The 41896-nt window shown below is 70.2% G+C and carries 36 protein-coding genes, 2 tRNA genes and 1 rRNA gene (1 of these 39 running past the window's edge); 16 read left to right on the top strand and 23 right to left on the bottom strand.

Annotated features, from left to right (window positions below):
* Positions 1-97: ribosomal RNA gene (locus AB0C28_RS36600) — 16S ribosomal RNA — on the bottom strand; the annotation flags it as partial.
* 598 nt (positions 98-695) lie between these two features.
* Here AB0C28_RS36600 and AB0C28_RS36595 point away from each other — a divergent pair.
* Both AB0C28_RS36595 and AB0C28_RS36590 read left to right on the top strand, forming a co-directional pair.
* The gene (locus tag AB0C28_RS36595) at positions 696-1094 is read left to right on the top strand and encodes a hypothetical protein (RefSeq protein ID WP_106253654.1); all 399 of its coding nucleotides are present in this window, start codon (positions 696-698) and stop codon (positions 1092-1094) included.
* Positions 1095-1415: 321 nt separating this feature from the next.
* A complete protein-coding gene (locus AB0C28_RS36590; RefSeq protein ID WP_346114815.1) occupies positions 1416-1544 on the top strand; it encodes a hypothetical protein in 129 nt (42 codons plus the stop codon).
* Between the two features lie 24 nt (positions 1545-1568).
* Here the strand turns inward: AB0C28_RS36590 and AB0C28_RS36585 are convergent, their stop codons facing one another.
* The 9 genes from AB0C28_RS36585 to AB0C28_RS36545 form a co-directional block, all read right to left on the bottom strand.
* Positions 1569-2249 (bottom strand): response regulator, encoded by a 681-nt coding sequence (locus tag AB0C28_RS36585; RefSeq protein ID WP_357854537.1) that lies wholly within the window; start codon positions 2247-2249, stop codon positions 1569-1571.
* A complete protein-coding gene (locus tag AB0C28_RS36580) occupies positions 2246-4843 on the bottom strand; it encodes an ATP-binding protein (protein ID WP_358080179.1) in 2598 nt (865 codons plus the stop codon). Before AB0C28_RS36580 ends, AB0C28_RS36585 begins: the two co-directional genes overlap by 4 nt.
* A 48-nt stretch (positions 4844-4891) precedes the next feature.
* The gene (locus tag AB0C28_RS36575; protein WP_357854542.1) at positions 4892-5359 is read right to left on the bottom strand and encodes a group II truncated hemoglobin; all 468 of its coding nucleotides are present in this window, start codon (positions 5357-5359) and stop codon (positions 4892-4894) included.
* Positions 5360-5488: 129 nt separating this feature from the next.
* Positions 5489-5565 (bottom strand) — tRNA-Met (locus AB0C28_RS36570).
* 110 nt (positions 5566-5675) lie between these two features.
* Positions 5676-5752: transfer RNA gene (locus AB0C28_RS36565), tRNA-Met, on the bottom strand.
* 92 nt (positions 5753-5844) lie between these two features.
* Complete coding sequence (locus AB0C28_RS36560) at positions 5845-8808, bottom strand: UPF0182 family protein (protein ID WP_357854545.1); 2964 nt, start codon at positions 8806-8808, stop codon at positions 5845-5847.
* A 129-nt stretch (positions 8809-8937) separates the two neighbouring features.
* Positions 8938-9984 (bottom strand): PDZ domain-containing protein, encoded by a 1047-nt coding sequence (locus tag AB0C28_RS36555; RefSeq protein WP_357854548.1) that lies wholly within the window; start codon positions 9982-9984, stop codon positions 8938-8940.
* Positions 9985-9994: 10 nt separating this feature from the next.
* Positions 9995-10420, bottom strand: coding sequence for a molybdenum cofactor biosynthesis protein MoaE (locus AB0C28_RS36550; RefSeq protein WP_358080178.1), 426 nt, complete (start codon positions 10418-10420; stop codon positions 9995-9997).
* A gap of 52 nt (positions 10421-10472) precedes the next feature.
* Positions 10473-11546 (bottom strand): NAD-dependent epimerase/dehydratase family protein, encoded by a 1074-nt coding sequence (locus tag AB0C28_RS36545; protein ID WP_357855513.1) that lies wholly within the window; start codon positions 11544-11546, stop codon positions 10473-10475.
* Positions 11547-11676: 130 nt separating this feature from the next.
* Here AB0C28_RS36545 and AB0C28_RS36540 point away from each other — a divergent pair, with 130 nt between their 5' ends.
* The 3 genes from AB0C28_RS36540 to AB0C28_RS36530 all read left to right on the top strand — a co-directional run bounded on the left by AB0C28_RS36540 (position 11677) and on the right by AB0C28_RS36530 (position 14474).
* Positions 11677-12888 (top strand): zinc-dependent metalloprotease, encoded by a 1212-nt coding sequence (locus tag AB0C28_RS36540; RefSeq protein ID WP_358080185.1) that lies wholly within the window; start codon positions 11677-11679, stop codon positions 12886-12888.
* Complete coding sequence (locus AB0C28_RS36535; RefSeq protein WP_358080177.1) at positions 12885-13445, top strand: NUDIX domain-containing protein; 561 nt, start codon at positions 12885-12887, stop codon at positions 13443-13445. Before AB0C28_RS36540 ends, AB0C28_RS36535 begins: the two co-directional genes overlap by 4 nt.
* An 81-nt stretch (positions 13446-13526) precedes the next feature.
* Positions 13527-14474 carry an endonuclease/exonuclease/phosphatase family protein gene (locus AB0C28_RS36530; RefSeq protein WP_358080176.1) on the top strand — a complete coding sequence of 316 codons (948 nt, stop codon included), beginning with the start codon at positions 13527-13529 and terminating at the stop codon, positions 14472-14474.
* Positions 14475-14516: 42 nt separating this feature from the next.
* Here AB0C28_RS36530 and AB0C28_RS36525 read toward each other — a convergent pair whose 3' ends face one another.
* From AB0C28_RS36525 to AB0C28_RS36515, 3 genes are all read right to left on the bottom strand, one after another.
* Positions 14517-15101, bottom strand: coding sequence for a hypothetical protein (locus AB0C28_RS36525; RefSeq protein WP_358080175.1), 585 nt, complete (start codon positions 15099-15101; stop codon positions 14517-14519).
* The gene (locus AB0C28_RS36520; RefSeq protein ID WP_169789153.1) at positions 15098-15613 is read right to left on the bottom strand and encodes a M48 family metallopeptidase; all 516 of its coding nucleotides are present in this window, start codon (positions 15611-15613) and stop codon (positions 15098-15100) included. Before AB0C28_RS36520 ends, AB0C28_RS36525 begins: the two co-directional genes overlap by 4 nt.
* 67 nt (positions 15614-15680) lie before the next feature.
* Positions 15681-16463 carry an enoyl-CoA hydratase-related protein gene (locus tag AB0C28_RS36515; RefSeq protein ID WP_358080174.1) on the bottom strand — a complete coding sequence of 261 codons (783 nt, stop codon included), beginning with the start codon at positions 16461-16463 and terminating at the stop codon, positions 15681-15683.
* A 424-nt stretch (positions 16464-16887) separates the two neighbouring features.
* Between AB0C28_RS36515 and AB0C28_RS36510 the strand changes: the two genes are divergently transcribed.
* From AB0C28_RS36510 to AB0C28_RS36500, 3 genes are all read left to right on the top strand, one after another.
* A complete protein-coding gene (locus tag AB0C28_RS36510) occupies positions 16888-18765 on the top strand; it encodes a ThiF family adenylyltransferase (protein ID WP_358080173.1) in 1878 nt (625 codons plus the stop codon).
* Positions 18766-18824: 59 nt separating this feature from the next.
* On the top strand, positions 18825-20177 hold the full coding sequence (locus AB0C28_RS36505; protein WP_357854566.1) for an AarF/UbiB family protein: 1353 nt from the start codon (positions 18825-18827) through the stop codon (positions 20175-20177).
* 322 nt (positions 20178-20499) lie between these two features.
* Positions 20500-21318: a hypothetical protein gene (locus tag AB0C28_RS36500; RefSeq protein WP_358080172.1), complete on the top strand. Its 819-nt coding sequence runs from the start codon at positions 20500-20502 to the stop codon at positions 21316-21318.
* Positions 21319-21762: 444 nt separating this feature from the next.
* Here AB0C28_RS36500 and AB0C28_RS36495 read toward each other — a convergent pair whose 3' ends face one another.
* Positions 21763-22494: an SDR family oxidoreductase gene (locus AB0C28_RS36495; protein WP_357854572.1), complete on the bottom strand. Its 732-nt coding sequence runs from the start codon at positions 22492-22494 to the stop codon at positions 21763-21765.
* A gap of 91 nt (positions 22495-22585) precedes the next feature.
* Here AB0C28_RS36495 and AB0C28_RS36490 point away from each other — a divergent pair, with 91 nt between their 5' ends.
* A complete protein-coding gene (locus AB0C28_RS36490) occupies positions 22586-23011 on the top strand; it encodes a MarR family transcriptional regulator (protein WP_357854575.1) in 426 nt (141 codons plus the stop codon).
* A 211-nt stretch (positions 23012-23222) separates the two neighbouring features.
* Here AB0C28_RS36490 and AB0C28_RS36485 read toward each other — a convergent pair whose 3' ends face one another.
* Positions 23223-23852, bottom strand: a complete 630-nt coding sequence (locus AB0C28_RS36485) for a TetR/AcrR family transcriptional regulator (RefSeq protein ID WP_357854578.1) — start codon at positions 23850-23852, stop codon at positions 23223-23225.
* A gap of 87 nt (positions 23853-23939) precedes the next feature.
* Here AB0C28_RS36485 and AB0C28_RS36480 point away from each other — a divergent pair, with 87 nt between their 5' ends.
* The gene (locus AB0C28_RS36480) at positions 23940-24542 is read left to right on the top strand and encodes a hypothetical protein (RefSeq protein WP_358080171.1); all 603 of its coding nucleotides are present in this window, start codon (positions 23940-23942) and stop codon (positions 24540-24542) included.
* A 416-nt stretch (positions 24543-24958) separates the two neighbouring features.
* Here the strand turns inward: AB0C28_RS36480 and AB0C28_RS36475 are convergent, their stop codons facing one another.
* The 6 genes from AB0C28_RS36475 to AB0C28_RS36450 all read right to left on the bottom strand — a co-directional run bounded on the left by AB0C28_RS36475 (position 24959) and on the right by AB0C28_RS36450 (position 30797).
* Positions 24959-26557 carry a hypothetical protein gene (locus AB0C28_RS36475; RefSeq protein ID WP_358080170.1) on the bottom strand — a complete coding sequence of 533 codons (1599 nt, stop codon included), beginning with the start codon at positions 26555-26557 and terminating at the stop codon, positions 24959-24961.
* Positions 26558-26682: 125 nt separating this feature from the next.
* Positions 26683-26847: a hypothetical protein gene (locus tag AB0C28_RS36470; protein ID WP_346111393.1), complete on the bottom strand. Its 165-nt coding sequence runs from the start codon at positions 26845-26847 to the stop codon at positions 26683-26685.
* 74 nt (positions 26848-26921) lie between these two features.
* Entirely contained in the window at positions 26922-27191 is a 270-nt protein-coding gene (locus AB0C28_RS36465; RefSeq protein ID WP_106240958.1) for a WhiB family transcriptional regulator, read from the bottom strand.
* Positions 27192-27319: 128 nt separating this feature from the next.
* Complete coding sequence (locus AB0C28_RS36460; RefSeq protein ID WP_357854588.1) at positions 27320-27586, bottom strand: hypothetical protein; 267 nt, start codon at positions 27584-27586, stop codon at positions 27320-27322.
* A 115-nt stretch (positions 27587-27701) separates the two neighbouring features.
* Positions 27702-28571: an acyl-CoA thioesterase II gene (locus tag AB0C28_RS36455; RefSeq protein WP_357854591.1), complete on the bottom strand. Its 870-nt coding sequence runs from the start codon at positions 28569-28571 to the stop codon at positions 27702-27704.
* 183 nt (positions 28572-28754) lie between these two features.
* A complete protein-coding gene (locus tag AB0C28_RS36450; protein WP_358080169.1) occupies positions 28755-30797 on the bottom strand; it encodes an ATP-dependent DNA helicase UvrD2 in 2043 nt (680 codons plus the stop codon).
* A gap of 189 nt (positions 30798-30986) precedes the next feature.
* Here AB0C28_RS36450 and AB0C28_RS36445 point away from each other — a divergent pair, with 189 nt between their 5' ends.
* Both AB0C28_RS36445 and AB0C28_RS36440 read left to right on the top strand, forming a co-directional pair.
* Positions 30987-31859 carry an alpha/beta hydrolase gene (locus AB0C28_RS36445; protein ID WP_357854596.1) on the top strand — a complete coding sequence of 291 codons (873 nt, stop codon included), beginning with the start codon at positions 30987-30989 and terminating at the stop codon, positions 31857-31859.
* A 75-nt stretch (positions 31860-31934) separates the two neighbouring features.
* Complete coding sequence (locus AB0C28_RS36440) at positions 31935-32183, top strand: mycoredoxin (RefSeq protein WP_106240949.1); 249 nt, start codon at positions 31935-31937, stop codon at positions 32181-32183.
* A 6-nt stretch (positions 32184-32189) separates the two neighbouring features.
* Here the strand turns inward: AB0C28_RS36440 and nudC are convergent, their stop codons facing one another.
* Entirely contained in the window at positions 32190-33185 is a 996-nt protein-coding gene (gene nudC / locus AB0C28_RS36435) for an NAD(+) diphosphatase (RefSeq protein WP_358080168.1), read from the bottom strand.
* A 121-nt stretch (positions 33186-33306) separates the two neighbouring features.
* On the opposite strand from nudC, the gene AB0C28_RS36430 reads away from it, so the two are divergent.
* The 4 genes from AB0C28_RS36430 to AB0C28_RS36415 are packed head-to-tail and all read left to right on the top strand — an operon-like array spanning position 33307 to position 38695.
* Positions 33307-34440, top strand: coding sequence for a siderophore biosynthesis protein (locus AB0C28_RS36430; RefSeq protein WP_357854602.1), 1134 nt, complete (start codon positions 33307-33309; stop codon positions 34438-34440).
* Complete coding sequence (locus AB0C28_RS36425; protein ID WP_357854605.1) at positions 34437-35930, top strand: IucA/IucC family protein; 1494 nt, start codon at positions 34437-34439, stop codon at positions 35928-35930. Before AB0C28_RS36430 ends, AB0C28_RS36425 begins: the two co-directional genes overlap by 4 nt.
* Complete coding sequence (locus tag AB0C28_RS36420; protein WP_358080167.1) at positions 35931-37628, top strand: IucA/IucC family protein; 1698 nt, start codon at positions 35931-35933, stop codon at positions 37626-37628.
* The gene (locus AB0C28_RS36415) at positions 37625-38695 is read left to right on the top strand and encodes a type III PLP-dependent enzyme (RefSeq protein WP_358080166.1); all 1071 of its coding nucleotides are present in this window, start codon (positions 37625-37627) and stop codon (positions 38693-38695) included. The genes AB0C28_RS36420 and AB0C28_RS36415 overlap by 4 nt, the downstream gene beginning before the upstream one ends.
* On the opposite strand, the gene AB0C28_RS36410 is transcribed toward AB0C28_RS36415, so the two are convergent.
* Positions 38655-41896, bottom strand: the 3' portion of a protein-coding gene (locus tag AB0C28_RS36410; RefSeq protein ID WP_358080165.1) for an ATP-dependent DNA helicase. It continues 40 nt past the right edge of the window; 3242 of the gene's 3282 nt are visible here — the last part of the coding sequence; its start codon lies off the right edge, out of view; its stop codon occupies positions 38655-38657. The genes AB0C28_RS36415 and AB0C28_RS36410 overlap by 41 nt on opposite strands.

Below are 41896 nucleotides of genomic sequence, written 5' to 3'. Positions count from 1 at the left end.
CGCCGCTCGAGTACCCCGAAGGGCCTTTCCGCTCGACTTGCATGTGTTAAGCACGCCGCCAGCGTTCGTCCTGAGCCAGGATCAAACTCTCCAAACAATGTCTGGAAACAATCCCAACAAAAATCCAAATCAAGCACTATGACTTGACGAGGTGTTGCATGAAAATCATGCACTGGCTTTTAACACACTGTTGAGTTCTCAAGAAACGGACGCGTACATCCTCACCGAAACCACACTCTCGCGGCTCCCGCTCGGAGGCGTTCACTCCGTTTTGTTCTTTCGTTGTGTCTTAATTCTTTCAGCCGTTCAAGTCCCTGTCAAATTGACCGGACTCGCTCGACCTGCGGGAATTAAGCGCCGCCCCCTTTCGGAGACAACCCCTCAAACTTACCAGCTCATCCGAAGTGGTTTGTCACCATCGAAGGACGACCCTGAAGGTAGTGGGATTTGCCGGGCATCTTCCGAAGCTCTAGGAACCTCTTGGCCGCCCTGCGCGAAGCAACTCTAGCAGCCTGGCGCGCCCACTTTGGCCGACTCAGGTAATCAGACGGTTCTCCCCTCACCACCAGACCCTCAAACCTCACCTGTCCACCCCCTGCACGACGCCTCCGATCGCAAGTCGATGGCAAGTCATCCGCAATCGTTCTCACGTACGAAGTACGTACGAGCAGACTGCGCTCTCGGAGGTGGCGGCCATGACCCGGTCGGAGTTCGACGACATTCGCGCGTTCCTCGCCGACGAGGCGACCCACGCGGGTGACCTGCTGCGCATCGCCAGGACTCTGATCGACGACCTCGAACACGCGCGCATGCGTGAGGCAGTCCTGCGCACCCACTACCTGCGCCTGCTCACGGCCGCGCGCGCGACGGTGGCGGCGGACACCGTCGGCGAGGCGGAGCCGCTGGCGTTCCTGAAGCACGAGCTGGCCGAGCGCGGTCAGCTGCCGGAGGACGGGGAGGCCGTGCAGCGCATCCTGTCCGACGCGCGCGCGGCGGCGGCGTTGCTCGCCTGCCTGGAGGAGCCGGCGCCGCGACGGCCGCGCGGCATGCGCCTGCGCCGTTGCGTCGGCACCGGCCGCACCCTCCGCCGGTAAGCACCCGCACCCGCACCATTCAGGCCGCCGATCCATGACCGTCGGTCCAGCGCTGTCGGTCCAGCGCCGTCGGTCAGGCCGCCGATCCATGGCTGCCCGGCTCCGGTCACGCCACCCAGGCGATCCGCCCAGGGCTGCCCGACTCCCGGCCGCCCAAGCCGGGTCACCCAGCCCACGTGGCCGACCGTCGGTTCACGCTGGTGTGATGAGGACTTCGGGCATACCTCCCCTTGGCGCACCGCCTGTAAGACTTCGCATATGTGGCAGCGGGGGCTGAACTGGGTGGCAATCATCTTGGTTGGGCTATTTGGCCTGATGTGGGTGGGCATCGTGATTTACGCGGACCAGGGCTCTTCCCTCTGGATGCGCGTCGTACAGGTCGTCTTCGGCCTGCTGCTTCTGGGCTGGGCCGTGCGGAAGGCGTTCAGGATGCCCGGCGGCAGGGTCTGAATCCGGCAATCGCCAGACCCTGGATCACTCCGGCGGCAGTGGCTGGAATCGGTACCCCATCCCGGGCTCCGTCAGCAGCTGCACCGGATGCGCCGGGTCCCGTTCGAGCTTGCGCCGCAGCTGGGCCATGTACTGGCGCAGATAGTGCGTCTCCTTGAGGTACGCGCTCCCCCACACCTCGGTGAGCAACTGCCGCTGGCTGATCAGCTTGCCGGGATTGCGTACCAGCAGCTCCAGGAAGTGCCACTCCGTGGGCGTCAGGTGCACCCCGCCCGAGACCGTCTTGTCGGCGAGGTCGACGACGTGGTCGCCCACCCGTACCGTGGCGTTCTCCTCGTCCTGCTGACCCGTGCGGCGCGTCACCGCGCGCACCCTCGCGAGCAGTTCGTCGATGCTGAACGGCTTGGTCACGTAGTCGTCGGCGCCGGCGTCCAGGGCGTCCACCTTGTCGGTGCTGTCCGCGCGGCCGGACAGGACGATGATCGGCACGGTGGTCCAGCCGCGCAGGCCCTGGATGACCTCCACGCCGTCGAGGTCGGGCAGCCCGAGGTCGAGGATGACGAGGTCGGGGTGCCATTCGGCGGACTGGCGCAGGGCCGTGCCGCCGTCGGGCGCCACCGCTACCTCGTACTGCCTGGCGGCCAGGTTGACGCGCAGGGCGCGCAGGATCTGCGGCTCGTCGTCCACCACGAGTACGCGCGTCATGAGGCCCGCCGCAGCGAGATGGTCATGGTCAGTCCTCCTCCTGGCGTGTCCTGAGGCGTGAGCGTGCCTCCCATCGCCTCGGTGAGGCCGCGTGAGAGCGCCAGCCCGAGCCCCACGCCCGCGTGGTTGTCACGGTCGCCGAGCCGCTGGAACGGCAGGAACACCCTTTCATGCGCTTCGGCGGGAATGCCGGGGCCCCGGTCGATGACGTGGATCTCCACGTCGCCGCCGTGGGAGCCGGCGGTGACGCGTACGGGTTCGCCGCCGGGGTTGTGGCGCACGGCGTTTGTGATCAGGTTGACGAGTACGCGTTCCAGCAGGGCGGGGTCGGCCGAGATCTCGGGCAGGTCGGACGGTATGTCGGTTTCGAGGCGGTCGCGCAGCGGGCCGAGGTCGTCCACGGCGTGCGGCAGCACGTCCTCGATCGCCACCGGTTCGAGCCGCACGCCGAGGGCTCCGGCCTGGAGGCGGCTCATGTCGAGCAGGTTGGACACGAGGCGGTTCAGCTTGATCAGCGACTCGTCGGCGGTGGCGAGCAGTTCGCCCCGATCCTCCTCGGTCCACGTGACGTCGGTGCTGCGTAGGCTCTCGACCGCGGCCCTGGCCGAGGCGAGCGGCGTACGCAGATCGTGGCCGACGGCGGCGAGCAGCGCCGTACGCATGCGGTCGACCTCGGCCAGCGGCCCGGCCCGGTCGGCGACCTCACGCAGCCGCTGCTGCCGCAGCGCCACCGCCGCCTGGGCCCCGAACGCCTCCAGCACCTTGCGCTCGTTCACCTCCAGCGGACGCCCCCGCGCGGCCAGCACGAGCCGGTCGTCGACCGCGACGTCGGTGTCGGCCGATCCCGGACGGGTCGCGGGCATCCCTCCCGACGTGGCCACGACCCGCCACTCGCCGGACTCGTCGCTCCGTTCGAGCAGGGTCACCGCGCTCAGCCCGAACGTCTCCCGCGTCCTGGCCAGCAGCGACGGCAGCGCCGACTCGCCCCGCAGCACGTGGCCGGCCAGCGTGGACAGCACCTCGGCGTCGGCACGCGAGCGCGCCGCCTCCCTGCTGCGCCTGGCCGCCAGGTCCACGACCGTGCTGACCATGACGGCCACCAGGACGAAGATGACCAGCGCGAGCACGTTCTCCGGCCTGGCGACGGTCAGCGTGCGCACCGGCGGCGTGAAGAACCAGTTGAGCAGCCCGAACGCGAACACCGCCGCCGTCAGCGCGGGCCACATGCCGCCCGCCATGGCGGCGGCCACGACGAGCAGCAGGAAGAGCAGCAGCTCGCTGGGCAGCGACAGGCCCAGCGGCACGAGCACGGCCGCCAGCAGCGGCATCCCGAGCAGCGCCAGCGCCCAGCCCGACAACCTCCGCGTCCGCGTCAGCGCGGGACCCGGCCGGGCCAGACCGCGGCCCAGGCCGGTCGCCTCGTGCGGCACGATGTGCACGTCGATCGGGCCCGACAGCGCCGAAGTCGTCGCACCGACCCCGCGCGCGAACGGCCACCGGCGCCGCGACGCGCCGAGCACGAGCTGCGTGGCGCGCACGCCACGGGCGAACTCCAGCAGCGCCCGCGGCACGTCCTCGCCGACCACCTGGTGGTAGGTGCCGCCCAGGGTCTCGACGAGGGCGCGCTGGCGTACCAGGGTGGCGGGGTCGCCGCCGGGCGGACCGTCGGCGTTGGTGACGTGCACGGCCAGCAGATCGACGTTCTTGCCTCTGGCGGCGATGCGGGCCGCCCGCCGTACGAGCGTGTCGCCCTCCGGCCCGCCCGTGAGCGCGACCACCACCCGCTCACGCGCCTCCCACGAACGCGCGCCCGGGAAACCGGGCCGCTCGCCGTCCGTCCGCCCGTCCCGATCAAGACAGAGCCGCTCGTCCCGGTCGAGGCGGGGTCGCTCGTCGTCCGGCCCGCCGTCCCTATCAAGGCCAAGCCGCTCGTCCTGGTCGAGGCCGAGTCGCGAGTCGGCCGCCAGCCAGCGCTGGGCGAGCTCCCGCAGGGCGGTCAGGTTGCCGAGGCGGAAATGGCCGGCGAGGGCCGCGTCCACCTGGTCGGCCGGGTAGAGGCCCCCGTGGGCCAGCCGCCGCAGCAGCGTCTCGGGCGGCAGATCGACCAGCTCGATCCGGTCGGCCCGCCGCAGCACCTCATCCGGTACGGTCTCCCGCTGCCGCACCCCCGTGATCCGCTCGACCGCGTCGTTCAGCGATGCGAGGTGCTGGACGCCGACGGCGGAGACGACGTCGATCCCGGCGTCGAGGATCTCGGCCACGTCCTGCCAGCGCTTGGCGTTGCGCGAGCCGGGGACGTTGGTGTGGGCCAGCTCGTCGATCAGGACGATCGCGGGAGCGCGCGCGATGACGGCACCGACGTTCAGCTCGGTGAACGTCGTCCCCCGGTACGGCAGGGTCCGCAGGGGCAGGACCTCCAGGCCGTCGAGGAGGCGGGCGGTGGCGGCACGGCCGTGGGTCTCGACGAGGCCCACGACGACGTCCTCGCCCCGTTCGCGGGCGCGCCGCGCCTCGCTGAGCATGGCGTACGTCTTGCCCACCCCGGGCGCGACGCCCAGGTGGACTCGCAGCCGCCCTCGGGGCCTGCCTCCCATTCCTCCAGGTTAAGCGGCCCGGTTGAGCGGCAGGGCTAAGCGGCGGGGCTAAGGCTGGTACGGCGGCGCCACGCCCCAGCCCCAGTGCGGCACCGGCGCCTGCGCAGGCGGGGTCGCGCCGGGCTGGGAGTTGGACCTGGCCAGCCGGGTGCCCCATTCGATGTAACCCGCGAACGCCGCCCTGAACTCGGGATCGTCGGGCAGACCGACCTCGTCGGCCGCGTCCATGAGCAGGCTCACCCATCTGCGCCGCTGCGGCTCGGTGATGGCCTTGCCGAGGTGGTGGCGGAGCATGTTGGGATAGCCGCCGCGTTCGCGGGTGTAGCGGTCGGGGCCGCCGAAGACCTCGCTGAGCCACATCGCCACGTACTTCGGATGATCGCCATCCATGTGCGCGAACAGCGGCCCGATCAGATCGTCCTTGACGACACTGCGGTAGAAGACCTCGGTCAGCCGCTCCAGCGCCTCGGTGCCGCCGGCCCATTCGTACAGAGTGGGCACTGTCTCATCAGCCATGTAATCATGTGATCACCACCACAGGCCATGAAACAAGGCATTATCCGGACATAACGCCAGGCCGTCCATACATGGGCACAAACGAAAAATCCCCGGCCGCCAGATGTTCTGGCGACCGAGGATTTTCTTTGGTAGCGGGGACAGGATTTGAACCTGCGACCTCTGGGTTATGAGCCCAGCGAGCTACCGAACTGCTCCACCCCGCGTCGGTGTGTCACTAGTTACTATACAGGCTTCCTGAGAGTGGATGGACCGTGATCCCTCGCTCACACGCGAAAGCCCGGGTTTCCGATGTCGAAATCCCGGGCCTTCGGCCTGGTAGCGGGGGCAGGATTTGAACCTGCGACCTCTGGGTTATGAGCCCAGCGAGCTACCGAACTGCTCCACCCCGCGTCGTCTTCGTGCTTTACAAGACTATCGGCGACGCGGGGTGTACGCAAACCAGATCCTGTTTCCGCCTCGGTTCCGGGCCGGTTCCGGGCCGGCTAACCGGTCGGAGAGGCCGACGGCGACGCCGGTGGCGGTGTCGCCGGAGGCGACCCGGTCGGTGCCGCGGTGGTCGAGGCGGTGGGTGACGCGCTGGCCGACGGTGAGGCCGAGGGCGACGGCGCGGTCTCCTGCTGCGTGTTCGCCCCTTCCAGCGCCTTGAGCGCCTCCTCCAGCCGCTTCTGGGCGTCGCCGTAGGCGTCCCAGTCGGGCGGGCTGGCCTGAAGGGCCTTCTGCGCGTCCGAGTAGGCCTTCTTGGCGTTGGAGATGGCCGAGTTGAGCGCCGTGTTGGCCTGTTCTGGCCGCCCCTGTTGCTGTTGATCGCTCGGCTGCGCCTGTTCTTCCTGCTCGCTGCCGAAGACCTCCTGGAGCGCCTCGTCCAGGGTGCGCGCCACGCCGATCTTGCTGCCGAACGACACCAGCACCCGCTGCAGGATCGGGTACGGCTCCTGCCCGCCGCCCGCGGCCACCTGGATGTACACCGGTTCGATGTAGACCAGGCCGCCCGCGTACGGGAGCGTCAGGAGGTTGCCGTAGCGGACCGACGAGGCACCCACGCCGAGCAGGTTGAGCTCACCCGCGAAACGGCTCTGGAAGGAGTTCTGCGCCTGTCCTGGGCCTGGGATGGGTGTGCTCGACGGCATGCGCAGGATGCGCATGCGGCCGTAGTCGGCGCCCTCCGACGAGTCGACCGCCATGAAGGCAGCCAGGTTGGGGCCCTGCCGCGGCACGAACGTCGTGGTCAGCGAGAACGCGGGCGTGCTGCCCGGCATCGTGGTGGTCAGGTAGTAGGGCGGCTGCTTGATGTTCTTGTCGCCCTGTGTCGGGTCGCCCGGGACGTTCCAGAAGTCCTGGCCGCTGTAGAAGGCGGCCGGGTTGGTGATGTGGTAGCGCGACAGGGTGTAGCGCTGCACCTTGAACAGGTCTTCCGGGTAGCGCACGTGCTGGCGCAGGTCGGGGCTCATCTCCGACGCCGGGCGGATGGTGCCGGGGAAGGCGTTGCTCCACGTCTTGAGCACCGGGTCGTTGTTGTCCCAGGCGTAGAGCTTGACCGTGCCGTCGTAGGCGTCGACGGTGGCCTTCACCGAGTTGCGGATGTAGTTGACCTTGTCGCTCGGCTGCTGGGCGATCACGCGACGGTCCGTGGAGGTGTCGCGCGTCATGTCGCCGAGGCTTTCGCTCTGCGAGTACGGGTAGTCGTTGGAGGTCGTGTAACCGTCGACGATCCACTGGATGCGCCCGTCGACGATCGCCGGGTACGGGTTGCCGTCGAGGGTGAGGTAGGGCGCGACCTTCTGCACCCTGTCGCGCGGGTTGCGCACGTACAGGATCTTGGAGTTGTCGTTGATGTCGCCGGAGAGGACGATGTTCGCCTCGCTGTACTTGGCGGCGTAGACGAGCCTGTTGACGAACGAGCCGACGGGCACGCCGCCGGTGCCGGTGTAGGTCGTGTTCTTCTGGCCCGTGCCGCCCGTCTCCGGATAGTCGAGCTCCTGCGGGTTGTTGGGGTTGCCGCCCGCGATCACGTATTCGGAGGACGAGGCCGGGTCCTCGCCGTAGTAGACGCGCGGCTCCTTGAGGTTGGTGCTGGTGACCAGCGGGCCGCTGACCGGCATGTCCTTGGCGTCGTAGGCGGGCAGGCCGCTGGAGTCGACCTGGTTGCCCGGCGCGGCGACGAAGCCGTAGCCGTGGGTGTAGACGAGGGCCCGGTTGATCCAGTTGTTCTGGCCCTCGGGCGGGCTGGTCAGCTCGCGTACGCCGACGATGTGGTCGATCAGCTTGCCCGAGCTGTCGGGGTAGCGGTCGACGTCGAGCGGGTCGGCGAAGCTGTAGAAGCCCCTGATCCGCTGGGTCTGCTCGTAGGTCGAGGAGACCAGCGCCGGGTCGAGCAAGCGCACGCCGGAGACGGAGGTGTCGCCCTTGGACTGGACCTTGGTCGGGTCGGCCTGGGCGTTGTAGTTTTCCACCTCGGTCTTGTCGACGTTGTACGCCGCCCGTGTCGCGTCGATGTTGCGCTGGATGTAGGCCGCCTCTTTGCCCTGCTGGTTGGGCTTGACCTGGAACTGCTCGACCAGCGCCGGGTAGACGCCGCCGATCAGGATGGCCGAGAGCACGAGCAGGCCGAAGGAGACGCCGGGCAGCATGCCGCCGGGGCGCACGACGCCGGCGAAGAACAGCGCGGCGCAGATCAGCGCGATGATCGCGAGGATGGTCTTGGCCGGCAGCACGGCGTTGACGTCGGTGTAGGAGGCGCCGTGGACGAAGCCCCGGTCGGAGAAGACCAGGCCGAGGCGGTCCATCCAGTAGGCGACGGCCTTGAGCAGGACGAAGATGCCCAGCAGCGCCGACAGGTGGACGCGGGCCGCCCTGGAGGCGTGCACGCCGGGCGACTGCAGCCGGAACCCGCCGTAGAGGTAGTGGGTGATCGCCGCCAGCACGATGGAGATGATCACGGCGGTGAACAGGAAGTTCAGCACCATCCGGATGAACGGATAGTCGAACATGAAGAACGCGATGTCGTAGCCGAACATCGGGTCCTGCTTGCCGAAGGACGCGCCGTTGCTGAACTGCAGCCAGGTCTTCCACTGCCCCGCGAACGAGGAGCCGGAGAAGAGCGCGAGCAACCCCATGCCGACGATGAAGATCAGCTTTCGGTGGGGATCGAGCGCCATGCGGTAGCGGTCGGCTCCGCTGCCCCCGCCGAACATCGCCGGCCCGAACATGGGCCGGGTGCGGAAGGCCAGCAGCATGTTGCCGCCCGCGATGGCGACCATCAGCACCGCTCCGGCCAGGAACAGCACGATCTGGGTCAGCAGCACTCCGCTGAAGACCGAGGTGAAGCCGGTCGAGTCAAACCACAAAAAATCGGTATAGATGCCCGAAAAAAGGAAAAAGAGCGCGACGATCACTACCAGAGCGATCGCCACAGGCAGAAGCAGTCGCGGTCGGCGGGGCAAGCGCATCGCCCTGCCGGCTCCTGGGGTCCGGAAGCTCAAGGCCAACCCCTCGTCGTAATGAAGAAACGGTCCGTGTCTGGCAACTTACACCGCTGTGCCAGCCCTACGACTAACGCACGGCGATGGCCAGAAGTTTCATCCGGTCTCACAAGCGGGCACCTCGCCCTTGCCGGTGCGCAGCGCGTCGAGCGCCTGCACCGCGCTGTGCAACGTGTCCGCTCTGACCAGCCGCAGCCCGTCGGGCACGGCTTTCATGGCCTCCGCGCAGTTGTCGGCGGGGGTCAGGAAGATCGTGGCGCCGGAATCCTTCGCCCCGACCATCTTCTGCGCGATCCCGCCGATCGGCCCGACGGCGCCGCCGGGATCGATCGTGCCGGTGCCGGCGATCTGCTTGCCGCCGGTGAGCTCGCCGGGCGTGAGCTTGTCGAGTATGCCGAGCGAGAACATCAGCCCGGCGCTGGGCCCGCCGACGTCGCCCACGTTGATGTCGACCTCGAACGGGAACTTGTATTTCGCCTGCATCGTCACCCCCACCAGAGGCTGCCCCTTGGGGCCCGCCACGGTCGGCACGGTGACGTCGAGCTTGTCCTTGCCGCGGGTGATGGTGAAGACGACGTTGTCGCCCGTCTTGTGCGCCTTGACCGCGTCGCTGACGGCGGTGACGTCCCTGGCCGCCTTGCCGTCGACGGCGACGATCTCGTCGTCCTTCTTCAGCTTGCCGTCGGCGGGCTTGCCCTTCTCGGTGTAGGCCACGCTCACGGCCATCGAGTAAGGGATCTTGAGCTCGTTGAGCGCGGCGGCGGTCGCGGAGTCCTGGGAGTTGGTCATCTCGACCGCGTTCTCCTCCTCGACCTGCTTCGGATCGCGGTCGGGAGCGAAGATCGTCTCCTGCGGGACCACCGCCACGGTGGGGTCGATCCAGCCCCGCAGGGCCGTGAGCAGGTCGATCTGGGCCGCGGGGCCGCCCTGGTAGGCCACCGTGACCAGGTGGAGCGCGCCCTTGGTGGGGTAGGTCTGCCGGCCCTTGATCGAGATGACCGGCTTCTTGTCGACCTCGCCGATGGTGTTCTCCGTCGGCCCTGGGCTCAGCACGACGTACGGGACCGGACGGAAGGCGCCCACCACCCCGAACGCGAGCACGAGGAAACCCGCGAGCAGCAGGGTCAGGGCGCGTCGTGACATGTCGATGAGCTTATTCTCCGGCGCCGACCCACTCGGTCTCGCCGTCGAAGAACACCTGGTGTTTCCAGATGGGGACGTGTGCCTTGAGGTCGTCGATCAGCCGCCGCGCGGCCTTGAACGCCTCGTCCCTGTGGGGCGCGGCGACCGCGACGATCACCGCCGTGTCGCCCAGCGCCAGGTCGCCCACCCTGTGCACGGCGGCCAGCGCCGTCACCGGGAAGTCGGCGGCCACCTTCTCCGCCACCTGGCGCAGCTCGGCCTCGGCGGTCGGATGCGCCGAGTAGGACAGGCCGGTCACCGCCTTGCCGTGGTCCTGCTCGCGCACGGTGCCCACGAAGAACGTGGTGCCGCCCGCGGCGTGGTCGCCGACGGCGGCCAGCACCTCGTCGACCGAGAGCGGTGTGTCACGAATGCCGAGCAACCGGATGACGTCCACGGAAAAAGCCTAACCTTTACCGGCCGCGTTTCTTACGCGCCGCGAAGAAGCATCATTGGCGGCGCTTTTTGCGGACCTGCCGGACGATGGCGGCGGTGCCGATCACGGCCACGGTGGCGCCGGCGGCGGTGAGCGTGGCCTCCTTGACCGGCAGGCGCCGGCCGACCACGGTCGTCCTGTTCTCGCGCAGCTCCATGAGCTGCCGCAACGCGGCCTCGTTGGTCCACGCCGGTTTCCAGCCCGCCTCGCGCAGCACCGCGCAGTCGACCACCCACGGATAGACGACGTAGTGCAGGTCGGTGGCGGGGGCCGGAGTAACGCCGAGACGGTGCAGGCGCTGCGCCGTGCCGAAGGTCAGGCCGGCGGGCAGCTCCAGGCTGCGGATGCCGGACAGTTCCTCGACCTGCTCCTGCTCCAGCCAGCCGTCCGAGCCGACCGCCAGCACGCCGCTGACCACGCCGCGCGCCGCCAGTTCCAGCGCCGAGACGAGGTCGTCGATGTGGCAGAACTGCCAGTGCGGGCTGCAGCCCTTGACGGTCAGCAGCCTGGGCGACTCGAAGTGGCGGGTGAGCACCGTGTCGACGCCGGGGCCGACGACCGCGGCCGGGCGCAGAACGGTCACCTCCACGCCCGGGTGGCTGCGCAACGACCTGCGGACGAGGGACTCGATCTCCAGGAAGTCGCCCACGACGCCGGTGTCGGGCTCGGCCGCCACCGGGGCGTCCTCGGGCAGCGGCACCTCGTTGTCGGGCGCGGCGCCGTACACCATCGCGCTGGTGACGAGCACCACACGGCGCACGCGTGCGGCGGCGCAGGCCGTCAGCACCGTCTGGGCGGCGCGCAGGTTGTAGGCCCGCCGCTCGGCCGGGTCGGAGTCGACGGCGTAGTCGCCGGCCAGATGGATCAGCACGTCGATGTCGGAGATCCGGTTCGCCAAGAGCGGATCTCGGACGTCGATCACCCTCCACGTGGCTTCCTGGACGTCGCCGCGTTCTTCGTCGATGGCCACCACTCTGCGGAAATCCGCGGAGGAGACGAGCTTCACGAGCACTTCGCGACCTAGTCCGGAGGCCGCGCCCGTTACGGCGACGACGGGTTGACGCGGGCGTTTCGAGGTAGGCACCAGGTCCTCACTTTGCACTGATCCGCCGTAGGACGGCTAACGTGGCGGATGTGGACTCCTCCATCCTGCACGAGGTAGAGCGGTGACTGACCTGCCAGGTCGCGAAAACGACCCCAACGAGAACCCGTTCGCCATGTTCGGCAACCCTGAGCAGATGGCTCAGGCGATGCGCCAGTTCGCCGACATGTTGTCGGCGCCCCAGGGTTCAGGCCCTGTCAACTGGGACATGGCCAAGAACATCGCCCGGCACGCCGTGGTCGCCGAGGGCGACCCGAGTGTCATGGAAGGCGAGCGCCGTCAGATCGTCGAGGCGCTCAGCCTGGCCGACCTGTGGCTCAACGAGGCGACCGCGCTGCCGAGCGGCGTGTCCAACCCGCAGGCCTGGAGCCGGTCTGAGTGGATCGAGAACACGATCCCGATTTGGCGAAAGCTTTGCGAACCGATCGCGGAGCGCATGGTCGAGACCATGGGCGGCGCGCTCGGCGGCTCAGGGCTGCCTCCTGAGGCCCAGCAGATGGCCGGGCCGCTCATGGGCATGCTCAAGCAGATGGGCGGCATGATGGTCGGCCAGCAGATCGGGCAGGCACTCGGCTCGCTGGCCCGCGAGGTCATCGGCACCACCGACATCGGCCTGCCGCTGTCCGACACGGCCGCGCTGCTGCCGGGCGGCATCGCCTCCTTCAGCGAGGGCCTGGAGGTCCCCGCCGACGAGATCAGGCTCTACCTGGCGCTGCGCGAGGCCGCGCACCACCGGCTGTTCCAGCACGTGCCGTGGCTGCGCTCACACCTGCTGGGGGCGGTCGAGGAATACGCCAGGGGCATCACGGTCGACACCTCCGCGCTCGAAGAGCAGATCCGCGGGCTCGACATCAACAACCCCGAGGCCATCCAGGAGGCGCTGAGCGGGGGCAACCTGCTCAAGCCCGAGGAGACCGAGCGGCAGAAGGCCGCCCTGGCGCGGCTGGAGACGATGCTCGCGCTGGTCGAGGGCTGGGTGGCGACGGTGGTCGACCAGGCCGCCGACGGCAAGCTGCCCTCCGCCGTGGCGCTGGCCGAGACCGTACGCCGCCGCCGTGCCACCGGCGGGCCCGCCGAGCTGACGTTCGGCACGCTGGTGGGGCTGGAGCTGCGGCCCAGGCGGCTGCGCGAGGCGGCGGCGCTGTGGCGGGCGCTGGAGAACGAGCGCGGCGTCGACGGGCGCGACGCGCTGTGGAGCCACCCCGACCTCATGCCGACGGCCGACGACCTCGACGACCCCGATGCGTTCGTACGCGGGGACACGGCCTGGGACATCTCGCAGCTCGACGCCAAGCCCGACGACGACGGCGAGGGCGGCCAGGGTTGAGCCTGCACCACGACGCGGTGGCGGTGCTGTCCACCTGGACGGCGCCCACCCCCGAGGAGGAGGCGCTGCGCGAGCAGTTCCTCGACCACCTGCGCGAGCACGACGACGCCATGCTGCGTGAGTGCGTTCCCGGGCATCTGACGGCGACGACCGCGGTGCTGTCGCACGACGGCGCCAAGGTGCTGCTCACCCTGCATCCGAAGGCCAAGATGTGGCTGCCCATGGGCGGCCACTGTGAGATCTCCGACACGTCCCTCGCGGCGGTGGCGCTGCGGGAGGCGTGGGAGGAGTCGGGGATCTCCGGGCTCCGGCTGCTGCCGGGTCCGCTCGCGCTCGACCGGCACGCCGTGTGGTGCCATCCGCCGCGCTGCTGGCACCTCGACGTCGAATACGCGGCGGTGGCGCCGGCCGGAGCGGAGGCCGTGATGAGCGAGGAGTCGCTCGACCTGCGCTGGTTCCCCGTGGACGAGATCCCGGAGCTGTCCGACGAGGCGACCCGCCGTTTGGCCGCACGCGGACAGGCCGCCCTTACCTCGGATTCACGCGCGCTTGGCTAGAGTCCATCTGCGGCGTTTTGCGTCGTTCCAAAGGGGGCTTGCGTGGAGACATCGCCTGTCGGCGGCACCATCGTGACACCGGTGCGAAAGCGCAGGAAGTTCCCCGCGACGGCGCTGACATGGGTGGCGGTGACGCCGTTCGCCGCCTGGGCGCTGGTCAGGGTGGCGGGGCTGGAGCGCGGCTCGCTGCCCACCCAGCTCATGACCGCGACCCCGTACGCGGCGGCGGGTTCTCTGGTGCCGCTCCTGATCGCCGCCGTCGGCCGCAAGCGCGCCGCGGCCGCCGTCGCGCTGCTCGCGACGACCGCGCTCGGCTTCAGCGTGCTGCCCAGGGCGCTCGGCACCGCCGACGCCGCGTCGGCGCGGCCGCTGCGGGTCATGACGATCAACATGCTGTTCGGCCGGGCCGACGTCGCGTCGATCATGCGGTTGGTACGCGAGTTCGCCCCCGACGTGCTCAGCACCCAGGAGCTGACCCCCGGGGCGGTCGCCGACCTGGACGCGGACGGGCTGAAGGAGATCATGCCGCACCGCGTGCTCCAGGCCGAGTGGAGTGCCGGAGGCAGCGGCATCTACTCCCGCTACCCGATGGAGGCGCTCTGGGACCTGATGCCGCCCGTCGGCCACCAGATGCCCGCGGCGCTGATCTCGGTGCCGGGCGGCAAGCCGATCGAGTTCGTGGACGCGCATCCGTTCCCGCCGCTGGGCCCGCAGGTCACCGGCTGGAACGAGGCAATGGCGGCCTTTCCCTCCACCTCCCCCGACCGGATCCGGATCATCGCCGGCGACTTCAACGCCTCGCTCGACCACGCCGCGTTGCGCGGGGTGCTGTCGCGGGGCTACAAGGACGCGGCCGACCAGGTGGGGGCCGGGCTGATCCCGACGTGGCCGGCCAACAAGCGGGTGCCGCCGTTCATCACGATCGATCATGTGCTGGTGGATCAGCGGGTGGGGGTGCAGGAGGTCAGCGTGCGCGACGTGCCGGGCACCGACCACCGGGCCGTGCTGGCCCGGCTCAGCCTGCCCTGATCGGCCTGCCCCGGTCGGCGCTCGGCTCGGGGTGGCGAGCTCTCAGCCTGCCCCGACCAGCGCTCTGGTGTTGTCCCAGCCTTCGAGGCCGGGGTCGAGGCGGGCGACGTCCTCAGGTGCGCGCAGGCGGTGCCAGCCAGGGGTGGTGGCGACCCGGCGCGGGCCTGGGGCCTGGGCGCGCAGCTCCTTGACGATGTCGTACGCGTCGAGGTCGGGGTCCGCCCAGGCGGGCGGGGGCAGCACGCAGGCCAGGGCCACGGCGCCGCCGTTCTCCGCCGGGCAGACGACGATCTCGGCCCGGCCCAGCTCCCTGAACAGCTTGCCGACCAGCAGCGGCGGCAGGTCAGGGGCGTCGGCGCTGATCACGGCCGCCTGCTCAGCGTCGAGGCGGGCGAGGGTCGCCCTGAGCGGTTCGCCCTCGGCGATCGAGATCACCTCGGTGCCCGGCCAGACGAGGTCGTCCAGACCGGGGACGCTGGTGAGCAGGACCGGGGTGACGAGGTCGAGGCCGGCGACCATCTCGTAGGTGTCTTCGGCCACCGCCTCCAGGAACTCCCTGGGGTCGACGCCCGGCGGGGCCGCCTGTGCCATGTGCTGATGGACGAGGACCGCGGCGATGCGCGTCAACACTCCTCCGGTGCCGTGTGGGCCGCCGCGGAGAATCCCTCGAGGAACCCGCGGGCCCGCTCCGCCTTCGGATACTGTTCTACCAGCGCCCAGAACTTGGCCCCGTGGCTGGGCACCAGCAGGTGCACCAGCTCATGGATGATCACATAGTTGATGACCCACTCGGGCAGGCCCTTGAGCCTGGTGGAGATCCGGATCGTGCCGGTCTCGGGGGTGCACGAGCCCCAGCGGTGCTGCTGGTTGTCGACCCAGCGCACGCTCACGGGGTCGGGCTCGCCGTCCAGATATTTGGCCGACAGCTCCTTGGCCCGCTCGAGCAGCGCCTCGTCGGTGGGCCTTCTTCGGCGTTCCTTGGCGGCCAGCCGATCCAGCATCCGGCTCACCCACTCATCCGCGTCTTCGCCGCTCAACCAGGCGGGCAGGAGCACGATCGTCTTGTCGCCGTCGCGGTAGGCGGAGACCGTACGCCGGCGACGAGAACTGCGACGAACCTCGACTGTCTCGGGGGGCACATATGCACGGTAGCCGAGACTGGCGAAATTCCACAGAGGGTGGACGTTGTTTCTGCTGGTCAGATGATTAAGAGCCGGTGAATTTGGGCATGCGCCTTTCCCGATGTGCCGTGAGGCCCTCCATCATGTCGGCGGAGGCCATGGTCACGGGCTGGGCCAAGGATTCCCACCTCAGAGCGGCTTCCAGGTCTTGATGGTCTTGGTTGAGGGCTACTTTGGTGAGCCTTGTGGCAATGGGTGCGTTCTGAGCGATCTTCGCGGCGATGCCGCCTACTTCCGACATTAGGTCATTTTTCGGGAAAGATTGATTTACCAACCCTTTAGCCGCTGCTTCCGTTCCGGACAGGCTGCGGCCCGTCAGCAGCATCTCCCGCGCGAGCCCCGCGCCCGCCCTGCGCGGCAGCAGGTAGGTGGCGGCCATGCCCGGGTGCAGCCCCAGCGAGGTGAACGGGGCCAGCAGCTTGGCGTCGTCGGCCGCGTACACGAGGTCGCAGGCCAGCGCCACGCACAGCCCCGCACCGACGGCCGGGCCGTTGACGGCGGCGACCGTGGGGATCTCCAGGTCGGTGATCATCAGCCAGGTGCGGTAGAAGGCGAGCATGCGCTCACGCAGCCGGGGCACGGCCTCCGCGCCGCGCTCGCCAATCCACGACAGGTCACCGCCCGAGGAGAACGCCGTGCCGGCGCCCGTGACGACGAGGCACCTCGCGTCTCTGTCGGTGGCCAGCTCGGACATGGTTTCGCGCCATCGGGCGGTCATGGCGTCGGTCATCGCGTTACGCATGTCGGGGCGATTGAGGGTGATGAGTACGACTCCGTCGTCTTTACGATCAACCAAGAGCTCGTCCATGCCGGGAAGCGTAACGCTTGGCGGTGATCATGTCGGGGCCTGGCGGTTGGCGGTGATCACGTACGGCATAAGGCTTTGCGGTGATCACGTGTGGTCGTATCACTTGAGGATGATCTTCATGTAGGGATGATCATCGCTTGAGGATGATCGCTGCCGTTCATCACGCAGGTCGATGATTGCCGGCGTTCGTCACGCAGGTCGATGATTGCCGGCGTTCGTCACGCAGGTCGATGATCGCGCATCGCGGCAGGAGAGGCGGCGGCCTCCAGAGACCCCTTGAAGGAATGATCTTTTCTACGGATCAACGCTTCGCTTCGCTTCGTCCACAGGCGCTTTCATCAATTCCGGCGGTTATCCACAGCCGTCGCCGAACCCGCTCGGGATCTTGCTCCGGCATGGAAACCTTCCCGCCATGAGGCCACGCGTGAAGCCCATCCTCCGGCACCTCCTCCGCGACGAGCAGACCCTGCAATATGGCGTCCACCCGCTGCGGGCGGTCATGCTGAGCGGCCTGACCAGACCCGTCCGGCAGTGGATCGAGGGCCTCGACGGCACCCGCGACCTCGACGCGGTCCTTCGCGACGCCGCTCGTGCCGGGCTCGACGCGACGCGCGCCCGGGCCCTGCTCGACCAGCTCGCCGCCCAGGGCGCCCTCCACGACGCCGCCGCCGGCCCCGGCTCTCTGCGCGAGCTCCCGCTGGCCGAGAGAGACCGCCTCAAACCAGACCTCGACGCCCTCGACCTCGCCTCCACGGCTCCCGACGGAATGATCGCCCACTTCGAACGCCGCAGACGATCGCGCGTACGCGTCTACGGCGCCGGCCGCATCGGCGCCCAGGTCGTCGCCCTGCTGGCGGCGGCCGGCGTGGGCGACATCCGAGTCCTCGACCCCGGCACGACCCAGCCGGCCGACCTCACCCCGGGCGGGCTGACGTGGGCGGAGGTGGGCCTGCCCAGGGAGGTGGGGGCGGTCGCCGCAGCCAACAGAATCACCTCAGGCGGCGCCACGCCGGGTGCAGCTGTTCACGGCCCCGACGAGACCACCGGGCGACCCCGCAACCCCCAAACCACCAACCGCACTCCTTCCAGCCCCGCCGTCTACCCCACCCTCACCACCCCCACGAACCGCCGCAACACCACCCCCACCCCAGGCCCCGACGCCGCCCCCGGCCTGAACCCCGGCCCCCGCCCTGGTCCCGGTCTGCGAGGAGTCGCACCGAGCACGCGCGGGACAACCACCATGCGTGCAACTCCCACCACGCGCGGGGTCACCAACGCGCGCGGAACGTTTGCCGCCCCACGCCCTACAGCCCAGGCTCCGCGCGGGGCTACGTCCGACACTCACGGAGCAGCCCGGAACCCAGGCGGGGCGACATCCGACACCCAAGGGGCGGCCCAGAGCCCGCGCGGGGGCACGTCCGACAGCCGCGAAACGACCCTGGACACACGCGGGACCAGGGCCGACTCGCACAGCCCCACGTCCGGGCGAGAGAGCGGCACCGGCCCGGGCGGGACCGGAACCGAGCGACAGGGCACCGACCCGCGCGGGACTGGCACCGGGACCGGGCGAAAGGACATCGACTCGCCCGGGACCAGGCGGGTCGGCGGACCGGAGTCGGGCGGAACCAGGACCGCGCGCAAGGCCGAACCCGCACGACGGGACGCGTCCGACTCCGGCAGAACCGGGACCGGAACCGGACCGATGGGCGGCTCTGGGCGGCGAGAGAGCCGGTCTGATGTCGTTCAAGCCTCGAAGGGTGGCGTTCACCAACCCACCTCGAACCACAAGCCCACCTCGAACGTCGTCGCCGGTGGGCCGTTTCTCGGGGACAAGTGGGATCGGCCCGATCTCGTCGTCCTGGCCCAGGTCGGCCCTCTCGACACGGTGCTGGTCAACGAGCTGAACACGCTGCGCATCCCCCACCTCCTCGTGGCCGCCTTCGAGGGGTATGGGTGTGTCGGTCCGCTGGTCCTGCCCGGAGAGACCGCGTGCCTGCATTGCCTCGATCTCACCCGGCGGGACCACGATCCCCACTGGCCGATCGTCACCGCCCGGCTGGGCGGTTATCCGCCCGGTGAGATCGCCTGCGACGTGGCGCTGGCCACCGCCGTGGCGGCCGCGGCGACCGGTCACGCACTCGCCTACCTGGACGGTAAGGAGTCATCTGTGACCAATGGCACAGTAGACGTAACGCCTGATTGGCAATGGAAAAGGCGATCGTGGAGGGTACATCCGCAATGTCGTTGTATGCGAAGTAACCCATATTCGCTAAGAATGGTCATGGCACCCAACCGCGACTGACGTGCTCAGACGACCACGAAGGGGGGAAGCGGCATCTCGACGAGGTTCCGCGCATCGGTGTGAACGATCTTCCGCGCCGCGCTGTCACGCGTTCGGCCAAACTGGCCACCCTTCCACTCGGCTTCGCGGGCCGCGCCGCCCTGGGGCTGGGCAAGCGCATCGGCGGCAAGTCCGCGGAGATCGTGGCGCAGGAGGTGCAGCAGCGTACGGCCGAGCAGGTCTTCAAGGTTCTCGGCGAGCTCAAGGGCGGCGCGATGAAGCTGGGCCAGGCTCTGTCGATCTTCGAGGCGGCATTGCCGCAGGAGGTCGTCGGGCCCTACCGTGCCGCGCTCACCAAGCTGCAGGAGTCCGCCCCGCCGCTGCCCGTGTCCACGGTGCACAAGGTGCTGACCGAGCAACTGGGCGACGGCTGGCGCGAGCATTTCCTGTCGTTCGACGACCAGCCGACCGCGGCCGCCTCCATCGGCCAGGTGCACAGGGCCGTGTGGCACGACGGCAGGGAGGTGGCCGTCAAGATCCAGTACCCGGGGGCGGGCAAGGCCCTGCTCGGCGATTTCGCGCAGCTCGCGCGGCTGGGCAAGCTGTTCGGCGCGCTGCTGCCGGGCCTCGACATGAAAGCCGTGCTCGGGGAACTGCGCGAGCGGATCGCGGAGGAGCTCGACTACCTGAGGGAGGCCGAGGCCCAGCACGCGTTCGCCCTGGAGTTCAACGGCGACCCCGACTTCCACGTGCCCGACGTGGTGGCCGCCAACGAGATGGTGCTGGTCACGGAGTGGATGGACGGCACGCCCCTGTCGCGCATCATCACCGAGGGCACCCAGGAACAACGCGACCAGGCCGGACTGCTCTTCGTACGGTTCCTGTTCTGCTCCCCCGCACGGGTCGGGATGCTGCACGCCGACCCGCACCCCGGCAACTTCCGCATGCTGGCCGACGGCAAGCTCGGCGTGCTCGACTTCGGCGCGGTCAACCGCCTGCCCGAGGGCTATCCGCCCGCGTTCGGAAAGCTCACCCGCATCTTCAACCAGGGCGACATGGCCACCGTCACGGAGGGGTTGCGGCAGGAGGGCTTCATCCGGCCGGACATCGAGGTCGACGCCGACGCATTGCGCGCTTTCCTCGCGCCGTACGTGGAGCCGACCGCCGTGGAGGAGTTCACGTTCAGCCGGGAGTGGCTGCAGGAGCAGGCGGCCAGCGTCACGGACCTCCGGCCGACCAACGTGATCCGCCAGCTCAACCTGCCGACGTCGTACGTGCTCATCCACCGGGTGCACGCGGCCGGCATCGGCGTGCTCTGCCAGCTCGGCACCACGGCCCGGTTTCGCGACGAGGTGATCCGCTGGGTCCCGGGCTTCGCCGACGACCCTGACCCGGATGCGAACTCCGACGACGAACCGCTGGCGATCGGCTGACCCGGCTCAGGTCCCTTCGACTCGACTTCCTCCGGCCCAACTTCCTCCAGCTCGACCTTCCCAACGCGGCTCCTTCCGGTTCGCCTTCCTCCGGCTCGGCTCCTCCCCCGTCGCGCCGTCACCCGCGGTCTTCGCCTCACGCTGCCCTCTCCTTCGTTGCTGGTCGCGCTGCCGCCAAGCCAGCCTCCTGGAGCACGGCCCAAGGTGAGATACGTGAGACTTTGGAGACCCAGCGTTGAACTAGTGCCACTCTGTGTAATGATATGACTTCGAAGAGTAACGATTCCTTCGGAGACGCCTCATGCATCGATCAGCTCGCCCGGTGGTCGCCGCCGCGCGGGTGGTTGCCGGCTCACTGGTGGACGCCGCCGCGCGAGTGGTCGCCGGTTCATTGACGGGCGCCACCACACGAGTGGTCACTGGTTCACTGGCGGGCGTGGCCGTGCTGGTGAGCGCCGCCACATTCGCGGGGGCCGGCTCGTTCGCGGGGATCTCTGCGTTCGCGGAGATCGGCTCGTTGGCGGGGATCAGGCCGCTGGGGTGGATCGGGCCGCTGATGATCGTCGGTTCGCTCGCCGCCGCGTTGGTGGGCGCACGCTCACTGGGACACCCCGCCGCAAAAGTGGTCGCCGCGCCAATTGTGGTGATCGGCTCGGCGGTGATGGCCGGCTCGCTCGGCACCGTTCCGGCTGCGATGGCGTCCACGGCCGGGGCGCTCGTCACCGTTCCGACCCCACTGATGCTCACAGGCGGTGCGCCGACCACCGGCCCGATCCTGGGGGTGCACACAGGCAGGACGTCCGCCACCACCCGGGCCCCGATGACGTCCGAAGTCAGCGCACGCACCATCAACCCGGCTAAGAGGGTGCGCATAGGCAAGACCATCGTCACCAGACCGGCTCTGATGGCGTTCGCAGGCAGTACACGTGCCACCAGCGTGAATCCCGAGGGCGCGTACAGGTGGAACATTCGCTGGCCCGGTCGCGATGGCAGCCACAGCTGGAACAACCGCCACCACATCGCCCCAGATGGGGATTGCGGATGGTCCGCCGGCCGCTGCCCCGGTCATGGGTGCCGTTGTCGATCCGGGGGTTGCCGCGCCGGTCGCGAACGCCATCGCCGATCCGAACGTCACCGGTGAGTGCTTGATCTCCAAGGCGGGGAAGGTCACCGCCATCATCGATCCGTCGTACTCGGGCGCACCCGTCGAGGTCGGCGCCCTCTCCTGCATCACCGGGCACTGAGTGTGCGACTCCGGCGAGCGGTTGCGGATGTTGTCGTGATCGCGAGTCGGGCACGCACGTGGCCGGTGTTCTGACCGAGTTGTCCGATCCGCCCGTCCCGTCAGGTACTCGAACTTCCGCACGAGCCTGATGGGTGCGCGGGGGTGGACAGCTCAATGGCTGGTCGGCGGGGTAAATGCTCGCACCTGCCCCGCCGGCCAGCGCCCTCTTCACGGCGCAGGCCCTGGTCCCCGGCACGCCGTCCCGGTCGGTCCACGCTGGCGATCACCATCACCGTGATCGCGTAACCAACTTGTGAGCCGTACTGGCCGGGGTCTGGGGATCGTGCGGCGTCCGGCTCGTCAGATCATGCCACCGGCGGCGTTGATGCTCTGGCCGGTGATCCAGCGGGCGGCGTCCGAGGCCAGGAACGCGACGACGTCGGCGATGTCGGCCGGTTCGCCCAGGCGGCCCAGCGGGGTGCGGGCCTTGGCGTCGTCGATGACGTGCGGGGGCACGGTGTCGAGGACGTCGGTACGGGTCAATCCGGGCAGGACGCTGTTGACCGTGACGGATCTGGCACCCACCTCCCAGGCCAGCGTACGGGCGAGTTGATCACCGGCGGCCTTGCCGGCGGCCAGCAGCGCCATGCCGGGCAGCGGCGATACGGTCAGCGCGGAAGAGATCAGGATGATCCGGCCATGGTCGCGGATGCGTTGCGCGGCCTCGCGCAGTGCCACGAACGTGGCCAGCACGTTGGCCTGCAAGAACTGGCCGAAGTCGGCATCGGTGGCGCGGGCCAGCGGGCCGCCGGTCGCCGTGGCGGCGTTGTTCACCCATACGTCGACCCGGCCGTACTGGCGCTCGGCAGCATCGAACAACTCCCTGACCGTCTCGGGGCGGGTGATGTCCGTGCGGACCGCGGTGGCCAGCCCGCCCGCGTTCTTGATCTGGTCCACCGCCCGCGCGGCCGTCTCCTGGTCGCGGGAGCCGATGACGACGCGCATCCCAGCCGCGGCGAGCCGGTCGCTGATCGCCCGTCCGATGCCGCGCGATCCGCCGGTGACGACCGCGACCCGATCCTCGGTACGCATGAACTCTCCAATTGGTCGACTCTATGGATGGTCCACAGCATCGACTAATTTGGTCGAGAGTGTCAACTGTCCAGGGAGTAGACTGCGTGGCATGGCCGCCGCACCCGATGACGAACTCGTCGAGACGCTGATCGGCGTCTACATGGAGATCGACGGCCTGTTCAGCACGGCCAGCCGCCAACTGGGACTGACTCCCCAGCAAGCGCAACTCCTGTGCTTCGCCCAGCACATGCAGCCGTCCCTCGGCGAGCTCGCGACTCTGCTGCACTGCGACAAGACCAACATCACCGGCCTGGTCGACCGGCTGCGGCGACGCGACCTGCTCACCCGTGAACCCGACCCCGACGATCGGCGGATGATCCGCGTGCACCTCACTCCCGAGGGCGAGGCGGTTACCAGGAAATTCCAGCAGGCCATCGACACCACCCTGATCACGCGCTTCGATTCCTGGCCCAGCAGCCAACGCGACCGCCTCGCTCAGCTGCTCCGATCCGCCACGACTGCGCTGCGTTCCTGATCGCTGCGGTCGCGACCGATCCGCATCCACCACCGGTCAGTCCTGGCAGGGCCGATCACACCGGACCAGCGTGACCCAACCAGGAAGCCGGGTTCACGCCCCTCCATCAACACCGGACGTCGCCGTCGGCTCAGTCACGGTGTCGTTGATCCGGTACGGCGTTGGGACCCGTCCCGGTGTACGGCTGTTCTCGGCTCGCCCGTACCGGGGTTCAGGTCAGGCCGGAGAGGAGGGCTTGGACGCCGGCGGTGAGGATGCGTTCGCCATCCTGCTCCGAGTTCAGGAACCAGCCGGGGAGCGGGGTGCGCAGGGAGCAGGTGAGCTCGATGCTGACGAGGCCGTGGATCGTGGTCCACACCAGGTAGGCCGCGCGTTGCGGGTCCGTCGATCGGATGAGGCCCTCCTGCGCGGCGGCGGAGGCGGCCAGAGTGAGCGGGTCGAAGCACAGGCGCAGGGCGTCGTGGCGCTGCTCGGGAGAAGGGTCGAAGTCGGGCAGCGGGCGCTCGAACATGAGCGCGTACAGGGCCGGGTCGGCCCGGGCGAACCGGCGGTAGCCGTACGCCACCGCCATGATGCGGGCCAGCGGGTCCGCGTGGCCGTCCATGGAGGTGGTCATCGCCTCGTGGAGGAGGCGGAAGCCGTACTCGTAGATCGCTTCCAGGAGGCCGGCGCGGCCGCCGAAGCAGGTGTAGATGCCCATGGTCGAAGTGCCGGCGGCGTCCGCCACCCGGCGGAGGGTCAGGTGGAGCGCGCCCTGCTCGCGGAGCACGCGCATGGCCGCGTCGAGCAGGTCCTGGCGCAGGGCGCCGAGTTCTTTCGAGGTGCTTACGGCTCTCGGCACCCTCTCACCATATCGGTCGATAACGCTCATCATAACAAGCGTTATCACTACCAAAGAGGACCGAGAGGTCGAGAAGGGAATCGGGACATGAGCGTTCATCGGGCCGCCGCGGCGGCCGGGTTCCTCTGCGCCGTGCTGCTCGTCGTCAACTCCGCCCGTCGCGCCGGGCTTCTGCCGGAAACGGCTCTCACGCATGCCATCGCACCGTTCGCGGCCCTTGCGGGGTTACTCGCGATCACCGGCATCTACCTGCTCATTCGCGGTACGGCCGGCGCCCTCGGGCTCGTCGGGTACGTGCTCAACTCGGCGGGGCTGGCCGGGGCGTTCGCGATCGAGTACACGCTGCACTTCGTCTTCCCGTACCTCGGCGGCGGCACCGTGACCGGGCTGCTCGCCGGTGGGACCGGGCGGGCGTTCCTGGTCACGTCGATCGTCCTGCTGGTGGGGGTGCTGACCTTCAGCGCGGCGGCGGTCAGGAGCGGGATGATGCCGGTGATGGCGGTGCTGCTGTACGCCGGGGGCATGGTGCCCGGGGCGCTGCGGAGTGTGGTGCCGCTGCCGGTTTATCTCGGGGGGCTGGTGATCGCGGGGATCGGGGTCGCGTGGATGGCTGCGCGGCTCTGGTCGGCGGAGGGGGTGGATGGGGAGGTCGTGGTGTCCGCGCGGCGTCCGGTTCGCCCTACGGGCTGAGCTTCCGGCGGCGGGCCCGGCCTTCATACCGGCGGCCGGGCCTCACGCCGCTGGCGGGCCTGATGGGGCTGGCGGTCCTGGGGCTGACGACCTTTTGGGGCTGACGCGGGCAGGCCCGATGCCGCCGCAGGGCTCATGCCGCCAGGGGGCCCAAGGCGGCCGGGCGAGCCCGGTACCGGCAAACCTTGTGGAGGCTGGCGGCCTGGTGAGCTTGCGTGCTCGATCATGAATCCGCGTGAGTCTCGCCGTGTCTAGGCTCGCGCGACCCGTGTCGGGACGTCTGATGGCCGGGGTCGCGCGAGTCGGGCCCTGGGTGGGCTCGCGCAGCCGCGTGGTTGGGCGATCCCAGGGTCGGGCGATCCTGTGTCGGGCGATCCTGTGGTCGGGGTCGTGGCGGGCGGGTGTGTTTGGGTGAGTTAGGTGGTGCCGGTGCGTAGCCAGGCGTCGCCGAGGAGGGCGTTGCATACGGCGGTGGCGTGGTCCTCGCCGAGGAGGCGGGTGCAGGCGGCTTCGAGGCATCGGGCGAAGTAGCGGACCTCCGCTGCGGCGACCTCTGCGGCCTGGGCCAGTTCGCGTCTGGGGAGCCAGCCCAGTTCAGGGCCGGGGTCGCCTTCGGTTGGTCCGGTCAGGAGCAGGGTGTCTCCGTCTGCGGCGGCGTGCACCCAGGGGTGTCCGACCCACACCATGCACGGCGAGGTGTCGGTGTGGCAGGCGGCGTTGCCCCAGTTCATGACATCGGTCAGGTCGCTGCAGCAGCCTGGGGACACGATCGTGCCGTCTTCCCCTAGTAGCAGGTATCCGCCTGGCAGGGGGCTGATGCGATCGATGGCGGCGTCGGCGTCGTGAGCGAGGTGTCGTCGCACATCGGACAGCTCATCAGTGGCGCAGTCCGGTGGTGAGGGAAGTGCGACTTCTCGTGGGTTGCCGACGTTGCCGGCGCTACCAGGGGGTCGAAGTGACGTGTCGGTGTCGGACTCGGACTCGGACTCGGACTCGGACTCGGACTCGGCGAAGTCTCGCCGCAGGGCGGCCCGGAGCAGGGTCATCAGTGGGCCTTCGGCGAAGAAGTCCGACAGGCGGATCAAGGATTCGGGGCGGTGACCTGGGATAGGAGCCGGAAAGCCGGCCGCGATCACCTTGGCGGTCCAGTACGCGTTGCGGAGATCTTCGTCGGTAGCCGGGCTGTCCCGGAGCAGAGGCTCCCCCGTCGAAGGCGAAGCGTCCTGGGACAGGTGGTCCGAGGGTAGGGCATCCTCGCTCAGGTGAACCGAGGACGCACTGTCCTCGGAGTGGTCCGGGGGCGGGACGTACTCCCCGAAACTCGAGAGGGCGGCGTGTGCGAGTGGGGCGTGCCCGGCCGAATCCGACGAGGCCGTGGGCGCGGGTGAGGCGTGGTCGGCCGAATCCAGAAGGACCGTAGGCGCGGGTGGGGCTTGGGGAGGGAGGTGGTCGAGGAGGCCGGAGAGGGTGTCCACTACGGGGACCAGGCGCAGGCCGGTGAGGAGTGGCGGAGTGGGGGCCGGGTGCTGGTGACGGGATGGGGCGGTGGTGTGGAGGGCGTGTTCGTACTGGCGGCGGGAGAAGACGAACGGGCCGAGGCGACCGGTCAGGTCCCAGTCGCGGTGGTTGTTGCGGAAGCCCGACCAGCGCACCACCACGCCGTCGATCTCGATCCTGGCCAGCAGGGCCCAGCAGTCCGCGATGCCGCACGGGCACCCGAGCAGCATGGTCTCGTCGTCCTCCTGGTTGCAGGCCGTCTGCTCCCGCTCGCCCAGGTAGTGGCGGCTCGGCCAGCCGAAGCGGTCGCGGGGGAAGCCCTGGTAGTCGCCGGCCAGCAGTGGGGCCGGTTCGGGGGCGAAGTCCGCCTGGCGTTCGAGTTGTTCCTGGCGGGCGAAGGGGAGTTCGGCTTCTCGGACCAGGTCGAGCAGGGGTACGTCGTCGATGACGATCTCCATGAGGGCGCCGGGCCCCTGCCGGGGATCGGTCCGGAACTCGATCTGGTGCGGCTTGTTCACGAAGTGTTCCTCCCGCTGGGAACCGTTCCCCATCGGACAGAGAAAGAGCCGGGCGCTGGTTGCGCCCGGCTCTCTCATGAGCGATCTGTGCGGGAGATCCTACGCCGGCGGCAGGATCTCCTCGATCAGATCTGGCGGCTCAGGGCCTTGCGGAGGCGGTCGTTCGCCCGCTTGACCTCGCGCCGCGCCCGCTGCACGCGGCTGACGCGCAAGATGAGGCGCTGTTCGGCCGCTTCGCGGTGGAGGGTTTGTATTCGGTCGTTTACCAGGTCATGAATAAGATCCGGCACGGTGAGGCTCCTCGACGGTCGTGCGTTCATCGGTTCAGTTCGCTTTCTGTGTGTCGTGCGTTGGTGCGTGGTGGTCAGGCAGCGACCGGGTGCTTGCGGGGACGCCCGCGCGGACGCTTGCGGGGAACGATGGTTCCCCTGAGGACCAGTTCGCCGCCCCAGACGCCCCAAGGCTCCTCGCGCTCGAGCGCGCGGGCCAGGCAGGCCTCCTGGATCGGGCAGCCGCCGCAGAGTGCCTTGGCGAACTCGACGTCCTCCGGCGACTCGGCGAACCACAGGTCAGGGTCGGTACGACAGGGGATTTTGGCTTCGTCGATCAGGTCCATGATCGTCTTCGCCCCCATCTGCTTTCTCCTTTGATCGATCTTTTTGATCTTGTTCGGGCACCTCGTGGGTGGTCGGGGATCACGGACAAACAAGAAGGCCGCGGATCCTGTCTGCGGATCCGCGGCCTGGAGGCTTTTGCTGCCGGTCAGGTTATGACCGGAGCATCCCTCCAGGGATGCGGACCGCGCAGTCCACCCTTGGTGAGCTGGTTGGCCGGCAGTTCGATACGTGCGCTGTAGACAGGAGCACCTTGCTCGGCGGCGACACCGGCATAGGCGTGCGCGTAAAAGGCGGCGGCCTGGCTACGGGCAGACTTCTCCTGCCGCGGCTTGGCGGGGCCATCGGCCAGACTCACCGAGTCACGGCATGCGAAGGCGAGCCACGGCGTGACTGGCATCTTGATGCTGATCACAGTGACCCACCTCCACTCTCGGGATCGTCGGAACAGGACTGTCCGACTCGCTTGACCATGACCCTAAACCGGGAAGCCGGGAAGGGGCAACATATTTTCTACCTGCGATTTCGTGTCACTTCGCGAGGCGAATCATGGCCTCTTGAACCACGGAGACCACGAGCTCACCCGACGCGGTGAACATCTCGCCCCGCGCCAGCCCCCGGGCCCCCGCGGACCACGGCGACTCCTGAGCATAGAGCAGCCAGTCGTCGGCCCTGAAGGGGTGGTGGAACCACATCGCGTGGTCCAGCGAGGCGCCGACGATGTCGGAGGCGCCCCACGCCATGCCGTGCGCCAGCAGGATCGTGTCGACCAAGGTGAAGTCGGAGGCGTACGCGGCCAGCACCACGTGCAGGAGCGGGTCGTCGGGCAGCTCGGCGTGGTAGCGGAACCACACGTTGGTACGGGAGCTGCGCAGCTCCGGGTTCTGGTACGCCTCCCAGGTGAGCGGCGAGGCGTGACGGGAGTCGACCGGCCTGGGCCGCGAGAGCCAGTCGCGCAGCTCCGGGTGGTCGCCGACGAGCTCGTACATCTTGTCCTGGAACGTCGGCAGCGTCTCGGGGTCGGGCACCTGGGGCATCACCGACGCCTGGTGGGCCACGCCCTCTTCGACGATGTGGAACGACGCGGACATCGTGAAGATCGCCTTGCCGTGCTGGACGGCCACGATGCGGCGGGTGGTGAACGAGCGTCCGTCGCGCAGGCGGTCGACGTTGTAGACGATCGGGACGGACGGGTCGCCCGGCCGGATGAAGTAGGCGTGCAGGGAGTGGACGTGGCGGTCCTTGGGCACCGTACGGCCGGCCGCCACCAGGGCCTGCGCCGCCACCTGGCCGCCGAAGACGCGCTGGATGCGCTCTTCCGGGCTCCTGCCGCGGAAGATGTCGAGCTCGATCTGCTCAAGGTCGAGCAGGTCGAGCAGCTCCTTGAGCGCCTCGTTCACGTGTCGGTCCCCTCGTGCTCTTCTCCGGTCCTGGCATATGTGCCGCAGGACGCGGCCAAATCCGAAACGCCGGACGAAGCCAGTCTGACGTGTCTTACGACCGTCAAGTCTGACGTGTCGCACGAAAGCACTCGAACGCGACCCGTCCCGACCTCATCATGGCCGGTCCCGATGTCGCGGGCGTTACGCGTGGCAGAGCGACAGGACGGCTTCGCCGTAACGGTCGATCTTGACCTTGCCGACCCCGGGGATCGCCCGCAGCTCCTGCTCCGTGGCCGGCGCGCGTTCGGCGATGGCCTGCAGCGTCACGTCGGTGAAGATGACGTAAGGGGGCACCTTCGCCTCCTTGGCCATGGTGGTGCGCCACGCCTTGAGCCGTTCGAGCAGCGCCTCGTCGTAGTCGGCGGGGCAGGTCGAGCAGCGGCCCAGCTTCTGCTCGGTGGCGGCCACCAGCGTCTTCGCGCACACCCTGCAGCTGACCGGCGCGGCCACCTGGCGGCGTTCGCGCGGGGCCTGCGCGGCGCGCGGCGGGGTCGCGGCGCGGCCCGTGAGGCCGTCGAGGAAGCGGGACGGGCGGCGGCTCTTGCGCCCGCCGGGCGCGCGGGCCAGCGCCCACGAGATCGACAGGTGCTCCCTGGCGCGGGTGACGCCCACGTAGAGGAGACGGCGTTCTTCCTCGATCTGCTCAGGGGATTCGGCGTAGATGATGGGCAGCATGCCGTCGGTGACGCCGACGAGGAAGACGGCGTCCCACTCCAGGCCCTTGGCGGCGTGGAGCGAGGCCAGGGTGACGCCCTCGACGGGCGGCGCGTGCTGCTCGGAGGCGCGGCGTTCGAGCTCGGCCACGAACGCGGGCAGGTCGGCCCCCTCGGCGGCCAGGTCTTCCGCCAGGTCGGCCAGGGCCTTGAGCGACTCCCACTTCTCCCTGGCTTTGCCGCCGCCGGGAGGCGAGGGGGTCAGGCCGACGCCGGCCAGGATGTGGTGGACCTCCGAGGCCAGCGGCTCGCCCGACACGGAGCGGGCGGCGCCGCGCAGCAGCACGACCGCCTGACGCACCTCGGGGCGTTCGAAGAAGCGCTCGGCGCCGCGCAGCACGTAGGGGATGCCGGCCTTGGACAGGGCCTCCTCGTAAGCCTCGGACTGGGAGTTGACCCGGAAGAGCACCGCGATCTCGCGCGAGGGCACGCCCTTGTCGAGCAGCTTCCTGATCGCGCGGGCCACGCCGGCCGCCTCGGCCGGCTCGTCGTCGTAGTCGGAGAACGCCGGCCGCGGCCCGTCGGGGCGCTGGGCCACCAGCTCCAGGCGGTGCGGGGACTTGCCCTTGGCGATGACCAGGTTGGCCAGGTCGACCACCTGAGGGGTCGAGCGGTAGTCGCGCACGAGCTTGATGACGGCCGCGTCGGGATGTTCGACCGCGAACCCGGTCAGGTAGCGCGGGCTGGCGCCGGTGAAGGAGTAGATGGTCTGGTTGGGGTCGCCGACCACGCAGACGTCGTCGCGCCCACCGAGCCAGGTGTCGAGCAGGAGCTTCTGCAGCGGGTTGACGTCTTGGTACTCGTCGACCACGAAGTAGCGGTATTGCTGGCGGATCTGCGCCGCCACCTCCCGGTGCTCGGTCATCACCGCCGCGGTCAGTTCGAGGATCGTCTCGAAGTCGAGCAGGTGGCGCTCGCGCCTGATCTGCTCGTACGCCTCGTAAAGCCGGGCCAGCTCCTCGACCGGGATCGGCGGCGTGCGGTGGTGCTTGGCCGCGGCCGCCACGTAGTCCTCGGGGCCGACCTGGGTGACCTTGGCCCACTCGACCTCGGCGGCGATGTCGCGCAGCTCGGAGCGTTCGGGGGTCCTGCGCTGCTGGCGGCACGCCTCGGCCAGGACGGGCAGCTTCGACTCGATGATCGAGGGCGCGTCGCCGCCGATCACGCGCGGCCAGAAGTAGGTGAGCTGGCGCAGCGCCGCGGCGTGGAAGGTGCGGGCCTGGACGCCGGGCGCGCCGAGCGCGCGCAGCCGCTGGCGCAGCTCGCCCGCCGCGCGAGTGGTGAACGTCACAGCCAGCACGCTCTGCGCGTCGACGACGCCGCTGCGGACCGCGTACGCGATGCGGTGGGTGATCGCTCTGGTCTTGCCGGTCCCCGCTCCTGCCAGCACACACACCGGTCCGCGCACGGCCTCGGCGACCGCGCGCTGCTCGGGATCGAGTCCGATCAGTACGTCGTCCGCGTTGTTCACCCGTACATCCTCCCAGCCGCTGGCGGTGCGGCACCTTATTCTGGCAACATGCGGGCCGACGTATGTTCTTAGTCTGCCGGATGCGAAGAACTGGTCTCTTCCCCCACAATGGGGCCGACCATCTGCATGGGGGAAAGGAAGGCCGTGCGAACTGCGGTTTCCGTGAGCGCTGTCGCGCTCGCAGCCGTTGTGCTCACACCCGTCGCCGCGACCGCGAGCAACGCGAGCGCGATCAAGGAGCCCACACCCGCCCCGACGGCGAGCAGCTCCATCATCGACGACGGGTTCGACGGGCTGGCGGCAGAGACCGTGAAGTACGGATCTCACCACCGCCAGAGCATGGACGTGTGGTGGACGACCGACGGCGAGAACCGGCCCGGGATCTTCCTCATCCACGGCGGCTGGTGGTCCAGCGGCGACAAGAAGTACATGCGGGAGATCACCCGCAGCTACGCCGAGCTGGGCTACACCGTCTTCAACCTCAACTACCGCCTGTCTGGTGACGCGGCCTGGCCCGCGCAGCGCACGGACGCGCTGGCCGCCATCGCGGTGGCGCGCAAGCACGCGGCCAGGTGGTCGTTCGATCCGCGTAACTACGTGCTGGTCGGCTTCTCCGCGGGCGGGCACATCGCGGCGGCGGTGGGGACGTACGGCAACGGCGTCAGCGGGCTCAAGGGCGTGGTCGGGCTGTCGCCGATCATCTCGCCGCTGCGGGCCTACGCCGACGGCGACAAGAGCCCCGACCCCGACAAGCGCAGGCTGCGCACCGCCGCCATCAAGGTGGCCGGCGGCTGCGCGCCCAAGGGCAAGTGCTCGCGGATCTGGGCCAGCATGGAGGTGGCCTGGCACGCCAGCCCCAAGGACGCGCCGATGCTGACCGTGCACTCCAAGGACGAGTTCGTGCCGCCGGTGCAGAGCCAGTTGCTGCAGAAGATGCTCGGCCAGGTGGGGGTGCCGGTGAACGTGGTCACGGTGCCGGGGATCAACCACAGCTCGCCGCTCTACCGGGAGCCCGGCGTGGCCGAGCGGGTGCAGGCGTGGATCGCCGAACGCATCGGGTAAGAACCGGGATTAACCAGGCACACGGCGTTGTTGCACGGATCGCCTGATTTCCTGACCTTGGAGGGATTCCCCGAGATGGCGCTCACGGTCTACAGCACCACGTGGTGCGGCCCCTGCAAGCGGCTCAAGTCCCAGCTCGCCCGCGAGGGGATCAGTTTCGATGAGATCGACATCGAGCGCGACCCCGCGGCCGCGGAGTTCGTGATGAGCGTCAACAACGGCAACCAGGTGGTGCCGACCGTGGTGATCGAGACGCCGAAGGGCCGGGTCGTCCGCACGAACCCCTCGGCGCGCGAGGTCAAGGCGCTGCTCGAAGCAGCCTGACCGGACTCACCAGTCGCCGACGAGCTCGCCGCCGTACCAGGTCTCGATCAGGCGGCGGGCTATCGACACGGGAGGCGGCAGGCGCAGCTCACCCGACTCCAGGGCCGCGGTGAGCTCCTGCCGCGAATACCAGCGCGCCTCCGCGATCTCGTCCCTGTCGGGCACGAGCGTGGTGGTGACGGCCTCGGCGAAGAAGCCGAGCATGAGGCTGCGCGGGAACGGCCAGGGCTGGCTGCCGAGGTAGCGCGGGTTGGCCACGGCGATGCCGACCTCCTCGGCCACCTCGCGGACGACGGCCGCCTCCAGCGACTCCCCCGGCTCCACGAACCCCGCCAGGATGGACAGCCGCCCCTCCGGCCACTGCGGCCCGCGGGCGAGCAGGCAGCGGTCGTCGGCGTCGCGGATCAGCATGATGACGGCCGGATCGACGCGCGGGAAGTGCTGGCTCGCGTCCTTCGGGCAGACCCGGATGTGGCCGCCCGCCGAGACCTCGGTGCGTGCGCCGCAGCGCGGGCAGAACTCGTGCGTCGAGTGCCACGCCTCCAGCGCCACGGCGTAGACCAGCAGGCCCGCGTCGCGGTCGCCGAGCAGGCCGCCGGCCTGGCGCAGCCCGGCCGGCACCGGCTCGCCCTCGGGGGTGTCGCGCAGGCTCATCGGCACGGTCAGGCGGCCGTTGACGTCGCCCTTGGACACGCCGGGCAGCGGCGCGGCGACCGCGAAGTAGGCGACCCCGTCTTCGACGCCGAGCAGGTAACGCTGCCCAGGGGGCGCGTCCTGCGCCGTGAACAGCACGGCCTGGACGTCGTCTCCCGATCGCCGCACCAGGGTATGGCCGTTGTCGATCACCAGCACCCTCGTCGCGGGGTCGGACCACGCGCGCTCCAGCCACCGCTCGTCGGCCCGCAGCGCCGAGGATCGGTCGATGGTCCCCCGCGCGAGAAGCAGTGGCCCGATGAGTTGCTCTTCCGCGGTCTCCACTGGCCGCCCCCTCCTGAGTCCCATGTCATCCTATGACCTCGCCGTTAACCCGCGATTGCGGTATCCGGGCACCGGGGTGATCTCTCTGGGGCTAAGATCGACGAGTTAGGTTAGCCTTACCTGATTCCTCGGGGGTGCCTTGCCGTTGCGGCTCTACCTGACCGCGCTCAAACCGACCGACTCCGTGACGGACGGCTTCCTGCCCGCGGCGCGGGCGCTCGGTTGCGAGGTGATCATCCTGACCGATCGCCCGGAGCGGCATCCGCACGCGGTGGCGTGTGACGTACGGGACCCGCGAGCCCTGATCGACACCGTCGAGCAACTCGGCCGGCCGGACGCGATCTTCTCCAACTCCGACCACCTGCAGACGGAGACCGCGCTCGCGGCATCCTACTTCGGGCTGCCCGGCAAGGACTGGCGGGCGTGCGCGACGGCCAAGAACAAGTTCCTGACCCGGCGCAGGCTGGCCGAGGCCGGGATCGAGCGGGTGTTCTGCCTGCGGCTCGGGCCCGGCGATCCCGTGCCCGCCGACGTGCCGTACCCCGTGGTGCTCAAGCCCCGCGAAGGGGTGGCCAGCGAGGACGTCATGCTGGTCGAGCGGGACCTGGCGCGGGCCGTCGCCGAGGTCAGGCGGCGGCGTCCCGGCGAGGCGCTGGTCGTGGAGGAGTACCTGGAAGGGCCGCTGCGGACGCTGGAGACCCTGGGGGACGAGAGCGGGCTGCGGGTGCTCGGCGGGTTCGAGACGAGCCTGGGGGCGCTGCCGTACTTCGTCGAGGAGCGGCTGGACTGGGCTCCCGAACCGGACGCGCACGTGCTCGCCGCGCTGCGGGCGCTCGGCGTGGGGTTCGGCGCCTGCCACACCGAGTATGTGCTCACCGCGGACGGGCCCAGGATCGTCGAGGTCAACTACCGCGTGATCGGCGACCACTGCGACTTCCTGCTGGCGGACGTGCTCGGGGTGCCCTTGTTCGAGTGGATCCTGCGGGTGCACCTCGGGGAGCGCGTCCCCTCCTTCACCAGAGGGAGCTCTTTTGGAAGTGCCGTCAGCCTCGTCGCGGACCGCGAGGGGGTCGTCAAGAAGGCGCCGGGGCACGAGAGCGTGACCGCCGGCGACGTACGGCTCTGGCACCGGCCGCTGCGCGAGGTGGGCGACGTCGTCACCCTGACCAGGACGAACCGCGACTATCTGGGCGTCGTCCGCGGCGTCGGCCCCTCCCGCGAGCTGGTGGACGCGGCCATCGAGGACTACCGGGCCACCCGGCCGTGGGTGGTCGAATGAGCTCCAGGGAGGCCTACCTGGCCGCCCGCGTGCTGAACGCCCTGCTGCGCGAGGACTACGGCCGGCTGGCCGCCCGCATCACCAGGACCAGGGACGGCGTCGGGCTGACGCTGGCCGACGGGCGGTGGGCGCGGCTGACGCCCGGGGTGCTGTTCCAGGACTTCGTGCTCGCGCCGCAGGAGCGGCTGGGGCTCGAACAGGTGCTGGAGACGCTGGCGGAGGTCGCCGACCCGGCGGACGCGGAAGGGGTGGCCGCCTTCTTCGAAGAGTGCCTGGCGGCCCTGGCCGCGCTGGAGCTGCACGACGGGGTCGCGGCCTCCGTGCTGAGCTCCGGGCCCTCGTACGAGACGCTGGCCGCGTTCGTGGACCATCCGGTCTATCCGACCTCGCGCGCGCGAGTGGGGATAGCCCCTGCCGAGCTGCCGGCGTACGCGCCGGAGTTCGGGCCCTCGTTCGAGCTGCGGTGGGCGGCGGTCCCGCGCCGGGCGCTCGCCCCGGGCTCCGCCGGAAGCTTGCCCGCCGACGCCGTGCCGGACGGGGAGTGGGAGGTCGGCGCCGGCGAGGTGCTCTTCCCCGTGCATCCGCTGTCCGTCGCGGAGGTGCGCAAGATCGATGGCGTACGGGTGCTGGACCGGGCGGCCGTCACCGTACGGCCCACGCTGTCCATGCGCACGGTCGAGCTGAGCCCGCGCCTGCACCTCAAGCTGCCCCTGCCCATCAGCACCCTCGGCGTGCGGAACCGGCGCTCGATCAAGCCGGGCACGCTGGCCGACGGCGCCAGGGCCGAGACGCTGCTGCGCCGGCTGGCCGATCCCGACGTCGTGTTGGCCGACGAGCAGACCTGGGCGCACGCCGGCCACGAGTACCTGGCCTGGATGGTCAGGCGGCTGCCCGAGGGCACGATCGTGCCGGTCGCCGCGCTGAACGCCCCCGGGGTGCTCGCCGAGCTGGGCGACGTGCTGCCCGGCTACCTGCGGCTGCTGCTGCGCTGGAACGTGCGGCTCTTCGTCCGGTACGGCGTCGCACTCGAAGCCCACCAGCAGAACCTGGCCCTGCTCTTCCAGGGTGAGCGCATGCGCCTGCTGGTCAAGGACAACGACGGCCTGCTCGCCTCGCCGTCGCGGCTGCGGGCGGCCGGGGTCGAGATGCCCGATTTCGCCGACGAACGCCTGCTGAACGACGACCCCCACGCCCTCGCGGACGTCTTCGTCACCATCACGCTGCACCTGGCCGCCGCCGCCGTGACGTTCGGCGCCCTGCCGCACGCCCGCGCGGCCGCCCTGGTCAGGGAGACGCTGGCCGAGGCACTGGACGAGTACGGCGACGACCCCATGGCCAAGATCCTGCGCGGCCGGACGCTCGACGCGGTCAGGCTCACCGGCAAGTCCATGATCACCGCTGGGACCCTCGTGTCGAAGGAGCGCTCAGGCGCCCGTGACGTCAACAAGTTCTACGGCACCAGCGGGCCCAACTATCTGAGGAGAGCTTGAATGCTGCGAGGACTGGCCGTCGACGCCGTCGAAGCCGCCGAGGCCGTCGAAGCGCCCTCCGGCCTGACCGACGCGCCACTCGACCTGGCCGGCGCACCCTCCGACGCGCTTTCCGACGCGCTTTCCTGCCGGGCCGAGGCCGGCCGGGCCGACTCGCCTTCCCGCCTCGCCGAGGAGGCGACGCTGGCGGCGCTGCTGCGGTGCTGCGTGCGGGAGGTGGCCGGGCCGCGCGGCCTGGTGTGGCCGGCGCCGCCGTACCTGCTGCTGCGGGTGGCGGGGACGCTGCTACGGGCCCGCACCTCCGGCGGCGCGGCGCTGCGCTTCGAGGGCCGGCCCGAGCGGCTGGAGTCCGGCGCGTGGCGGCCTCTGACGAGCGACGAACTGGTCCACCTCGTTGAAACCGGGCTGCGCGGGCACGCCGTCGAGGGAGGCGTCGCGGCGCGCGGGCACAATGGCGAGTTCGCCGGGCAGGTGGCGGCCAGCAGGCGTGCCGTGGCCGCGATCCTGGAAACCAGGGCGAAGGCGGAGCCGCCCGCCGATCCGTGGCTCGCCTCGGAGCAGGCGCTGGTGTACGGGCACCCGTTCCACCCCAGCCCCAAGGCACGAGGCGGCGGCGACTGGCTGCGGTACGCGCCCGAGACCCACGCCGAGTTCCCCCTCAGGCTGCTCGGCGTCCGGGAGGACGTCCTGGACGAAGGCGGCGACCCCGCCGCGCTGGACACGATGGGCCGGGCTCCCGACGGCTACCGCGTGCTGCCGGCGCACCCGTGGCAGCTCGACCTGCTGCGACCGGCCTTCGGACCGGAACTGATCGACCTGGGCCCTGGCCCGGTGGTGACCCCGACCTCGTCCGTACGCACGGTGTACGCCCCGGAAGCGGAGGTCTGCCTGAAGTTCTCCCTGGACGTCCGGATCACCAACTGCGTACGGAAGAACGCCTGGTACGAGCTGGCCGGCGCGGTCGAGCTGACCCGGCGCCTGGCGCCCCTCTTCGACCTGACGGCCGCCAGGCATCCGGGCACCCGCTGGCTGCCCGAACCCGGCTACCGCTCGGCCGGCCTCGGCGTCCGGCTGCGCGAGGGGCTCGGCGTGATCGTCCGGCGTGGCCCCTGGGCGGTCTGCTCCCCCGGCGTGACCCCGGCCCTGGCCGCCGCCCTCGCCGTGGCCGCCCCGGTGACGGATCCGCTCGCGTGGTGGCGGGCGTACGTGACGGTGGTGGCGCCGCCGGTGCTGGAGCTGTACTTCACGCACGGCGTAGTGCTGGAGCCCCACCTGCAGAACGTCCTGGTCGGGCTGGACTCCTCCGGCACCCCCGTGCAGGCCGTCTTCCGCGACCTGGAGGGCACCAAGCTCGTCGCGGGCCGGCACGACCTGTCGGGGCTGGCCCCCGAGGTGGCCGGCGCGCTGACCTACGACGCCGGGCGCGGCTGGGCGCGCGTGGTCTACTGCCTGCTCGTGAACCACCTCACCGAGATCGCCGCCACGGTCGCCGGGACCGACGACGAGCTGCTGCGCGAGCTGTGGCGGATCGCCCGCGACGTGCTCGCCCGCCAGGCGGACGAGCTGGGCCGGCCGCTGCCGCTGTCCGACCTGCTGGCGGGGGCGCCGCTGCCCGCCAAGGCGAACCTGGGCGTGCGCTGGGCCAGGGCGGCCGACCGCGCCGCCGGTTACGTCCCGATCGCGAACCCGCTCGCATGATCGGCCCGCGCGTCCAGGAAGCCGCCGCACGCCTTCCCGAGGTCCCCGCCTACCTCTATGACCTGCCCGCGCTGGACGAGCACGTCGCGTCCGTACGGCGGGCGCTGGGCCCCACGGAGCTGTACTACGCCGTCAAGGCCAACCCCGACCCCGAGCTGCTGCGGGTCCTGGCCGGGCACGTGGACGGGTTCGAGGTGTCGTCGGCGGGCGAGCACGCGCACGTCACCGACCTGCTGCCGGGGGTGCCGGTGGCGCTGGGCGGGCCCGGCAAGACCGACGCCGAGCTGCGGCTGCCTCACCACCGGCTGCACGTGGAGTCGCCGAACGAGCTGCGCCGCCTGCTCGCCGCGGGCGTCGAGGCCGACGTGCTGCTCCGGCTGAACCCCGACCTGCCGGTCGAGGGGGCGGCGCTGACGATGAGCGGGCCGTTCGGGATGGACGAGGACGGGGTGGCGGAGTGCCTGCCGCTGTTCGGCGACCGGGTACGCCTGCTCGGCCTGCACACGCACCTGGCCAGCGGGCTGGAGGCCGATCGGCTGCTCGGGCTGGCGCGGGCGCTGCTGGACAATCCGTACGAGGAGGTCAACCTGGGCGGCGGGATGGCGGTGTCGTACGAGAGCCCCGAGACCAGGTTCGACTGGGAGACGTACGGGACCGGGCTGGCGGAGCTGGGGCGGGGCAGGCGGCTGCGGATCGAGCCGGGCCGGGCGCTGACCGTCTACTGCGGCTACTACGTGACGAAGGTCGTGGACGTGAAGCGGGTGCGCGGCCGGGCGTACGCGGTGCTGCTGGGCGGCACCCACCACCTGCGCACGCCGGCCACCAAGGGCCACGACCAGCCCTTCACGGTGCTGCCCACAGGCCGTGCCGAAGGGCGGGTCGCGGGGCCGGTCACGCTCGTCGGCCAGCTCTGCACCCCGAAAGACGTCTTCGCGGCGAATGCCGAGACGTCACTCGCCGTCGGGGACACCGTGGTCTTCGAGATGGCCGGGGCCTACGCCTGGAACATCTCCCACCACGACTTCCTCATGCACCCGAAACCCGCTTTCCATCATCTACGAGCTTGACCCGCTCGATCAGCGCCACCAGCCCGTCGGCGTCGAGCAGGTCGACCGGCCGCACGGTGCGGTTGGCGCGCACGTAGTGGAAGGCCGCCCCCACCTCCTCCAGCGGCACCTCCGCCAGGTGTGCCCAGGCCAGCCGGTAGGCCGCCAGCTGCACGGTGGCGGCCTTGGCCGCCTTGCCCCGCGGCGGCTGCCCGGTCTTCCAGTCGACGACCTCGTAACCGCCGCCCGGCCGCTCGAAGACGGCGTCCATCCGCCCGCGCACCAGCCGGTCGGCGATCATCGTCTCGAACGGCACCTCAAGGTCGATCGGCCGCCGGTCGGCCCACTCGCTCTCCTCGAACCGCTCCTGCAGCTCCGCCAGCCGCACATCGGCCTCTTCGAGCTCCTCGTCGTAGAGCTCCAGGTCGTCGATGAGCCGCTGCTGCTCCCACCGCGTCTCCAGCCACTTGTGGAACGAGGTGCCGCGCCGGGCCAGCGGCGCCGGCTTGACCGGGACGGGCCGGCGGATCCTGCGGGCCAGCTCGCGCGGATCGGCCGCCAGCGTCACCAGTGACGACACGGTCAGCTTGGCCGGCAGCTCGACCGTGGTCGCGGGCCGGCGCCGGTGCAGCTCCCGTTCACGCAGCAGCAGGTCGGTGTCGCGGTCCCAGGCACGCAGCCGCTCCTCCTCGTACGTCTTGAGCGGCTCGTCCTCGTCGTCGTCGCCCAGCGTGCCGGCCAGGGCGTCCTCGACCAGGCGGGCGCCGTCGAGCACGGACTCGTAGCGCAGCCCCTCGGGCGTGACCGGCCAGACGGCCTCGGCGGGCTCGGCCAGCAGCGGGTTGGTGGCGCCGTCGGCCAGGTCGTCGGCCCAGGTCGAGACCCGGTCGGCGGTGTCGCGGATCTCCAGCAGGAAGTCGGAGGGCGCGAGCGGCTTGGTCGCGGTGCCCCAGCGGTAGCCGGAGGCGATCAGGTGGTAGTGGGCGCGGGTCACGGCGACGTAGGCGAGCCTGCGCTCCTCCATCAGGTCGCGCTCGCGGCAGTGCTCGTCGAACGCCGCCAGCTCCTCCTTGCTCAGCCCGCTCAGCCGGGGCAGGTCGGCGGCGTCGCCGCGCAGGCCGTAGGGAAGCTTGCGCGGGTTCTCCGTCCAGCGGCTGTTCATGACCGGGGTGGCGGGGAACATGCTGCCGGTCGCGATCGTCCCCTTCGAGCTGACCAGCTGCGACAGACCGGGCACCACCACGATCGGCCACTCCAGGCCCTTCGAGGCGTGCACGGTCATCAGCTTGACGCTGTTGCTCTCGCCGACCCGGCCCGCCTCCAGCCCGAACTCCTCGCTCTCCGCAGCCTGCAAATAAGCCAGGAAGGCACCCAGCGTCGGGTCCTCGGAGTCGCCGGCGAACCTGGAGGCCGCGTCGAGGAACGCGTCGAGGTCGGCCCGCGCCGCGAACGCCCCCACCACGCCGCTGCGCGCGGCCACCTCGATGTCGAGACCCAGCCTGCGCTCGACCTCCATGATCAGGTCGGGCAGCGGCTGCGCGGTGTGCGCACGCAACTGGCGCAGCTCATGGGCGAGCGCCACCAGCCTGGTGCGGGCCAGCGGCGAGAACGACTCCAGCCACGCCTCCCTGTCGGGCAGCTCGTCGAGCGCGTCGACCAGGCTGCCGCGCTCTTCTGCCAGGTCGGCCACCACCTGGTCGAGCGGATCGCTCTCGCGGTGGCTGTCGCTCAGCTCGCGGGCCAGCTCTCTGGCGTGCTCGCCCAGCACCCGCAGGTCGGCGGGGCCGATCCGCCAGCGGGGCCCGGCCAGCAGCCGGGCCAGCGCGTCGCCGGCCGTGGGGTCGTAGAGGACGCGCAACGTGGCGACGATGTCGTTGACCTCGGGCACGGTCAGCAGGCCGCCCAGGCCCACCACCTCGACCGGGATGTCGCGATCTTCGAGCGCCCTGCGCAGCGCGGGGAACTGCGAGCGCTTCCTGGCCAGGATCGCGACGTCCTGCGGCTGGACGGCAAGCGTCTTCTTGCGCTCCTTCTCCCCCCACGGCAGCCCGTCGGGCGCGACCTCCTGGCCGAGGATCTTGGCGATGCCGTCGGCGATCCACCTGGCCTCGTCTTCGGCCGTCTCGTGGAAGGCGCAGGTGACGCGGCCCCGGTCGACCCGGTTGGGGCCCGGGATCAGGACCGGCACCTCCCTGGCCTCCATCCGCAGCGGGAGCTGGACCCGGGCGGCGACGTCGAGGACCCGGTCGCCGTTGCGGAAGCTGACGCTGAGCTGGCGGACCGGGGCCCGGTCGCCGGAGGCGGTGCGGAAGTCCTGCGGGAAGCGGCGCAGGTTGCCGGCCGAGGCGCCGCGCCAGCCGTAGATGGACTGGCACGGGTCTCCGACGGCGGTGACCGGATGGCCGCCGCCGAAGAGCGAGCGCAGCAGGACGAGCTGGGCGTGGCTGGTGTCCTGGTATTCGTCGAGCAGGACCACGGAGTAGCGCGAGCGCTCGATCTCGCCGACCTCCTTGTGACCGGACGCGATCCTGGCGGCCAGCGACATCTGGTCGCCGTAGTCGATGACCTCACGCCCGCGCTTGAGCCGCTCGTACGCCTGCACCAGCGGCAGCAGCTGCTCCCTGGCCGCCTGGACGCTGACCGGCTTGCGCTGCGCGATCGTGGTGCGGCCGGGGAGCAGGTCGAGCCGCTCGCGCAGCCACTCCCCCACCCGGCGCACGTCGGCGGGCGAGCGCAGGTGCTCCGACAGCTCGCCGGCCAGCTCGAGCAGGGCGGCCGTGACCGACGGCGGGCCCAGCTCGATCTTGTCCATCGGGCCGTCGTACATCGCCACCACCCGCGAGGCGAGCTGCCACGACACGGCCGGCGTGACCAGCCGCATCGTCGGCTCCAGCCCCTCGCGCAGCGCGTGGTCGGTGACCAGGCGGGCGGCGTAGGCGTGGTAGGTGGACACGGTCGGCTCGGTGTCGAGCGAGCCCGGCTCGACCAGGCCGGCCTCCGCCAGGCCGTTGAGCCGCTCTCTGACCCGGGTGGCCAGCTCGGCCGCGGCCTTGCGGGTGAACGTCAGGCCCAGCACGTTTTCCGGTTTGACCAGGCCGTTGGCGACCAGCCAGACCACGCGCCCTGCCATGGTCTCGCTCTTGCCCGAGCCGGCGCCGGCCATGACGACCATCGGCTCCAGCGGGGCCTCGATGACCTCCGCCTGCTCGGGCGTGGGGGGAA

Source organism: Nonomuraea sp. NPDC048892 (assembly GCF_040649735.1).
In the GTDB taxonomy this organism is placed as follows: Bacteria; Actinomycetota; Actinomycetes; order Streptosporangiales; family Streptosporangiaceae; genus Nonomuraea; species Nonomuraea maheshkhaliensis.
This window is presented reverse-complemented; position numbering and strand designations above follow the sequence as displayed.

What these genes read in the sequence shown, in the direction of transcription:
- AB0C28_RS36515 (WP_358080174.1), bottom strand. Translation starts at nt 16,463, where the DNA reads ATGGACGAGCTCTTGGTTGATCGTAAAGACGACGGAGTCGTACTCATC.
- AB0C28_RS36490 (WP_357854575.1), top strand. Translation starts at nt 22,586, where the DNA reads ATGGCCGCCGCACCCGATGACGAACTCGTCGAGACGCTGATCGGCGTC.
- AB0C28_RS36415 (WP_358080166.1), top strand. Translation starts at nt 37,625, where the DNA reads ATGATCGGCCCGCGCGTCCAGGAAGCCGCCGCACGCCTTCCCGAGGTC.
- AB0C28_RS36575 (WP_357854542.1), bottom strand. Translation starts at nt 5,359, where the DNA reads ATGGCTGATGAGACAGTGCCCACTCTGTACGAATGGGCCGGCGGCACC.
- AB0C28_RS36420 (WP_358080167.1), top strand. Translation starts at nt 35,931, where the DNA reads ATGCTGCGAGGACTGGCCGTCGACGCCGTCGAAGCCGCCGAGGCCGTC.
- AB0C28_RS36595 (WP_106253654.1), top strand. Translation starts at nt 696, where the DNA reads ATGACCCGGTCGGAGTTCGACGACATTCGCGCGTTCCTCGCCGACGAG.
- AB0C28_RS36580 (WP_358080179.1), bottom strand. Translation starts at nt 4,843, where the DNA reads ATGGGAGGCAGGCCCCGAGGGCGGCTGCGAGTCCACCTGGGCGTCGCG.
- AB0C28_RS36480 (WP_358080171.1), top strand. Translation starts at nt 23,940, where the DNA reads ATGAGCGTTCATCGGGCCGCCGCGGCGGCCGGGTTCCTCTGCGCCGTG.
- AB0C28_RS36495 (WP_357854572.1), bottom strand. Translation starts at nt 22,494, where the DNA reads ATGCGTACCGAGGATCGGGTCGCGGTCGTCACCGGCGGATCGCGCGGC.
- AB0C28_RS36540 (WP_358080185.1), top strand. Translation starts at nt 11,677, where the DNA reads ATGTTCGGCAACCCTGAGCAGATGGCTCAGGCGATGCGCCAGTTCGCC.
- AB0C28_RS36440 (WP_106240949.1), top strand. Translation starts at nt 31,935, where the DNA reads ATGGCGCTCACGGTCTACAGCACCACGTGGTGCGGCCCCTGCAAGCGG.
- AB0C28_RS36465 (WP_106240958.1), bottom strand. Translation starts at nt 27,191, where the DNA reads ATGGGGGCGAAGACGATCATGGACCTGATCGACGAAGCCAAAATCCCC.
- AB0C28_RS36560 (WP_357854545.1), bottom strand. Translation starts at nt 8,808, where the DNA reads ATGCGCTTGCCCCGCCGACCGCGACTGCTTCTGCCTGTGGCGATCGCT.
- AB0C28_RS36585 (WP_357854537.1), bottom strand. Translation starts at nt 2,249, where the DNA reads ATGACGCGCGTACTCGTGGTGGACGACGAGCCGCAGATCCTGCGCGCC.
- nudC (WP_358080168.1), bottom strand. Translation starts at nt 33,185, where the DNA reads ATGGGACTCAGGAGGGGGCGGCCAGTGGAGACCGCGGAAGAGCAACTC.
- AB0C28_RS36555 (WP_357854548.1), bottom strand. Translation starts at nt 9,984, where the DNA reads ATGTCACGACGCGCCCTGACCCTGCTGCTCGCGGGTTTCCTCGTGCTC.
- AB0C28_RS36425 (WP_357854605.1), top strand. Translation starts at nt 34,437, where the DNA reads ATGAGCTCCAGGGAGGCCTACCTGGCCGCCCGCGTGCTGAACGCCCTG.